The sequence below is a fragment of the Lysinibacillus sp. FW301-JW8 genome, assembly GCF_058788755.1.
Genome location: NZ_JBYTBB010000006.1, coordinates 66,644 through 114,332, shown reverse-complemented (window position 1 = coordinate 114,332; position 47,689 = coordinate 66,644). Strand labels below are relative to the sequence as shown.

General features: G+C 36.2%; 45 protein-coding genes (1 of these 45 only partly in view). 12 read left to right on the top strand and 33 right to left on the bottom strand.

Annotated features, from left to right (window positions below):
- Positions 1 to 119: 119 nt before the first annotated feature.
- The 3 genes from AC3WOM_RS04440 to AC3WOM_RS04430 form a co-directional block, all read right to left on the bottom strand.
- Complete coding sequence (locus AC3WOM_RS04440; protein ID WP_492445196.1) at positions 120 to 875, bottom strand: exodeoxyribonuclease III; 756 nt, start codon at positions 873 to 875, stop codon at positions 120 to 122.
- A gap of 55 nt (positions 876 to 930) precedes the next feature.
- Complete coding sequence (gene murB, locus AC3WOM_RS04435) at positions 931 to 1,845, bottom strand: UDP-N-acetylmuramate dehydrogenase (protein ID WP_492445194.1); 915 nt, start codon at positions 1,843 to 1,845, stop codon at positions 931 to 933.
- Positions 1,846 to 2,032: 187 nt separating this feature from the next.
- Positions 2,033 to 2,338, bottom strand: a complete 306-nt coding sequence (locus AC3WOM_RS04430) for a winged helix-turn-helix transcriptional regulator (protein ID WP_054771027.1) — start codon at positions 2,336 to 2,338, stop codon at positions 2,033 to 2,035.
- Positions 2,339 to 2,839: 501 nt separating this feature from the next.
- Here AC3WOM_RS04430 and AC3WOM_RS04425 point away from each other — a divergent pair.
- The gene (locus tag AC3WOM_RS04425; protein WP_492445192.1) at positions 2,840 to 3,367 is read left to right on the top strand and encodes a YceI family protein; all 528 of its coding nucleotides are present in this window, start codon (positions 2,840 to 2,842) and stop codon (positions 3,365 to 3,367) included.
- 36 nt (positions 3,368 to 3,403) lie between these two features.
- Positions 3,404 to 3,772, top strand: a complete 369-nt coding sequence (locus AC3WOM_RS04420; protein ID WP_492445190.1) for a DUF2500 domain-containing protein — start codon at positions 3,404 to 3,406, stop codon at positions 3,770 to 3,772.
- A gap of 24 nt (positions 3,773 to 3,796) precedes the next feature.
- On the opposite strand, the gene AC3WOM_RS04415 is transcribed toward AC3WOM_RS04420, so the two are convergent.
- The 3 genes from AC3WOM_RS04415 to AC3WOM_RS04405 form a co-directional block, all read right to left on the bottom strand.
- A complete protein-coding gene (locus AC3WOM_RS04415; RefSeq protein WP_492445188.1) occupies positions 3,797 to 6,157 on the bottom strand; it encodes a bifunctional 2',3'-cyclic-nucleotide 2'-phosphodiesterase/3'-nucleotidase in 2,361 nt (786 codons plus the stop codon).
- Positions 6,158 to 6,462: 305 nt separating this feature from the next.
- Positions 6,463 to 7,089, bottom strand: a complete 627-nt coding sequence (locus AC3WOM_RS04410; protein ID WP_427537801.1) for an FMN-dependent NADH-azoreductase — start codon at positions 7,087 to 7,089, stop codon at positions 6,463 to 6,465.
- Positions 7,090 to 7,249: 160 nt separating this feature from the next.
- Positions 7,250 to 7,957, bottom strand: a complete 708-nt coding sequence (locus tag AC3WOM_RS04405; protein ID WP_492445186.1) for a DsbA family oxidoreductase — start codon at positions 7,955 to 7,957, stop codon at positions 7,250 to 7,252.
- Positions 7,958 to 8,086: 129 nt separating this feature from the next.
- Here AC3WOM_RS04405 and AC3WOM_RS04400 point away from each other — a divergent pair, with 129 nt between their 5' ends.
- Positions 8,087 to 9,466 (top strand): FAD-dependent oxidoreductase, encoded by a 1,380-nt coding sequence (locus tag AC3WOM_RS04400; protein ID WP_492445184.1) that lies wholly within the window; start codon positions 8,087 to 8,089, stop codon positions 9,464 to 9,466.
- Positions 9,467 to 9,504: 38 nt separating this feature from the next.
- Here AC3WOM_RS04400 and AC3WOM_RS04395 read toward each other — a convergent pair whose 3' ends face one another.
- Positions 9,505 to 10,431: a manganese-dependent inorganic pyrophosphatase gene (locus AC3WOM_RS04395; protein ID WP_492445182.1), complete on the bottom strand. Its 927-nt coding sequence runs from the start codon at positions 10,429 to 10,431 to the stop codon at positions 9,505 to 9,507.
- A gap of 413 nt (positions 10,432 to 10,844) precedes the next feature.
- On the opposite strand from AC3WOM_RS04395, the gene AC3WOM_RS04390 reads away from it, so the two are divergent.
- The gene (locus tag AC3WOM_RS04390) at positions 10,845 to 11,648 is read left to right on the top strand and encodes a GNAT family N-acetyltransferase (protein ID WP_427537786.1); all 804 of its coding nucleotides are present in this window, start codon (positions 10,845 to 10,847) and stop codon (positions 11,646 to 11,648) included.
- Positions 11,649 to 11,749: 101 nt separating this feature from the next.
- On the opposite strand, the gene AC3WOM_RS04385 is transcribed toward AC3WOM_RS04390, so the two are convergent.
- Both AC3WOM_RS04385 and AC3WOM_RS04380 read right to left on the bottom strand, forming a co-directional pair.
- Positions 11,750 to 12,613: a MurR/RpiR family transcriptional regulator gene (locus AC3WOM_RS04385; RefSeq protein ID WP_427537783.1), complete on the bottom strand. Its 864-nt coding sequence runs from the start codon at positions 12,611 to 12,613 to the stop codon at positions 11,750 to 11,752.
- Positions 12,614 to 13,025: 412 nt separating this feature from the next.
- Positions 13,026 to 14,255, bottom strand: a complete 1,230-nt coding sequence (locus tag AC3WOM_RS04380; protein WP_492445181.1) for an MFS transporter — start codon at positions 14,253 to 14,255, stop codon at positions 13,026 to 13,028.
- A gap of 204 nt (positions 14,256 to 14,459) precedes the next feature.
- Here AC3WOM_RS04380 and thrC point away from each other — a divergent pair, with 204 nt between their 5' ends.
- From thrC to AC3WOM_RS04365, 3 genes are read left to right on the top strand one after another with little or no spacing between them, the layout of a single operon-like run.
- Positions 14,460 to 15,512, top strand: a complete 1,053-nt coding sequence (gene thrC / locus AC3WOM_RS04375) for a threonine synthase (RefSeq protein ID WP_427537777.1) — start codon at positions 14,460 to 14,462, stop codon at positions 15,510 to 15,512.
- Complete coding sequence (thrB, locus tag AC3WOM_RS04370) at positions 15,509 to 16,402, top strand: homoserine kinase (RefSeq protein WP_427537774.1); 894 nt, start codon at positions 15,509 to 15,511, stop codon at positions 16,400 to 16,402. The genes thrC and thrB overlap by 4 nt, the downstream gene beginning before the upstream one ends.
- Positions 16,403 to 16,456: 54 nt before the next feature.
- Positions 16,457 to 17,143: a 2-hydroxy-3-keto-5-methylthiopentenyl-1-phosphate phosphatase gene (locus AC3WOM_RS04365; RefSeq protein ID WP_492445178.1), complete on the top strand. Its 687-nt coding sequence runs from the start codon at positions 16,457 to 16,459 to the stop codon at positions 17,141 to 17,143.
- Between the two features lie 63 nt (positions 17,144 to 17,206).
- Here AC3WOM_RS04365 and AC3WOM_RS04360 read toward each other — a convergent pair whose 3' ends face one another.
- The 6 genes from AC3WOM_RS04360 to AC3WOM_RS04335 form a co-directional block, all read right to left on the bottom strand.
- Positions 17,207 to 17,815, bottom strand: coding sequence for a phosphatase PAP2 family protein (locus tag AC3WOM_RS04360; protein ID WP_427537768.1), 609 nt, complete (start codon positions 17,813 to 17,815; stop codon positions 17,207 to 17,209).
- Positions 17,816 to 18,077: 262 nt separating this feature from the next.
- A complete protein-coding gene (locus tag AC3WOM_RS04355) occupies positions 18,078 to 18,977 on the bottom strand; it encodes a hypothetical protein (protein ID WP_492445176.1) in 900 nt (299 codons plus the stop codon).
- Positions 18,978 to 19,415: 438 nt separating this feature from the next.
- Positions 19,416 to 20,030: a response regulator gene (locus tag AC3WOM_RS04350; protein ID WP_427537825.1), complete on the bottom strand. Its 615-nt coding sequence runs from the start codon at positions 20,028 to 20,030 to the stop codon at positions 19,416 to 19,418.
- On the bottom strand, positions 20,014 to 22,338 hold the full coding sequence (locus tag AC3WOM_RS04345) for an ATP-binding protein (RefSeq protein WP_492445174.1): 2,325 nt from the start codon (positions 22,336 to 22,338) through the stop codon (positions 20,014 to 20,016). The genes AC3WOM_RS04350 and AC3WOM_RS04345 overlap by 17 nt, the downstream gene beginning before the upstream one ends.
- Positions 22,311 to 22,469, bottom strand: a complete 159-nt coding sequence (gene comX, locus AC3WOM_RS04340) for a competence pheromone ComX (RefSeq protein ID WP_427537759.1) — start codon at positions 22,467 to 22,469, stop codon at positions 22,311 to 22,313. Before comX ends, AC3WOM_RS04345 begins: the two co-directional genes overlap by 28 nt.
- A 12-nt stretch (positions 22,470 to 22,481) precedes the next feature.
- Positions 22,482 to 23,384, bottom strand: a complete 903-nt coding sequence (locus tag AC3WOM_RS04335; protein ID WP_492445173.1) for a polyprenyl synthetase family protein — start codon at positions 23,382 to 23,384, stop codon at positions 22,482 to 22,484.
- Positions 23,385 to 23,753: 369 nt separating this feature from the next.
- On the opposite strand from AC3WOM_RS04335, the gene AC3WOM_RS04330 reads away from it, so the two are divergent.
- Positions 23,754 to 24,410, top strand: a complete 657-nt coding sequence (locus AC3WOM_RS04330) for a hypothetical protein (protein ID WP_492445171.1) — start codon at positions 23,754 to 23,756, stop codon at positions 24,408 to 24,410.
- Between the two features lie 156 nt (positions 24,411 to 24,566).
- On the opposite strand, the gene AC3WOM_RS04325 is transcribed toward AC3WOM_RS04330, so the two are convergent.
- The 12 genes from AC3WOM_RS04325 to putP all read right to left on the bottom strand — a co-directional run bounded on the left by AC3WOM_RS04325 (position 24,567) and on the right by putP (position 38,473).
- A complete protein-coding gene (locus AC3WOM_RS04325; RefSeq protein ID WP_492445169.1) occupies positions 24,567 to 24,881 on the bottom strand; it encodes an antibiotic biosynthesis monooxygenase family protein in 315 nt (104 codons plus the stop codon).
- A 1-nt stretch (position 24,882) separates the two neighbouring features.
- Positions 24,883 to 25,890 carry a siderophore ABC transporter substrate-binding protein gene (locus AC3WOM_RS04320; RefSeq protein ID WP_492445168.1) on the bottom strand — a complete coding sequence of 336 codons (1,008 nt, stop codon included), beginning with the start codon at positions 25,888 to 25,890 and terminating at the stop codon, positions 24,883 to 24,885.
- 63 nt (positions 25,891 to 25,953) lie between these two features.
- On the bottom strand, positions 25,954 to 26,715 hold the full coding sequence (locus tag AC3WOM_RS04315; RefSeq protein WP_427537744.1) for an iron ABC transporter ATP-binding protein: 762 nt from the start codon (positions 26,713 to 26,715) through the stop codon (positions 25,954 to 25,956).
- Positions 26,712 to 27,665 (bottom strand): iron chelate uptake ABC transporter family permease subunit, encoded by a 954-nt coding sequence (locus AC3WOM_RS04310; protein ID WP_492445166.1) that lies wholly within the window; start codon positions 27,663 to 27,665, stop codon positions 26,712 to 26,714. Before AC3WOM_RS04310 ends, AC3WOM_RS04315 begins: the two co-directional genes overlap by 4 nt.
- A complete protein-coding gene (locus AC3WOM_RS04305; protein WP_492445164.1) occupies positions 27,658 to 28,608 on the bottom strand; it encodes an ABC transporter permease in 951 nt (316 codons plus the stop codon). Before AC3WOM_RS04305 ends, AC3WOM_RS04310 begins: the two co-directional genes overlap by 8 nt.
- A 287-nt stretch (positions 28,609 to 28,895) precedes the next feature.
- Positions 28,896 to 29,948 carry a YkvI family membrane protein gene (locus tag AC3WOM_RS04300; protein ID WP_492445162.1) on the bottom strand — a complete coding sequence of 351 codons (1,053 nt, stop codon included), beginning with the start codon at positions 29,946 to 29,948 and terminating at the stop codon, positions 28,896 to 28,898.
- A gap of 95 nt (positions 29,949 to 30,043) precedes the next feature.
- Positions 30,044 to 31,153 carry an o-succinylbenzoate synthase gene (gene menC / locus AC3WOM_RS04295; protein WP_492445160.1) on the bottom strand — a complete coding sequence of 370 codons (1,110 nt, stop codon included), beginning with the start codon at positions 31,151 to 31,153 and terminating at the stop codon, positions 30,044 to 30,046.
- Between the two features lie 22 nt (positions 31,154 to 31,175).
- Complete coding sequence (locus AC3WOM_RS04290; protein WP_492445158.1) at positions 31,176 to 32,000, bottom strand: GNAT family N-acetyltransferase; 825 nt, start codon at positions 31,998 to 32,000, stop codon at positions 31,176 to 31,178.
- Complete coding sequence (locus tag AC3WOM_RS04285; protein WP_492445156.1) at positions 32,000 to 33,145, bottom strand: M20 peptidase aminoacylase family protein; 1,146 nt, start codon at positions 33,143 to 33,145, stop codon at positions 32,000 to 32,002. The genes AC3WOM_RS04290 and AC3WOM_RS04285 overlap by 1 nt, the downstream gene beginning before the upstream one ends.
- A 287-nt stretch (positions 33,146 to 33,432) precedes the next feature.
- Positions 33,433 to 34,920: a peptide MFS transporter gene (locus AC3WOM_RS04280; RefSeq protein WP_427537724.1), complete on the bottom strand. Its 1,488-nt coding sequence runs from the start codon at positions 34,918 to 34,920 to the stop codon at positions 33,433 to 33,435.
- Between the two features lie 370 nt (positions 34,921 to 35,290).
- Entirely contained in the window at positions 35,291 to 36,577 is a 1,287-nt protein-coding gene (gene hflX, locus AC3WOM_RS04275) for a GTPase HflX (protein WP_427537721.1), read from the bottom strand.
- Positions 36,578 to 36,988: 411 nt separating this feature from the next.
- A complete protein-coding gene (gene putP, locus AC3WOM_RS04270; RefSeq protein WP_427537718.1) occupies positions 36,989 to 38,473 on the bottom strand; it encodes a sodium/proline symporter PutP in 1,485 nt (494 codons plus the stop codon).
- 157 nt (positions 38,474 to 38,630) lie between these two features.
- Between putP and AC3WOM_RS04265 the strand changes: the two genes are divergently transcribed.
- Positions 38,631 to 39,791, top strand: coding sequence for a class I SAM-dependent methyltransferase (locus AC3WOM_RS04265; protein WP_427537715.1), 1,161 nt, complete (start codon positions 38,631 to 38,633; stop codon positions 39,789 to 39,791).
- A gap of 57 nt (positions 39,792 to 39,848) precedes the next feature.
- On the opposite strand, the gene AC3WOM_RS04260 is transcribed toward AC3WOM_RS04265, so the two are convergent.
- Together AC3WOM_RS04260 and AC3WOM_RS04255 are read right to left on the bottom strand one after the other, a co-directional pair.
- Complete coding sequence (locus AC3WOM_RS04260) at positions 39,849 to 41,168, bottom strand: ABC transporter permease (protein WP_427537712.1); 1,320 nt, start codon at positions 41,166 to 41,168, stop codon at positions 39,849 to 39,851.
- 1 nt (position 41,169) lies between these two features.
- Complete coding sequence (locus AC3WOM_RS04255; protein ID WP_427537710.1) at positions 41,170 to 41,856, bottom strand: ABC transporter ATP-binding protein; 687 nt, start codon at positions 41,854 to 41,856, stop codon at positions 41,170 to 41,172.
- Between the two features lie 376 nt (positions 41,857 to 42,232).
- On the opposite strand from AC3WOM_RS04255, the gene AC3WOM_RS04250 reads away from it, so the two are divergent.
- The 3 genes from AC3WOM_RS04250 (at position 42,233) to AC3WOM_RS04240 (ending at position 46,111) form a co-directional block, all read left to right on the top strand.
- The gene (locus AC3WOM_RS04250) at positions 42,233 to 42,853 is read left to right on the top strand and encodes a DUF47 domain-containing protein (protein ID WP_283869854.1); all 621 of its coding nucleotides are present in this window, start codon (positions 42,233 to 42,235) and stop codon (positions 42,851 to 42,853) included.
- Positions 42,854 to 42,873: 20 nt separating this feature from the next.
- The gene (locus AC3WOM_RS04245; protein ID WP_427537706.1) at positions 42,874 to 43,890 is read left to right on the top strand and encodes an inorganic phosphate transporter; all 1,017 of its coding nucleotides are present in this window, start codon (positions 42,874 to 42,876) and stop codon (positions 43,888 to 43,890) included.
- A 109-nt stretch (positions 43,891 to 43,999) separates the two neighbouring features.
- Positions 44,000 to 46,111, top strand: a complete 2,112-nt coding sequence (locus AC3WOM_RS04240; RefSeq protein ID WP_427537703.1) for an MMPL family transporter — start codon at positions 44,000 to 44,002, stop codon at positions 46,109 to 46,111.
- A gap of 47 nt (positions 46,112 to 46,158) precedes the next feature.
- Here the strand turns inward: AC3WOM_RS04240 and AC3WOM_RS04235 are convergent, their stop codons facing one another.
- From AC3WOM_RS04235 to AC3WOM_RS04220, 4 genes are all read right to left on the bottom strand, one after another.
- On the bottom strand, positions 46,159 to 46,767 hold the full coding sequence (locus tag AC3WOM_RS04235) for an alpha/beta hydrolase (RefSeq protein WP_492445152.1): 609 nt from the start codon (positions 46,765 to 46,767) through the stop codon (positions 46,159 to 46,161).
- An 18-nt stretch (positions 46,768 to 46,785) separates the two neighbouring features.
- The gene (locus AC3WOM_RS04230; protein WP_427537697.1) at positions 46,786 to 46,977 is read right to left on the bottom strand and encodes a hypothetical protein; all 192 of its coding nucleotides are present in this window, start codon (positions 46,975 to 46,977) and stop codon (positions 46,786 to 46,788) included.
- 22 nt (positions 46,978 to 46,999) lie between these two features.
- Entirely contained in the window at positions 47,000 to 47,464 is a 465-nt protein-coding gene (locus AC3WOM_RS04225; protein WP_427537694.1) for a hypothetical protein, read from the bottom strand.
- A 106-nt stretch (positions 47,465 to 47,570) separates the two neighbouring features.
- Positions 47,571 to 47,689, bottom strand: partial view of an NUDIX hydrolase gene (locus AC3WOM_RS04220; protein ID WP_427537691.1) — the 3' end only. It continues 505 nt past the right edge of the window; the window shows 119 of its 624 coding nt (coding positions 506-624); its start codon lies beyond the right edge, outside the window; it ends in the stop codon at positions 47,571 to 47,573.

Here is a 47,689-nt window from a genome sequence, read left to right as displayed (position 1 = left end):
CCCTCGTTTTGAAAAAGAGCTATATTTTTTTATTTGTCACCTTGATTTCATTGACATAATAGTATTTCAACAACATGAAAAATCGTATTTTCCCTAACAGAAAATACGATTTTTTAATACTAGATATGAAGCTGTAATTCAATTGGACAATGGTCGCTTCCTAAAATGTTCGCATGAATATTCGCCTCTTCTATGCTATCTTTTAATCTCTCAGAAACAATAAAATAATCAATGCGCCAGCCAATATTGCGTTCACGGACTTTATTCATATAAGACCACCAAGTATAGCGGTCTGTTGTATCACGATGTAGGTGACGGAAGGAATCGATAAAACCACTTGCTAAAAGCTCCGTCATTTTGGCACGTTCTTCATATGTAAAGCCAGAATTTCCAATATTCGATTTTGCATTTTTTAAATCAATTTCCATATGTGCAACATTTAAGTCTCCACAGTATACGATAGGCTTCTTGGCATTCAACTCCTGTAAATATAAAGCTACTCGGCTCTCCCACTTTAAACGAAAAGGTAATCGAGCTAAATCACGCTGAGCGTTTGGTGTATAGACATTTACTAGGTAGAAATTTTCATACTCTAACGTAATAATTCTCCCCTCATCCTGAGATACATCTTCACCTACACCATAATGTACAGAAAGCGGCGTATGCTTTGTAAAAATAGCCGTTCCCGAGTAGCCCTTCTTCTGTGCGTAGTTCCAATATTGCTCATATCCTTCAAGAGATAGCTCAACTTGTCCTGCCTGACACTTCGTTTCTTGAATACAGAAAAAATCAGCATCCATGCTATTGAAAAAATCTAAAAAACCTTTGCCTATACAGGCTCTGATCCCATTGACATTCCAAGAAATAAATTTCATTTTCTTCTCTCCCTTCAAAAAAACGCCCCCCGCCATCAGCGAAGAGCGTAGTATGCTATAAGTCATCACCAACTATTTTTACTTCTGTCTCCAAATCAATACCGAACCTTTCCTTAACTACCCTCTGTACCATTTGGATTGTTGCGATATAATCAGAAGCTGTGGCAGTGCCTTTATTCACAATAAAGCCTGCATGCTTCGTTGAAACCTCTGCACCGCCTACACCCTTTCCTTGTAAGTCGCTATCTTGAATAAGCTTACCTGCAAAGTGACCTGGTGGGCGCTTAAAAACACTCCCAGCAGATGGGTATTCTAATGGCTGCTTAGATTCTCGTTGAAACGTTAAATCTGCAATTTTAGCATCAATTTCTTCCTGTACACCTTTAGCTAACTGAAATTCGGATGACAGTACATAGTAACCCTTTTTAGCAATTATACTTTTACGATAACCTAGTTCAAGCTCTTCTTTGTTTAGTATTAAAACATCTCCTTCTTTAGTTAACACTTTAGAGGAAATAATAATATCCTTAATTTCTCCACCATAGGCTCCTGCATTCATAGCCATCGCTCCACCAATTGAGCCTGGAATACCACAAGCAAATTCAAAGCCTGTTAAAGTAGCAGCAGCAGCTAATTTAGATACGTCCTTTATGAGTGCACCGCTTTGCGCGTAAACATGGTCATCATCTATATGAATTTCATCTAAATATGAAAATGTAACAACAATCCCTCGATGTCCGCCATCACGAACGACCATATTGGACCCATTACCTAACATTAATAATGGAATATTATTTATGTGTGCATAGCGAATAACTGATATCGCTTCTTCTTCTGTTTCAGGTAAAACAAAAACATCTGCCTTACCGCCTAATTTAGTCATCGTATATTGCTGTAAAGATTCATTTAATTTAATATTGGCTGGATTTATGCTTTGTGCTAAATCCGATGCCCATTGTTCTTTTGTCATGAGAGCTAATTCCTTTCTAACATCCTTCTTACTCTACACTAGTATGGATTTAGAACCTCGATTTGACAAGTAAAATGAAGGGTATTTTATCTCGTTTTCATGGGTTGCAATACACCCTGTGCAGAGATGTTGAATATTATAAAGAAAATTCAAGACCATTCCAAGAAACATATTTAGCCAACTTCCCTTAAAGCCAACTTGTTGCCCATGATTCGATATTGCGAATAGCCCCTTCTAACGCCTTACCCTTATCAGTTAACGAATACTCAACACGTACTGGAACTTCTGAATAGACTTTTCGCTCCACCAGTCCTTCTTTTTCCAGCTCCTTTAAGCGTTCTGATAACAAACGACCACTTACTGGTAATGCAGACTCAATTTCATTAAATCGCTGCGGTCCATCTAATAGTTGATATAAAATTAGTCCTGTCCAGCGTTTTCCAATTAAATCCATTGCTTTAGCTAAACGAGGACATAAAGTTGTCTCATTCATTTTTTTCACCTCTTATGTATTCTATTGTAACGATTATTTTTACAAAAGTAAATTTGAAGTAACTTATTTACACCTAGTAATTTATTTACTGATATATATTTAATTACTAAAAGTAAGTTTAAGTTGAATTATGTATTATTTAAGTTAATGTACAGAAATTTACATTAACTTAAATGATTAACTATAACCTTCTCTTAACCCTGGTCTCAAATAAACGTTTAGTCACAGTAGTCGAAAAACAATCATGTACAAGACAACTCACTATATGCCTGCACTCTTCACAATATGAATATTTCAAAAGCCAAGACTTTCTCAATTAACGTCAAATAGAAAGCAGACACTCATACTTTCATGATTACTTTTCTTATAATAATTTTAAATATTCACAATTTACACGATTATTCATAGTATATTTGCTAATTTTTACGAGTAATCCATTGAATCATTGAATTTTTTACTCTATCATTCGTTGTAAGATACTGTTTTTAGGGGGATTTTCCAGTGAAAAAGTATACAATTGATTTCAGCCATTCAACGATTGGTTTCTCAGTAAGACATATGATGATATCAAAAATACATGGTACATTTGAATCGTACAATGCAGAAATAGCATTACCAGATATTGAACAAGCAGAAGGTGGAAGCATTTCATTTACCATTGCAGTTGCTAGTGTTTCCACAAAAAATTTCGATCGAGATGTTCATCTTGTATCTCCTGACTTTTTCGATGCCGATGTTTATCCTAAAATATTATTTACATCTACAGAAATCAAAAAACTTGGAGAAAAAAAATATGCTATTCAAGGTGATTTAACTATTAAAAACATAACGAAGCCCATTATATTTACTACAGTATATACCGGAAAAGCCATAAATCCTTGGGCACAGGAAGTATATGGCTTCCAAGCAAAGGCACAAATTGACCGTCGAGAATTTAATTTAGTGTATAACACGTTACTTGAAACAGGTGGTGTATTAATAAGTGATGAGATTGATGTTGTTGTCGACCTTGAAATAAATCCTATATAACAATTTTGTTTTTTGTAACGAGGTAAGGAGGACCTTATGCTTTGGGTTAATGATTTTTCATTTGTGTCTATGTTTATTACAATAATTTTTATAATTGTTATTGGGGGTATCGTGTTCACTGTTTTTAACGGCATTTTACAATGGTCAAAAAACAATAATTCACCTGTTTTAACAGTACCAGCTCAAGTCGTTACGAAACGATCCAATACTAGTGGAGGTTCTGGTAACTCTAGTGCCCATACATCCTATTATGTAACGTTTGAGGTACAAAGCGGTGATCGGCTAGAGTTAAAAATGAATGGTCGTGATTTCGGACTACTTGCAGATGGTGACTTTGGATTACTAACGTTTCAAGGCACACGATATCATACATTTGAACGGCAAAATAAGAAGAGCAGCGATTAACTCGCGCTCTTCTTTTCAATTTTATTATTGAATTAAATATTTACCGAAGCCGCCTTCAGTATCTCCTAGATATTTAATAGAGCTACCTACTGGGATAACCTTTTGAGCATCCTTAGCAGTTTGGTAAATAACCTTTGTATTTGCTGGGAATGGTACAAACGACCAGTTATTATCCGCAGCAGGATTAATTGTTTTATTGTCCATAATGTAATCAATAACAGCTTGGCGATTTTCATACGCATAGTTCGTTACATTAGAGCCGTTAGCATTTTTGAATGTTGCTCCATACGAGCCGCCAACACGGTAATTGTTTGTAATAATGATGAATTCTTGTTTTAAATCAATCGGTTTACCAGCATACTGTACATTTTTAATACGGTTTGCCTTTTCATCAGCAAGATTGCCACGACGGTCATATTTTGCTGGCGATGTCACATCAATTTGATAAGTTAAACCATCTAGCACATCGAAATTATAAGAACGTGCCTCTGAATCGATAATATTTTGCTCTTCCGTTTTATTTGGATCAATTGTTGCAAAAATACCTGCAGCCATCTCTAACCATTCAATGGCTTGAGCACCTGTCACTTTAATTGTTGCGACAGTGTTGTCATAATGGTAAATATCCGCCATATTTTTAATCGCAAGCGGACCTACAGGAATATTTGTATAATCGGCAGGATTATTACGAGAGCCTGCTTTGAAAGGTGCACCAGCAGAAAGCAACGGTGTCTTTTCATCAACAGTACCTTTCAATTCTTTTTCAATAAACCATTTTTGCGCTTGTGTAACAATTTGAATAGAAGGATCATCTTGTACCATTGAGAAGTAACTATGGATTGGTGCAGTTGTCTCACCAACAGGTTGACGAATATACTTTAATGTACCTTCATGGGCATCCTTAATCGCATTTAAAACTGTTTTAGATGGCTGTAATCCCTCTTTTTTAATAGAACGAATAGAACCTTGTCCATCCACAACAACCCATTTTGAGCCCTGTAGCTCTAGCTTTAAGTCAATAACACCAAGATGATTACCGTAGCTACCTGCCATAACAGTAGGTACACCATTAATTGTCCCTTTTTCTTGATCTACATTTTTTAAATCCTTATAGTCACCTGGGAAAGTTAAATGAGAGTGACCTGTAATTAAAGCATCAATTCCTTCGATATCAGCAATTTGATAACCAACGTTTTCCGCGCCCTCCACATACGTATCTTCACCAATACCTGAATGTGAAAGAACGACAATTACATCCGCGCCTGCTTTTTGCATTTCTGGCACAACTTCTTTTACCGCTTCAACAGGTTCTTGCATATCAACTTTACCTGCTAAATGAATCGCATCCCACTCAACAATTTTTGTAGGTACGATTCCTGTAACACCTATTTTAAATGTGTGCTTTTTACCTGTATGATCAACAACCTCTTTATCTATAATGACATAAGGCGTATACATATGTTTTTTTGTTTTAGCATCATAAGTGTTTGCATTTATGACTGGATATTGTGCATCGTTTAATACTTCATCTAAAAACGCTAAACCGTAGTTAAATTCGTGGTTACCTAACGTACCGCCATCATATTTCAGTGCATTAAGTGCTGCGATAGCTGGATGAACTTCACCAGGCTTTAATACGTTTTCTAACGCCTTATAGGAGCCTAATGGCGTTCCTTGAATTAAATCACCATTATCGAACAATAATGTGTTTGGATTCTCAGCACGTGCTTGCTCAATTAGTGCGGCAGTATTCGCTAATCCTACATCGGCTGATTCAGCATCTAAGTAATAATTATAATTAGCAAGGTTTGTATGGATATCTGTTGTCCCTAAAATTTGTAGATCCATTGTAGTCTTAGCTACTGGTAATTTATATTCAGCTGTAAAACGTTCTACAATACTTTGCATTTGCTCCGATGTCACATAGTCACGAGGGCGAATTGTATTATCATCGAAGCCTTGTAAAATATTTGCTGCAACAGCATTTGCTAAATCTTGCTTATGGGTTTTAGCAATTAAATGGGCATCCTTGAATTTATCCAACACCGAAAGTGAAGCGTTCTTATTAACTAGTCCACGGGCAGATATAACAAAAGCCTGTTGACGTGTTAATTTATCATTTGGTCCAAACGATGTGGCACTTTTACCCTTAATCAAGTTCAATTCCACTGCTTTTTCCACATAAGGAGCTAAATCCTTTGGAACATCCGTGAACGACAATTTAGAACCATCACTAAGCTCAACGTTTAATTTCTCTACTAATTCTTTCACATAGTCCCCACGTGTCACGTCATTTGATGCAGCATTTGCAGACAGCCCAAATGGTAGCAACGTGAATAGAATAAGTAACATCGGTAAGAATGTAGCCATTAATTTCTTATTCATGTAACATCCTCCTTAAAAGTCTAATATTTTCCTACGATTTCTATTATATTATACTAATTAATATATTTACCGAATAAATAGACCTATTTGTATGTACTTTTGAATGATTAATAAGGAACTTTACTGAAAAATCATAAATTAATACCACTATCACTTATTCTTCACCACATGATGTTATTTAATGTAAATTAAAAATAAGTGTATAGCATCAATATATCAGATCACTATACCACTACCATACCTCTGCTATACCAATAAAAAAAGTTCTCCCAGATTTGAGAGAACTTTTTTTAAAAACTAAATGATTATGCATGGACAGATTGTAAAGATTGAGCTACTTTTTTAACTTCTTCTAGACCATTTGCAATAATTTCTTGAGCTTTATCTGGTGAAGCATTGTGTCCTTCAATAACAACTTCTTCGATAATTTCCATACCAAATACACCGCCAGCAATATTTTTAATATAGTTAACTGCCATTTCCAATGGTTGAGCTTCTGGTGAAGAGTAGTAACCACCACGAGCATTTAAAATAATTGCTTTTTTGTCTGTCATTAAGCTGACCATTTGACCTTGCTCATTATATTTGAATGTGAATCCAGCTTGATATACATAATCAATGAAAGTTTGTAATGTAGCTGGAATTGTTAGGTTCCAAAGTGGGAAAGCAAATACAACTACATCAGCTGCAGTTAAAGCATCCATCGCTTTTTGCTTTGCAGCTAAAAGACGAGATTCGATGTCAGTTAACTCTCCACCATTTTGTACTTTACCAAAAGCATTGAAAAGATCTTGACCAAAATAAGGCATATCTTCTTTATACACGTCAAAAGTTGTGACATTAACACCTTGTACATTTTCCATAAATGTCTCATACATTTTTGTTGAAATACCATCTGGTCGATTGTTAGCTTTTACTACTAATACGTTCATTATATAAAATCTCCCTTAAAAATCATAATTTAATATATCTTGATTTCGAGATATATGACTTCCTTAGTCTAAAAAAATTTCAGTCAAAAGTCAACACTAATAATCTCATACTTTTGACTGAAATATTTATATAGACATATTGATGTATGACTACCTTAATTTAAAACTTACAGCTTTCGTCTGTACATACACCAGTTTCGTCAGTGCCGGCCATTTTTAATGCCGGTTGTAAGCCCTCTTCCTGTGCTACTTTACGCAAAGTATCTTCAAATACTTCCTGAGGTTGTGCGCCAGAAATACCATACTTACGATTAAGAACGAAGAACGGAACACCACGTACACCAAGCTCTAGTCCTTCTTGAATGTCCGATTCAACCTCACTTTTATACTCATCAGTCACAAGAATCTTCGCAGTTTCATCACGATTCAGACCTATCTGTTCAGCAATATCGACTAATACATTATCCTGCCCAATCCGTTTTGCTTCGATAAAATAGCCATGTAAGAGTGCTTCCACAAGTGGTGTTGCATCTCCTTGCTGCTCCGCCCATTTCACTAGACGATGTGCCTTTAATGTATTTTCTTCCATTAGCTTATCGAAATTATAATTTAGACCAACCTCTTTTGCCCTAGTAGCCACACCTTGTGTCATTTCCTTTGCTTTTTCTAAAGACATCCCATATTTCTTCGCTAAAGCTTCATACGTGGATACATTTGTATCAACAGGTGTTGTTGGATCAAGTTGATAGCTTTTATATACAAGCTCCACCTGTCCTGCAAAACCTGTATCCTCTATCGCCTGCTCCAGCTGTTTTTTTCCAATATAACAAAATGGACATACATAATCTGACCATATTTCAATTTTCATAAACTAACACACTCCTTTTTGCTACATTGTAGCGATAGTCCTTACAGCAAGGCAATTTTTATGCTTCTTTGCATAAATTTTCAAACCAATCTACATACTGAACGTAAAAACAATGTGAGGGTTTTATGTATGACACAATCTCTTTGGCTCGCAACATCTGATTCCATCTCCTTAACATCTCTGAATGCTTCTACAACTTGTGATGTATGCATTATCGGCGGAGGCTTGACGGGTCTCTATACTGCCTATGTCTTAGCTAAATCGGGTGTTGACGTAGTCTTACTTGAAGCAAATACACATTTAGGCCATGGTACGACTGGTCATTCAACAGGTAAATTAACTGCTCAGCATAGCTTAGTTTATTCGGAAATTATTGAAAAGCTATCAGTAGAAGAGGCCAAGCTTTATTACCAGCTCAATCAGTTGGCTATTGAAAAGGCGATGCAATTACTTCCAAAGAATAGTGTTCAGCAAGTAGATTCATTACTCTATTGCCAAACAAAAACAGGATATGCACAGTTATTGAAAGAATGGAATGCCTATAAAGTTTTAAATATCAAAGCAAAGATTACTTCTGAAACAGAGCTTCCTTTCCCAATTACAAAAGCACTTAGTATGTCGCAGCAGGCACAAATAAATCCAGTGGAGGTCTGTAATTTCCTTACAAAAGAAGCAGTATCAATGGGTGCAAAACTATATACAAATACCCGTGTGCAACAATTAAACATATCACAAAATAATTTACATACCGAAAATAATATGTCGGTTCAATATAACAAACTTATTTTGTGTTCACACTACCCCATTGAAGCCTTTAAAGGGCTACAGCTTTTTAAGCTTTCAAATAGCCGTTCATATATGGTTGCTAGCAAAGTTAATGATACGATGCAAGGACAATATCTCAGCGTGGATTTCCCATCTCGTTCAATTCGTACCGCAACCATTAACAATGAGCATTATTTAGTGCTAGGTGGCGCTAACCATATTGCAGGTGGAACAGCGAATACAGAACCCTATTATGAGGCCATTGAAGGAGAAATGAAGGCACATTTCGATCAAGAACCAATCTACCGTTGGTCCGCTCAGGATATTGAAACACCTGACATGATTCCTTATGTAGGAAGAATTACAAAATCGCTGCCTAATGTCCTTATTGCAACGGGTTACCGTAAATGGGGAATCTCCAATTCATTTGTAGCTGGAGATATATTATCTTCCTTAATTACAGGTTCAAGGAGTGAAGACGGTGCAATTGCTCTCTATTCACCAGCACGTACAAAATTTGGTGCTCAATTTATGCAAATGCTTAAGGTAGGAGGATATGTAGCCAAGGAATTTGTCAGTGGCTATCTTAGACATGCCAATGCACCAACTTGCACGCATTTAGGCTGTAAAACAAAATGGAATGAAGCTGATGAAACTTGGGATTGCCCTTGTCATGGCTCCCGCTTTAGTGCCAAAGGAGATGTTCTTGAAGGTCCCGCTGTACAACCATTAAAATTAGAATAAAAGAGGCTGTCTTTTTTTAAGACAGCCTCTTTTCTCTATTATTTCAATGCGTCCGTTAAAACTGGCACAATTTGTTTTTTACGTGATACTACACCTGGTAAAATAACACGATTACTTACTAGCTCAGCTCCAAATCCTTTTGCTGCTGCCTCCGCTACTTGTCCAATTGCAACTGCCGTTGAATCATTATTTAAAATATCTGTCACAACAAAGAAGAATAAATCTAATCCATTTTCTGCAACATTTTTATTTAATAAAATTTCTAATTCCTCTTGGCGTCCAAGCACATCATTCATATCAACAGCGTTCACCTGAGCAACTACAGATTTATATTCCCCAAACTGGAACTCTTTCGCATCTAATGATAAAAGATCCTCTAATGATTTATCTGAAAGGTCAGCACCTGCTTTCAACATTGCTAATCCGTACTCCGCAATGTCAACTCCTGCAATCGCTGCTAATTCATTACCAGCTTTTATATCTTGCTCTGTGCAAGTAGGTGATTTGAATAGTAATGTGTCTGAAACAATAGCAGAAAGCATTAATCCCGCAATATTTGCAGGTATTTCAACACTGTTTTCCTTGAAGATTTTATTTAGAATTGTAGCAGTACAGCCAACAGGTTCAGCACGATAGTATAAAGGATCAGCTGTTTGGAAGTTTGCAATACGGTGATGATCGATAACCTCTGTAATTTGCACTTCTTCAATGCCATCAGCAGATTGTTGGAATTCATTGTGGTCTACAAGAATTACTTGTTCTGCTTCTCCTACTACTGATGAGATGGAACGCGGTGCCTCAAAGCCGAATTTATCTAAAGCAAACTGTGTTTCGTTATTTACTTCTCCTAGACGTACCGCTTCAGCATCTACCCCTATTTGTTGCTTTAAGTATGCATAGACAATAGCAGATGTAATTGTGTCTGTATCTGGATTTTTATGACCAAAAACTAAAACTTTACTCATTAAAATTACTCCTCCTAAATAGCAATAACATTTATTTTATTTTATCATACCCTATGAACTATCGTGATAGAAAGTAAAACTTTGTCTATCAGTGCTTGCAATATATTTGTATTAAAAATCCATCTGATATTTTTTGTATATTAAAATAGCTTCAATCCATCAAATATCATACTTTTCCCATAGGTTAAAGAAGATAAAACCATGCATCTATAAGGTAAATATTATCCTCAACAACTATATTATTATCTTTTTTTACCATCCTATTTTTAACATTTATTATTAATAATAAATACTTCATTAAAAATAATTGCAATAAATAGATATATAGTTGCGTTTTTATGTTTAAGAAACCATAAGTTTATGCTATTATCAGATAGTCTATATTTTAGGATATACAGGAAATGGGGATTACAATGACAAAGAAGATGGAAAAAAAGTATATTCCTTTAGCAAATTATTTTGAAGTAGCTTTACAACAAGAAATTACTTTATCCTTTAGCGAACTAGAAAATATTATGGGACAAGCCTTACCAAATGCAGCTTACCTGAATAAAAGCTGGTGGAAAAAAACAAAGCCTCCTCTTACACATTATTTGTCATGGACAAATGCAGGATACTACGTCATTGATATTAAGCTTGGAACTAGTGTAACCTTCTCACGTACACAAATGAAGGCTACAGCAAATAATATCTCTAAAGATGAAGACATTCCATCTGCATACATAATCCGAGCAATAGAGGCTTCCGATGCTAGATCTTTTATACATCTACAGGAAGAGATTTTTGAGCAAACTGACTTTATGTATAACGTTCAAGATGAATTGGATTTAACTGTACAACAGCTTCGAAAAAACTTAACCTACTGGAAGCAACTAAGAAACAGAACAATTTTACTTTGTGTATTAAATGGCAGTTTTGCCGGCTATGCAGTTATCCATGGCTACAAGCATTCTAAAAATAAACACGTTGCATCTATTCACCTAGCTGTTAAGGAAGAGTATCAAGGAAAAGGGATTGGTTTGGCACTTATGGAGGCAGTTGAGAAATGGTCTAAACAGCGAGATATTTCACGCTTAGAGTTGTCTGTTATGGAGCATAATGATATTGCCTTAAATTTATTCAGAAAATTAGGTTTTCAGCAAGAAGGTATTCGAAAAAACGCCATAAAGTTAGATGGTCGCTACATGAACGAATACAGCTTAAGTAAAATTTTATAAGCTTCTTTTCAAGGTGTCTAAAACTTATTTGGGCATCTTTTTTTATCTCCTTTCTCAAAAAAAACGCATAGATCAGTAACAAATCTACGCGTTGTAAAGCCTTAGAAAACTTGCTTTTCTCTTGCAGCATCTAGGAATAATAAATTATTTTCTACTTGTTCATAGGATTGCTGATATTTCTCATACTGCACTTTATCTTGATTGACCATTTCCTCAATTAACGCATGTAGAAACGAAAATAAAACGGGAACAATATCCAGAGACGTTTGATTCTTCATACCAAGCGCAAATATTGCACTTGCATAATCACGAACAGGCGACAACGCTGATCCAGTAATAGCAATAATCTTTACCTTCTTCATCTTTGCAATTTCAACGATCGTTTTTATATCGTTTGTATGCTTATCACAAGAGAAAACGATTAACGTTGTATGCTCTCCCATACTGTTAATTTGTTGAACAATATCATCGGAATCTGAACGAAGCTGCTTAACGTTAGAACGTAAAGTTCTTAGTGTGTATGATAGCCAGTTAGCAATAGATGCAGCTTGACGGGTGCCTAAAATATAAATATTATCAGCCTTATGCATCCATTTTGAACTTTTCTGCAACATACTATCATTAATTAGATGGATGGTATCTTGAATATTTTGACTATCACGTTGCATGACTTTGCCAAAGCTTGTGTTTTGTTGCTTATTTGAAGTATATGTAGGTTGAAGAGTTGTCCCATTTTGAGACATTAAATAACCTCTAATTTCTTCCTGAAGCTCTACATAACCCGATAAATCCATCGCATAGCAAAAACGGATAACAGTCGATTCACTAACATTTGCTTGCCTCCCGACTTCAGCCGCTCCGTTACCAATTACAGCTGTGGGGTTGTCCATAACAAATTGTGCAACTTTACGTTGTCCCTTTGATAGCCTTACAAACCTTCTTTTTATTTCTTCATTAATGCTCATCCCTAACAACCTTTCTTTCAATGAAATTATCACGAATGGAGATTGTTTACTACTGACTCTAAATTCGATTAAAAATACAGTATCACGATTACAATTTGAATACAATGACTTTTCAGAAAAATCTTTAGCGCTTTAACTTGCTAATGTGATAGTTCGCAATAAATTGACATAAAATCGTTATATTTTCACTAACCCCAGAATCTTTATCAACTTATTTTATTGGAGGGAAATATATATTGATTTGTTATTTTAACAGATTCAAGAAAATAATTGTATAAAAATTAACAAAAACTAATTTTTATGTATTAAAAGAGTAATAATTAATAGCTTTTCGTTGCAAGATAGCACCACCTTACTTAACCAAAAATTAAATGTCTTGGACTATTATTAATCCAAGACATTCCTAATTTTATTAGTCTAATTCGATTTGTTTGGTTTCTTTTCCTAAAAATAGCACTCCTAGAACACCAATAATGATTGCTCCACAGAAAATTGTAAAAATAAAACCAATATCATAACCTGCTGTTAATAACGAACCTACAAGCAGAGGACCAAAAATACCACCGATACGACCTACAGCTGCTGCCATCCCTGCACCTGTACCACGAATCACAGCCGGATACTGCTCAGGGGTATAAGCGTAAAGAGCACCCCATGCTCCTAAATTAAAGAACGATAAAAACATTCCAGACGTTAACAAGGCTGTCAGCGTCTCAGCATTCCCAAAAATGAAAGCACTTACAGCTGTTCCAATTAAATAGGAAACAAGTACAAATTTCCGACCAAATTTTTCTATAAACCACGCTGCTGTAAAATAACCTGGCAGCTGAGCAAGTGTCATAATTAGCACATACTTAAAGCTAGAGATCATATCAAAGCCTTTACCAACCATTACACTAGGGAGCCATAAAAACATTCCATAATATGAGAATACTACCGTGAACCATAGCACCCACAGCATAAAAGTGGAACGCGCATATTTCTTCGACCATACTTCCACAATATTTTGTCTTATACTACGTTTCTTCGATTCTGCTTTTACAGTAAACTGAGGTGAATCTGGTAAATGCCAGCGAAGATAAATTGCATATACTGCTGGAAGCGCTGTTAACAATAAAGCAACACGCCATCCCCATGTAGGAATAACAAAATATGATATCAATGCAGCAATTAACCATCCTGCTGCCCAGAAGCTTTCTAGTAAAACAACTACTCTTCCTCTTTCCTTAGCTTCAACACTCTCAGAGACTAATGTTGAGGCAACAGGAAGCTCTCCTCCAAGCCCCATGCCTACTAAAAAGCGCAAGGCCATAAATGCAAATAAAGTAGTTGTAAATGCGGACAGACCGCTTGCAATTGAAAACAATACCAATGTCCACATAAAGATTTGCTTTCTGCCCACTTTATCTGCAAATACACCGAAAACGAGTGCCCCTACAGCCATCCCAATAGAATTAATGCTGCCTATCCAACCTGATTGATTTGGTTCCAGCCCCCAATCAGCAGCTAAGGCTGCAATGACGAACGATAAAATTCCTACATCCATTGCATCGAAAAGCCAGCCAACGCCCGCTACCCCTAAAAGCTTGTTACGTGAGATAGATTGTTGAGGCTTATTTGTTGTAACCTCGTTTGTTGTCATTTAACCACCTGTCTTTACACTTGACTTTACATTATGTGTATACTATACAGTTGTTTCAAGAAAGTGACAAGCAATATTCAAATTACCGAATTGTTTCGACAATTTCTGAAATGCTATTGAAAATATAGTACGATTTGCGTTAAAATGTCTTTTATATAAAAACAACTGTTCTTTCTATAAGAACAAAAGGAGATCGTAAACGTTATGTGGAAAGGCCTAATTGAAGAATATAAACAATTTTTACCCGTAACAGAAAATACACCTGCCCTAACTTTAAATGAAGGTAATACACCTCTTATACATTTGGTAAACCTATCCAAAGAACTTGGGATTGAGCTTTATGGAAAAATCGAAGGGGCAAATCCAACAGGCTCATTTAAAGATAGAGGTATGGTATTTGCCGTTGCAAAGGCAATTGAAGATGGAAGCAAATGTGTAATTTGTGCGTCTACAGGTAACACTTCAGCCGCAGCTGCTGCTTATGCAACGCGTGCTGGAATCCAGTCTATTGTAGTTATTCCTAAGGGCAAAGTAGCTCTAGGTAAGCTGGCACAGGCAACAATGTATGGTGCAAAGATTATCGAAATCGATGGAAACTTTGACGATGCCTTAAACATTGTTCGTCAAGTAAGTGAAACTACTCCTGTAGCTCTTGTAAACTCAGTAAATCCATATCGCATTGAAGGGCAAAAAACAGCATCATTTGAAATAGTAGATGCTTTAGGTGCAGCACCAGATTATCTATGCATCCCTGTTGGTAACGCAGGTAACATTACTGCATACTGGAAAGGCTTTAAAGAATACAACAGTGCAAAAAACTGCGGCCTTCCAAAGATGTATGGCTTTGAAGCAGAAGGTGCCGCTGCCATTGTAAAAGGAGAACCAATTGCTGAACCAGAAACTGTGGCAACAGCAATTCGTATAGGAAATCCTGCAAGCTGGAAATTAGCGGAGGCAGCTCGGGATGAGTCTGGCGGCATTATTGATTCCGTAACAGACGAAGAAATTGTTGCAGCCTATAAATTAATTGCTGGTACAGAAGGCATTTTCGTTGAACCTGGTTCTGCTGCCTCTTTGGCCGGTGTTATTAAATCCGTTGAAAACGGTAAAATCGCTAAAGGCTCGAAGGTTGTTACAGTATTTACAGGTAATGGACTAAAAGATCCCGATACTGCCATGAATGTTTCAACAGTAGAGGTTGTTTCTCTTAAAAATAATGAAGAAGAAATTCGCCAATATATTGAGGGCGTACTATGAGTAAAATGTGGCAAATCTCAGTTCCTGGGAGCACAGCCAATCTAGGCCCTGGCTTTGATTCAATAGGACTTGGCTTGTCCCTTTACTTAAAACTAACTGTTTCTGTTCAAGAAAACTGGGAAATTATCCACCTCGATGATAATGGTCCTAAAGAGTTTGAGTTAGAAGAGCATTTACTATACGTAATTGCCAAAAAAATTGCTGATCAATTCGGTAAGCAGCTCCCTGCCTGTCGTGTAGAGATGGCAAGCGAGCTTCCATTAGCCCGTGGTTTAGGAAGCAGCGCGGCCGTTATAGTCGCTGGTATTGAGCTTGCTAACCAAGTTTGTGAGTTAGGCTTATCTGTACAGGATAAACTTAATTTATCCTCACAAATCGAAGGACACCCAGATAATGCAACTGCCTCAGTATTAGGTGGCTTAACCATTTCTTCAATGGATGAGAATGGCGTTGTCGATACATTCCATGTCAATGATATTGACACTGCCTTTGTTGTTTTTGTGCCTGATGTTGAACTAAAAACAAGTGAGTCTCGTTCTGTGTTACCAGAGCAATTTGATCGCACATATGCAGTACATGCTTCAGCAAATGCCAATATGTTAGCAGCTGCATTAATGGCACGTGATTTCGAGCGGGCAGGTCGCTATATGGAAGCTGACTTATTCCATGAGCCATTCCGTGCAAAATTAATTCCAAACTATACAGAAATTCATGAAGCGGCGAAGGCTAATGGTGCTTTTGGAACAGCATTAAGTGGGGCAGGACCAACGCTTATTTCTATTATTCCAACCACAATTGCTGACGATTTTGTAAAGATTATGAAAAATCAATTCCCAGAACATCAAATTATCTTAACAAAAGCCGATGAACATGGTATACAAGTAAAGTAATGTATTAAACGTCTACTGAAAAAGTAGACGTTTTTTCTTGAAGGAGGAAGTAGCTTGAAACCAATTATTTTCTGTGATTTCGATGGCACTATAACAAAAACTGATAATATTGTCTCACTTATGACTCAATTTGTACCAGAGGATTCTGAGAAAATTGCAAAAGCAATGATGGAACAAACCATATCCTTTAAAGAGGGTGTTTCAGCAATGTTCGAGCTATTGTCAAGTAACCAAAAAGAAGCTGTAATCGACTATTTATTAGATACGGTCATTATACGTGAAGGCTTTAAGGATTTCGTGAGCTTTGCGCAGGAAAAGCAGATTCCGTTTTATATCGTTAGCAGCGGTGTTGATTTTTTCATAGAGCCACTGTTAGAAAAATACGGACCATTTTCGGGGATATATTGTAATCGTGCTGATTTTTCGGAGCAGCAAATCAAGCTCGTCTTTCCAAACAGTTGTGATGAGGATTGTTCTAAGTTTAATACGCAGGGTTGCGGCTGTTGTAAGCCAAGTGTCATGCGTAAGGTTACACAGAGTGATCATTTTAAAATTGTGATTGGAGACTCCCTATCTGACTTTGAAGCTGCTAAACAGGCAGATTTAGTACTTGCGAGAGATCATCTTATAACACGCTGTAAAGAGCTTGATCTTCCCTATAAACCATTCGAAACATTTCACGACTGCTTAAAGGTTGTAAAAAAGCTTATTGGGGTTGAACAAGCTGTTTCCTTATCATGAGCTGCTTAATTTCTATACAGCAAAGGGAGCTATGCTTGTTAAGCTAGCTCCCTTTTCTACATGTTATTTTTGATTTCTTTGAAAATATCGCTTACGACGTTCATACCAAAACATACAAATGATGAACCAAGTATAGCCCATGCTCCAGCCAGCTAACACATCAGAAGCAAAATGACGCGCACCAGCAACTCGAGACAAACCAATAAGAACAGTTAAAATGATTGCGCCAATCCAAAGCAATATTTTACGTCCTTTACTATTGTTTTCCGATAAAATATAGGCTGTTGTGAATAAATACAAAATTCCCGTCATAGAATGTCCAGATGGAAAACTGAAGGATGTTAGTTGATCCTCGATTTCAGGTCGGGGACGTTGCACCCATTTTTTTAAAATTTGATTCAGTACATTACCACCCGCTACCGTTAACAATACAAATAAAATCCCTCTATAATTTTTTGCCTGCCAGGCTAAATAAACAATTAAAACAAGGGCTACAGCAACTACAAATGCAGGCTCTCCAATATAATGAAAAAATTCAATAGGACGATTCCCAAAAAGTAGCTCTGCCATTTGTGTATCGAAATTTTCAATAGAATTACTTTGAAAAGTAGCTTGTAGCACACAGTAGATAATTAGTGTTAATAATGCTAATGGATATACCAAAGTTTTCATATCTTACTTCACCTCATATTGCTATTCCTGCTGTTTTATTTTCCACATCATATCATATTTTAATTAGCAAGAGGTGAATATCCATTTGTCTAAATCAATGAACAATTGCTTTCGTTTCTTGAACCATAACAAATGTTATTATATCAGTTTTATTGAGATAATTAGAAATAGCTAATGCAGCGATAAACAAGATTGCAATGATAGGTATTATTTTTCTAAACAAAATAAACACTTCCTCACCTTTATATCATTGTCAGAGAGCTTATTTTAATAGTACAGGGTCAAATAACCAATCTCTAGGTCCAAAGTTTTTATCCTTCTCGCCCCTTACCTCACGAGAAATATTGTTTTTAATAATAATTTCTCTGAACTTTCTACTAAACAAAGTTTTTCGGTACAAATATCTACCATCATGACTCCATTCTGCCGAGTAGAATATATCACCAGTCAGATCCTTCAAATCTTCATTCTTGTATATATCTGGACCATTAATAACTCCACTTAACCCACATCCACATGGAGGTTGCTCTGTTGCAAAATATAACTTCACTCTTTCATTACTACATTCAGGCAATACTTGTGTCGGAATAATTTGAAATGCCTTTTGCTTACCCTTCTCTGGTCCTTGATGAATTACCTCAAGAATCTCATAGCCTTGAATGTTCTCTTGCTTCATTAATGCTACTAATTCCTGTGAAGCTATCCAATATCCGCTCACATGTACAAGATGGCGATCTTTCATTTCTGTTGTATCAATAACAATTGGTGAAAGCTGCTCTTTTTCCATTAGCCCACAATGCTGGCAATGAGTACTTATAGAAAATAAAGTTCCCTTATCATCTAAAAACATATCAGGAGAATTGCCTGTTGAATTTAACGTAAACAATGGTGCTTGTTCATATTCACTATCTGAAAAATCAAAGTAAAAGCGTTCTCCGATAGAAACAATCCCTAATTCGCGCTCCAAAGATTTATATAATGCAGCCACCTGTTCATATGTCACTTCCTCATTTAACGTAAAAATAGGATTAAATGATGCCTTTAAATTTCTTTTTCTAATTTCAGGCGCACCGATAAAAATTCCATAGCGATTATAAACTTTAATGACTTGATCTTGATTAGATTCATCTATAGAAAATAAATTTTCAAGTTCTACTTTCAAAATACACGCCTACCTTTATATAAAGTTTTATGGTGAAGTACGTTGACTAGCTAGTAACTTTAAAAAATCTACAATTTCTACTTTATTTATAGATAGCAAGGTTACCTATTTTCACTAAATTTTCTCATCTATCATTACTTACTGCAGCAAAATTTACTTAACCACGATTAACTTAAGCGTACCAGTACTTATACCGCCATTTCAACGTTAGGTTTACGCCAATTTCATGGCGGTCTTTACTCAAATATTCGGCGTGATTTGGCGTATATATAAAAAACACCGCCATTTTTTGGCGGTGTCAATAGAAAAACATAGGCACTTAGCATTGTTTATAAGGAAATATTACCTAAGTTAATATATGGGAGTTTAAAACTACCTAATGTCTCCCTTTTTATTGAAATATATACCAGTACCATTTTAGTATAACATATAGTTGAACTAAAGTAAATTCATTCTTTCAGCAAGATTTACAGCCTCCGTACGCGAGTCAACATTTAGCAAAGAAAACAACTGTGTTAAATATCTTTCTGTTGTTCGCTGAGGGATATTTAACTCAATTGCTATTGCCTTATTCGTATGTCCTTCGGCAATTAATCGTAAAATTTTCTTTTCTTTTTCATTTAAATGAATATCAAGTTTAGCATCTTGCAATTTAAATCTATTATCAAGAAAGTCTAAGAAATTTTGAGGTAAGACGATTTCTCCATTTGCAATAGCTCGTATAGTTCGTAATATTTGTTCCTTGGATGCTGTTTTCGCCAAAATTCCTTCTATTTTCCGTTCTAAGATAAGTGGATAATAATCCGTAATATCATCACCAGTATAAAGAATAATTGAAGCTTTTGACTGAATAGCTTTAATGTTACGAGCTAAGTTTATACCATTTTCTAATGGCATATTAATATCTATTAAATAAATATCATGGGGATTATTTCTAATTCTTTGGATAACATTTGTTGCGTCGCATTCTGTATCAACGATAATGTCTTCATTTTCTTGAAATAAATTTTTTGTTCCCTCTAACACAATAGGGTGATCATCCACTATGAGCATCGTAATCAAGTGTGTCACTTCCTTCTTTTACTGTAATTCTAATCAACATCCCTTCTTCAATTTGCGAATCAATATAAAAATGCCCATTAAAGGCTTTTACACGCTCTTGCATACCCCGAATTCCCATTGACTCTGCAATAATAATATCATCAACATTGCATCCTACACCATCATCTTTGTAAAAAATTTCAAATCCATCGTCTGTCTCTTGAAGGTGGATTTCAACTGTTCTCGCATAGGAATGTTTTAAAGCGTTATTGAGTATTTCTTGGAAGAGTCGATAGATCATTAAATTCATGCGTTCATCCTCTAGGTAAAGGCGATCTATCGTATAAAGTAACATAAAATTAGCTCTCTCTGTTACTTTTCGAATCAGCTTCTCTAAAGCCGCATTTAATCCTAATGTATCAAGTAATGGAGGCTTCAAATTTTCACAATAGGTTCTCAAATCATGTAAGGAACCAACCATTTGCTTATGAATCTTTGCAAGCTTTTGCTGAATATCTTCTGTCATATCCTTTGCATTGACAAGGACGTCAACCTCTCGAGCAATATGCAGCTGCTCTTGCAAATTGGTATCATGTAATTCCTGCGCTAATTGATATTTTTCTTCTTCAAAGCGTAGCCATAGTAGTTTGTTTAACCAAGGTAAATGACTATTGTCTGCCTGCTTCATATGCTTTAATTCCTCTATCAGTTCTTCCACCATCTTTGTATTTTCAATAAAATTATTTACATAGAGCAGTAGCAATTCAAGCCATAAAAGCTCTTCTTCCTTTAAATGAATCGAGTTGTTATGTCCCAATACTAAGGCTCTTTTACAATGAGCATCCTGATGGAGAAAGGCTATATAGACTTTATCAATTTTTCTTATCTCTCCCAATTTTAAATCCTCTATGACTATAGAATCAAACGGAAGTCCTCCCTCAACTGTTGAAGTAAATTGATGTATGTCATAATCATAGGTTAGTACAAATACATGCTCTAGCTCAAGATGCAGCGAAATCTCTTGTGCAAATTTCTTTAACAATTCATCTATTTTAATAGTTTTACCAATTCGATCTACTGCAGTATATAGCTGATGTATGTAATCTCCTTTTGTTGAAAATAGGATTTTTCGTTTTCGATAATCAACCTTTTCTTTTATGTAAAAAAGTACAACTAAAGATACAAAGGTAAAGAATGAGACACCTGATATAACAGACATAGTTAAGTATTTACCAGCAATCCAGTATAAGCCAGCTGTAGACCACACAGTAAACAATAATGAAAAAATCACATAATAACGGAGTCTTGTAATATGATATTCAATATCAAATAATCGTTCAGCTAGCTGTGTAAAGATAAAACTAAAAGGAATTAATAATAAAAATAGAGCACTAATTTCAGCTGAAAGAATGTATTTGTGAAATAGGATGTTAGGGAATGCATAGAAAAATAGGAATGGTAGAAAAGGAATCATTATACTACTCAGCAACATCTTCAACTGAGGCGATTTATATTTGAAATAGCTTAGCAATAATATACTAAGTATGGTAATAAGAAAAATGAAGAAAACAGCTAATACAACATTAGAAAGTAAATTATGAGTAGATGGATATACAATGCCTATACAACCCAAAACCATGGCTATCACGGGTAGTAAATAAAGTAATTTAATATTGTTAGAAAGCAACCAGTTGGTTTTTAAAAATGTATAATAATTTCTTAAAAAGTGTAGTAATAACACTAGGCATAGTAACATGCTTCCACGGTTAATGACGATTCCAAGCTTATTTAAACTACCAGAAGACCCTATGCTAACATAAGCCATTGAAACAGTTAGCATAAATAATGTAAGTAAGCTTAAAAGAAATGTATTCTTCTGTTTTTTAACTAAATAAATTACAATTATTAAAGTTAAGAAATAAAAACAGGCTGGTATTACTAGGACATAATATACTTGATCAGGAATATCTTTATTACTTATTGGTATTTCTATAATTTGCCCATCAGTTTTCTTAATGGTTAATAAGCTTGCTGCTCTAATTATAAAATCATGCTTAACATTTGGTACATCTTCGGTTGGAATGCCATCCACAGTTAAAACAATATCTCCTACCGAGATATTCTGCCCATTCCCCCATTGTTTATAGTACGAATTAGTAACAACCCAACTTCCACTATCCTCTTTTAAATCTATACCCAAATAAGGCTTGCTATAAGTAACATAGAGCAGGTAAAAACCTAGCCCTATGTAAGCACTTACAGCAAGCAGAAACCATTTACGTTTTATTAAACTTAATTCCAAAGGCCACTTTGTACGCATAAGTCTTCTTCAAATGAATCAAGTATTGCTTTTTGTTCCACAGCTGAAATTCCAATCAATGAGGCTTTCTGTTCCTTCAATAGTGTAACTAGGGATGGGTTTTGTTCTAGATACTGAATTACGTTCATCATAATAATCTCTCCTCATTTCATTAGTTTTTTTAGGTAATCTTTACCTAGTTCGTTTATAGCTACATTTTCAAGATAACTCAATGCTTTAAACTTATAGACATTTTTAATGGTAATGGCATAACGTATTGCACCGCCATTTGTCAACTCGTTTTCTGTAGCATTATTATCCAAAACTGCAACTATATCATCATTATAATAGTTTTTTACAGATTTTGAAACATCATTTTTTTGTGATAAAAGATAAATAATAGGCAGTGAGTATCTTTTATTTAGCAGATCATTTTTTGGACCCCAAGTTTTTAAACCTTGAATATCATTTTTGATTTGTTGAATTATGCCTATGTATTTACTATATTCCTTCACCTGAGAAGTGATTTCGCCTTTCGCTAGCACTTCCCCTATTAAGCAGCTCAGTGCTGTTAATGAGCCTGATTTTTGTTCAATCATTTGTATATATGACTGCTCATCTCTACAACTATTGAGCAAGTCAAGCTGTTGTCCATTAATACTCCCTAATGCGTACTCTTCAAGGATTTGATTAGCCTTATTTTTGTGTTCAAAAGAGGTTTCACGTATTATTTTAGAAGTCATAACTAACATAGCTAATGCAACATTTAATGATAACTCAGGTGTTTTACTCCAACTATTATCTGAATCCTTATCTTGCAAGTCATCTATAATATCAAAGGACAAAATTAGAAGCTCAATAGCTGCGGCTACTTTATATATGTCCTCATCGAAACAATCTGTAAATGCCTCATAATGCAAAACACAGAGTCTGCCAAATGAATAGCCTTCCGTTCTTTTTTCTTCTTTAAAGCTTTTTAGCATCGATTTTAAATCATAGCCCATCAAAGTCTCATTTTCCAAAAGAATGTCCAATGATTCATTAATATGTTCATCCAACCCCTTCAATAGTCCCTTCCTCCTTTAATTATATTACTAAATATTATACATTTAAATGGGAAATAATACTACATAGTTTAATTTTTATGAAATATTTTCCACCCTATTTTGATGTAAATACCGCCAAAAAATGGCGGTATTCGTAGAGACCACGCCATTTTTTTGTTAAGAATTAGTAAAAAAGTGGCGGTGTTGTATGATTGACCGCCATTTTTTGGCGTAAACTCACCATTGAAATGGCGTCCTTACTGATGTTACGCTTAAATTAAGCTACGATTAAACATTTGGGCATATGGTATGTAATTTTAAGTAATCAATATTTAAATAAAGGAAGAATTTAAGTCTATTGAAGATTCTCCGAAACTGGGAGTGATTGAAATGAAAAATGGAGTAAATGAAAATGTTTTAATCCTTACGGCTACTTTTTCTTGCGCAATTTCTGTCTCAGAAGAAGAAATTATTATCAAAAAACCTTCACATGAACAACGCAGTATTGAACAGATTATCATTAAAGCCGAGCAACAAGCTTACCTGGAAACCTTGGCAGAATATAAAAATAATACTACATTATCAAATTTCATTAGTGAGATACCTGGATTTGAAGATACTTTTCAACAGAGGTTGGACATGTTTATCGAACCCTACGGAATTATAAGAGTTTTTGAAGAAGGCTCGTCCGTTTCACCTTTAGTCATTCCATTTACTTCTGGGCTGAATATTAATGCACCAATTCTATATACAACTGCATATTGCACCGTTATTAATGCAAGAGGTGCATCTATGACTAGTGACGACTCCAATACTTCAATTATTGGCAAGGCGGAGAATTTAATTGGCTCCTCCATCTATCATAGTAATACCGATGTAGCAATCGACATCTCCTCTTCAGGGGATTTATCAACAGTGAAGGAAACGAATTGGACTAACTATCACTCTACTGCCAATTTAGCTGGCGTTTCCATTAATGATAGTGGTATTTCTTTTAATATTACTAAAGCCTTTAATACATGGAATAGAGCATCAATAAAACATTAATTTATTTCTAAATGCTAGATTGTACGATTCATCAAAAATCCGCAAATTCCTCGATCTCTTATCAGTCTATGGGAAGGAATCTTGTTGCCTTCCCTTTCTTCCCCTCTTTTACATTAAAAAAGGTGCCTCAAATTACTTTGAAGACACCTTTAAATATTAACCTTTTACATAGTAAACTTCTTGCCCGCTTTCAATAACGTATTCAGGCTTCGGCTTTCCTGCACTTGCCTTGTGACCTGCAATATGCTCGGGACTCTTCTCCCAATTTTTCCATGCTTCCTCTGATTCCCAACGAACCATGATTAGCACTTCCTCATCACCACGGCGCACTTTTTTAACAAGTACTTGCTTATCAACAAAGCCAGGTTGTCGCTCAAGCAATGATGGACCGTCTGGTTTAACGCCAAAACGTTCCACAATCTTATCCGAATTCCCTTCCGTCACTATGATACGTTTAATTTGTACAAACATATTAATTAAACGCCTTTAAAACATCTTCTACTTTTTGTGTTTCAGAAGTTAATCCGCCACCTGATAAATACCATACTTGTGGATCAAGGTAGAAGATTTTGCTGTTTTTCGCAGCGTTAGTAGCACTAACGATTTCGTTTTCAATTGCAGCTTTTGTACCTGACTCACCTTCTGGGTTAACTGCAGCGTCACGGTCAACTACAAATAAAATATCTGGGTTTGTATCACGAATATATTCAAAGCTTACATTGTCACCATGAGTATCAACTTTAATGTTTTCATCAGCAGCTTTTACACCAAATACATCATGAATCACACCAAAGCGTGAGCCAACACCATATGCAGATAATGACCCTTCAGAACCTAAAACGATTAAAGCTTTCTCTTCTGATGCAGCAGTTTTTGCTTTTACTTCTTCTACTTTAGCTTGGTATGCAGCAAATGCATCAGCAGCTTCTTTTTCTTTACCAAAAATTTTACCAGCTAATTCAGTATTCGTTTTGAATGATTCTACAAAATTAGCGTTATCTACACCAACAAATACTGTAGGTGCGATTTTAGAAAGTTCCTCATAAGCTGAAGCTTGACGACCAGAAATGAAAATAATATCAGGAGCCATTGAAGAAATCGCTTCGAAATCAGGCTCTTTTAAAGAACCAACGTTTACGTAAGTTGTATCAGTATATTTGCTTAGATAGCCAGGAACTGATTGTTGAGGAAGACCTGCAACTTCTACTCCTAAAGCATCTAAAGTATCAAGGAAACCGTAGTCAAATACTACAACGTTTTTTGGTTGTTCTTTAAGTGTTACTTCTTCAAATGTACTTTCTCCACTTGTGCTACCTGGAATTGTGATTGGGTAAGCTGAAGCTTCTCCTTTTTGTTCTTCCGCTGGTTTATCAGTTGTCGTACCTTTATCTTCTTCTTTATCTTCTTCCTTAGAACTACAAGCAGCTAATACTAATAGCATCATCGCCATTAATACAGTAAGTAATTTCCAATTTTTCATTGTAAAATTGCTCCTTTAAAATTATAATTTATAGTTTAATGATGGTTGAACCATCTATTACTACTAAGAGTTAAAATACACGCATATACGACAGCCATTCTGTTCTTGAACAGGGATATCCATATCATAGATCTCCTTCAAAGCGTCTGAGTTGATGATGTCGTTTGTTGGTCCATCTTTCACAACACGTCCATTTTTTAAAGCTACGATATGATCGGAATATACAGATGCAAAGTTAATATCATGCAATACAATAACAACCGTTTTACCTAGCTCATCCACTAGCTTTCGTAAAATTTTCATGATTTGCACAGAGTGCTTCATATCTAAATTGTTAAGTGGTTCGTCAAGTAATATATAGTCTGTATCCTGAGCAATAACCATAGCAATAAATGCACGCTGACGTTGACCACCTGATAATTCATCTAAATAATTGTGCTGCATATCATCTAAATTCATATATTGAATAGCTTCATCTACCTTTTGCTCATCCTCTGGCTTTAAATTTCCTTTTGAATAAGGGAAACGACCAAATGATACAAGCTCACGAATGGTTAGACGTACATTCATATAGTTTGATTGCTTCAAAATAGAAACACGTTTCGCAAAGTCATCTGATTTCCAACGACGTACATCTGATTTATCGAGTAATACTTCTCCAGTATCTGCATTTAGTAAACGGCTTACCATTGAAAGTAATGTTGATTTACCTGCACCATTCGGTCCAATAAATGATGTAATCTTCCCTGGTGCAACGTCGACACTGACATCTTGAATGACCGGTTTTTTACCAAAAAACTTGGAGAGTTCCTTTACTTGGATCATCCTGCTGACCTACTTTCCTTCAATAATAAGTAGATGAAGTACACGCCACCTACAAAGTTTATAATAACGCTAAGTGTTGTATCAAAGTTGAAAATACGTTCGACCATCCACTGACCACCGACTAAAGCAACAATACTCATCACACAAGAACCCGCTATTAACACAGAGTGCTTGTACGTTTTGAAAAATTGATACGATAAATTCGCTACGATTAAACCAAAGAATGTAATGGGTCCAACAAGAGCAGTAGATACTGCAATTAATACCGAGGACAGTATAAGCATACGCTGTACAAGCTTATCGTATGGCACTCCCAAGTTAATAGCTGTATCACGACCAAGGGACATCACGTCTAATTGGCTCATATAACGCCAGCCATAGATAAAGGCAAGGACAATTGCAATAGCTGCAAGCCACACTAAATCCGAATTCACATTATTGAAGCTTGCAAACATTTTACTTTGTAAGCTTAAAAATTCATTCGGATCAATTAATACTTGGAAGAACGTTGTAACGCTGCCTAAAAACGTTCCTACTATCATACCAACAAGCAGCAAGAAGTAAATTGGACGCTTTCCCTCTTTGAACAATACACGATAGAAAATTAACGCAAAGACAACCATTGCTGAAACAGCAAGTAAAAAATTGTATTGAGCGCTAATCACAAATATTGACATTGAACCAAAGAAATAGTAGATGATTGTTTGAACCATCATATATAACGCATCGAGTCCCATTACACTTGGCGTTAAAATACGGTTATGTGTAATGGTTTGAAAAACTACTGTAGAATATGCAATAGCTATTCCTGTTAATGACATCGCTACAACCTTAATAAGGCGGCGAGGGAACGCATAATGATAGTTTCCATTTAGTTCATAAAATACATACAGTAAGATAGAGGCTACTGCAAGACCAATTAAAATCAACATCTTTGTATGGTTACGCATATGCTTTCCCCCTAAACAACATAATTAGGAAGATCGCACTTCCGATGACACCAACTGTCATACTAATTGGAATTTCATAAGGGAAAATTAGCACACGCCCTAAAATGTCGCATAATAATAAGAACGACATCCCTAGCATAGCTGTATGCGGTAATGTTTTAGCAAGATTATCCCCCTTGAACAGCGAAATGATATTTGGAATGATTAAACCAAGGAAAGGAATCACACCAACGGTAAGCACCACAGTTGTTGAAATAAGGGCTACTAGCACTAAACCAAAATTCACTACGAACTTGTAGGAGAGACCAAGGTTTTTAGCAAAGTCCTCACCCATACCAGCCACTGTGAAACGGTTTGCATAAATGTAAGCTAAAATCAGCACGGGTACACTTATGTATAAAAGTTCATAACGACCTTTCATCATTAATGAGAAATCTCCTTGTAACCATGCAGAAATGTTTTGGATAATATCTGCCTTATACGCAAAGAATGTCGTAATAGACGAAAGGATATTCCCAAACATCAAGCCAATAAGCGGTATAAAGATTGCATCTTTAAATTTTATTCGATTTAATATTTGCATAAATAGTAGTGTGCCGGCTAAAGCAAATAGGAAAGCGAAGGAAATTTTTTGAAAGTACGTGACATTCGTAAAAAACATCATCGAAATCAGCACACCCAGCTTTGTGGCATCTAAAGTACCTGCTGTTGTGGGTGACACAAACTTATTCCTACTTAAGCTTTGCATAATTAAACCAGCAATACTCATACCTGCACCTGCCAGTAAAATGGCTACAAGTCTTGGTACACGACTAATTAAAAATAGTCTAGTTTCTTCTGATTGGAAGTCTAATAGATCACTCGGTTTAATATTCACTACCCCGATAAACAGTGACACAATTGACAACACTACAGTTGCTGTTAAAAGATATCTTATTTTCATTGTAATCCCCGGTAGATTCATTTTAGCTCGTAATCCATTCTCTAGTGAAAATGATTATCATTACTCACGATTCTCATTATAAGTGTGTTTTCATTCTCAGTCAACCTATAAATGAGAATTGTTCTCGTTTTTATGAGAATCCTTTAAAAGCGAGCATAAATAACAAAATAGCAACGCCTTCTACTATTTCACAAATTAGAAACTTTCAATTATTCTTCAAATTTCTTATACAAAGTAAAAAGGTAATTGAGAATAAAATACTTATCTTCCCTCAATCACCTTTTTAATTAAGCTATACGTTGATTTCTTCTGAGCCATGCAAAAATAATAAAAATCACTAATATAAAACCAACATATCCCATTACAGCATATAGCTTTGCCACAAGTGTCGTAAATCCAGCAAGGCTTGCAAAAAAGCCCAAGATCCCAATAATGATGCTTGCTACCTTAAAACTTGGCATGTTAGGTTTAAAAAAACGTACCATGAAGGAATAGAACATTCCTACTGCAGTATTATAAATCATTCCTAATAGAGAGAAGGACATTAGAAGACCAACGAATGGGTGAATTTCATTTGCCAATGCTAGCATCGGTATGTCAATTCCTACTATGACATTCATTTTGGCAAGCAGAGAAAGATTAATTAGCAATATTAAAGCTCCTAGTAAAATCCCTCCAATAATACCTCCCATACCCGCAACCTTTTCATTACGAATAGCACCACACATAACTGTTAACAGTGAAAAACAAACACCGATATTAAAAGACATATAGAGTAAAGCTGTCATCCACCAGCTTTTAGTACTTATTTGTACCTGCTGAGCGATAACAGCTTGTTCTACAAAGGTAAAATCCATAGTGGCTAATGAATAGACTGCTATTATGGATACAATGATGAGCAGATAAGGTGTAGCAATTGCAATGATATTGATGATGCTTTTCACATTCATCATGACTGTTGCTATCGTCAGAACAATCATGCAAATGCTTCCCAGCCAAACAGGCAGCCCAAACATTTGCTGTAATGTGGCACCTGCTCCGGCAAACATGATAACCGCTACACCAAATAAGAAGAGCGACAGTAAATAATCCATCACAAAACCCATAGATTGTCCAGATATTTGATAAATCAAATCCTTATGTGATGTTGTACGGTATCTTGAGCTAATCTGAGCAATGCACATGCCTACTAAAGCAAACCCAAAAGTAGCAATAAATGCACCGTAAATTCCTTTAAAGCCATAGCTCGTAAAATATAGTACAATCTCCTGCCCTGATGCAAATCCTGCACCAACGATAATCCCGACATAGGCACCACCGATTTGCAAGCTTTTCTTCAAACAGTCCTCTCCTCGTTTATGATGTTAAAGTCACTAATTCAAGAGATGCATACCATCAAAAAGACTATGGGATTTAGAAGATGAATCGCCCCACATTATTTTTTGTAAATCTTCTTGCTAAGTGTTAGCTTCTCAATTACTTTCATATTAGGTATATATCCTATTCCTATAGTCTGCGGCACATTTATATAGCCATCTTCCACAAATACTTCAGGACAAATGATATCCTCATACCAATAATGACTAGAGCCTGCAGTATCTCCAGGCAATATGAAGTTGCTAAGCGATGTTAATGCTATATTATGAGCTCGTCCGATTCCTGCTTCTAGCATGCCACCACACCAAACTGGAATATTATTGTCTTTACATAAATCATGGATTCTCTTGGCTTCGGTCAATCCGCCAACTCGTCCGATTTTGATATTTATAACACCACAACTACCAAGCTCTATTGCTTTTCGTGCATCCTCATAGCAAGTAATGCTTTCGTCTAAGCAAATAGGTGTTGTTAACTTACCTTGCAGCTTTGCATGATCCACAATATCATCTACAGCTAACGGCTGCTCAATCATTAACAGATTATATGCATCAAGTTGCTTCAATACATCTAAATCGTTTAATGTATAAGCTGAATTAGCATCTACCATCAAGGCTAAATCAGGCATCTCAGAACGAATAGCACGTACCACTTCAATGTCATGACCCGGCTTAATTTTCACTTTCACTCGTTTATAACCCTTCTCAAGATGGTTTTGGATGACATTCAGTAATATTTCCTTTGAAGGCTGAATGCCCACACTAACGCCTACCTCTATTCGTTCCTTCTCGCCACCTAAGGCTCTAGCCAACGATTGATTTGTTTGCTGTGCATAAATATCCCATACAGCACCTTCAATTGATGCCTTTGCCATGCAATTACGTCGGATCGAGGAAAATAAAGTTCTTACCTCATCTGGGTGCTCAATCTCCTTATGTAACAAAATAGGTATCAAAAAGTCATCCAGCATATGCCATGTTGTTTTTAATGTTTCCTCCGTATACCAAGGTACTACAAAGGCAACTGCTTCTCCCCATCCTATCGTGCCTAATTGATCTTTTGCTTCTATCAGTAGTAATTCTTTTTCGTCAATGGTGCCAAAGCTTGTTGTAAAAGGTGCTTTCATCGGCATTTTTATATGTCTAACGATAATTTCTTCTAGTTTCACAATTATTCACTCCTTAACCTTATTATAAAGCTAATAAGGAGCGTCTTACTAATAGATAGCTATGCACATATTCCTTGTTTTTTTTCATTCTTACAATGGCATAATCTTGTTCAAATAATGTTGTTAAGATTGTTCGAACTTTATAACGCCAGTCCTCTGCAAGCTTAGGACTTTCCACTTTCATCTTTTGTAAATATTGAGGGATAGGTAATAAATAGGCATCTTTTAAAAAGGATTGCTCTCGCTGGAATTTACCATCGATATCTAGCACAGGTAAGCCATCCACCGTCAATGACCACGGTACAATTTCTTCAGCCCCCTCTTCCAGCTCATCCAGACTATCCTCTACTCGATCACGTTCAATCCACCATTCTACAACAATTCGATCTGATGGCAGCCCCTCGTTAAAATCATCTTGGAGCGCACCATAATAATCATTTTCATACTGATAACTAAAAGCATTCAGCTTCAAAAACGACAAATTAGCCATGCGTGCTTCCAATGGTTCAAATAGCCAACGCACTAGCTTAAACCCATGATCCTTGGCATATTCCTGTTGTGCGTGCTTTAATAATTCTCCTACACCTTGTTCACGATATGTTTTTTCCACTCCAATCATGTGTGAGTGCAAATACATTATCCCTTCTCGATAACCTACAAAACAATAGTTAAAGCCAATAAGCTTTTCCTCTAAATAAGCTCCTAGTACTAGTCCACCATTTTGTACAACTGCCAATAATTGATGTGAGGGGATAGCCTGAGTTCCCCAAATCTCCGCATTTAAACTCTGCACTTCTGCAACCTCAGTAGGTGTCATTATTTTTTGAATTCGCACTCTTTCTAACATTATGCTGATGCCTCCTTTGTATTCCCCGACTCCAAAGCTAACAATACAGCTCTTGTCAGGATTTCAACTCCCGTTACAAGTCTCGCCTGTTTAAATCTCATCTTTGGATGGTGTAGCCCTGGTGTTAATCCACAGCCTAAACCTAACATACTTGTTTTTATATGGGGTCGTTGCACTGCATAGTGATGAAAATCCTCTCCCCCCGGTGTACGAACTGGTTTTCTTAAATTCGACAATCCGGTCGCTTTGACGATCGCCTGTTCCATAATGTATTGAGCAGTAGTGTCTACCTCAGCCGCGACTATATTCGCAACCGTTCTTAATTCAATTTGTACTTTATGCAAGATTTTAGAGGAATCAATCACTCGCTTTACACCTTGAGCAAGTGCATCCATGACATCATTTTGCTGTGCGCGAATATCGATCGTGAAGGACGCATTTCCCGGAATAATATTGCCAGAATCTCCCCCTGCATGGAATTTAGTCATCTTGATGGATACAGGAACCATTGGATCTGTATGAATCGTTCTCAAATCTTCAATAATCGTTGCTCCTACCTCAATGGCATTTACACCAAGATGTGGTCTTGCTGCATGTGCATCTTCACCAATAATTTCTCCCTCCATTAATCGTGAAGCACCATGATACAATGCAGCACAATATGTACCATCTTCAAGTTCATGCACTGGTCTTACATGGACACCGAATAAAAAGTCTAAATCATCAATAACTCCCTCCTTTAGAACAGATAAGGCGCCTGTCCCTTTTTCTTCAGCGGGCTGAAATATTACACGAATAGTACCCTTAAATGACTGGGCCTGCTCTTTCAAAAGCAATAAAGCACCAATAGCCATCGTCATATGTCCATCATGCCCACAGGAGTGATTTGCTCGAAATACACCATCTAACTCCTGCCATAATGCATCTATGTCTGTACGCAAGCCCACCTTAGGACTGCCTTTTCCTACGTCAACATAAAGCCCTGTACTGTTTTTAAAGCGTATAGGTGAAAATCCTTCATTTGTTAATAAATCAAAAATATAATTGGTAGTTTCAACCTCATGCCAGCTTACTTCTGGGTTTGCATGTAAATACGTGAAAATCTCCATTAATCTTGGCCTCAAACGATCCAATGCTTCCTTCACAGCAACCAGCTCCTTTAATTTTCATACTAGTAAGATTATTATAACTAAAATAAAATCTTTTCATAGAAGCTTATACCCATATTTAGCAAATAAAACGACAGCTAAAGCTCTAATTGTTGCAACAGCTCTTCCTATCAAGCATTTTATATCTTCTATCCCCCACTTTGTTAATTCTATCCTTCACTTCAGCTCCCCTATCAATCATTTCATTAATTCTATCCATCGCTTTTAAAATCAAAAAAAGATGTAAGTACAGCCATCGATAAACTGTACTTACATCCTTTAATTTAGTTAATACCTCGCATAGCTTTTGAAATGATTGGCGAAAGTACTAATAAAATAATCCCGATAAAAATTGATAAAGAACCTAAGAAGCCGAAATATGTGAATTCGCTTACAACTTCATATACTCTAACAAGTTGCGCATTAATTGCTTGCGCTGCAGCACTAGTTAAAAACCATAGAGACATCGTTTGTGCAGCAAAAGCCTTTGGTGCTAATTTTGTCGTAGCTGACAACCCTACTGGCGATAACAAAAGCTCTCCGACAACGACTAAAAAGAATGATAAGACTAACCACCATGGACTTACTAATGCTTCTCCGCCTGATAAATATGCCGGAATCATCATTACTAGGAATGATAGTCCTGCAAAGAATAACGAATAGGCAAATTTTCGAGGTGTAGTTGGTTGTTTATCTCCCCATTTAAGCCATAGCATCGCAAATAACGGAGCCATTGTAATAACGAATAATGGGTTTAATGACTGGAACCATGAAGATTGAATGTGAAAACCACCAATATTCAACTGTGTACGTGAATCTGCATACGTTGCTAAAATAGTAGCACCTTGTTCCTGAATTGCCCAAAACATAACAGCAGATAAAAACAGCGGAATATAGGCAAGTAGACGAGATTTCTCATCCTGTGTAGTTTTTTTACTACGATACATAAAGATAAAGAACAGCGTTGGAATAATAATCCCTAAAGCTGTAATGATTAAACTGAATACATTCATTGTCAGTACGCCCGTTTTAATACCGATTGCACCTAAAATGATAATAACTAATGTAGCTATACCGAATTGTGTAAAGACTTTTTTACGCTCTTCTGGCTTTAAAGGATTATTGACTTGTAAGCCTGCTAATCCTAAATATTTTTTCTCTGTTAATTTGTAAACAATTAAACCAATTAGCATACCTAACCCTGCAAATCCGAAGCCCAGGTGGAAACTAAATTTTTGTCCAATTGTTCCGACAATAAATGGTGCAATGAATGCCCCCATATTAATACCCATATAGAAAATTGAAAACCCTGCATCACGACGGCTATCTGTTTCAGCATAAATATCACCAACGATACTTGAAACGTTTGGCTTTAATAAACCTGTCCCCATAACAATAAAGGCCATTGAAGTAAATAACATGCCTATACCACCAGGTAAAGCTAGCAGTAAATGACCGATCATGATTAACACGCCACCATAAAAGATCGTTTTACGTGTACCTAACAATCGATCGGCAATCCAGCCTCCAATGATTCCTGACATATACACGAGTGACCCATAAATCGCCATAATAGAGTTTGCTGTTCCACGATCTAAACCAAGTCCGCCTTGATTCAATTCATAATACATAAAGAAAATCAGAATCGCTCGCATACCATAGTAGGAGAATCGTTCCCAAAATTCTGTAAAAAATAATGTAAAGAGCCCTTTAGGATGTCCAACAAAGCCATTTTGAGGGACGGATTTTACAATTTCATCTTTAGTAGACATAACAATTACCCTCTCCCAATTTCATTATTCAATAAAAATATTATTACCCATTCTCATGGATAAAAAACTTTGTTTCAACATACTAAAGTGTTTTAAAAACTTTATCAAGAGTTATAAAAAATGTTGAAATTTTATCATTTTTCTATAAATTATGACTTAATTTTATATAATAATATCAAATCCTTTGATATATCTAAGTTTTCTCACTCTTTCACCACAATGTAATCACTAATGAACATTAAATTATTCTAAAATACTTTATAGTCAGATTATTTATAGTATTAACATATACGCTAGGATTATCCACAAAGGCTTTCAAACGCGCCATGAAAAAAAAGCATGCTAGAAATTCATCTAGCATGCTTTTAAATCAGGAAATTACATATCCCTCATATTTCGTATAATCAGCTTCCTTGACTTCGAGAGTGAGCAGTGTGCCATTTTCTTCATATTCTGTGTCATAAACAGAAGCATGCTCATTTAAATAGGACACAATAGTTCCTTGTTCATAGGGTATGAGCATTTTACACGTCACATAGTTAGCAAATATATGTTGACGTATCAATTGTAGTAATTCTTCCAAACCTACTCCCTGCTTTGCAGAGATCCAAATATTATCTCCACTTACAACAGGGTATGGAACGTTTGCCAAATCAGCTTTATTGTAAACATAAATAGTTGGTATTCCTTCAACACCTACTGCTTTAAGTGTTTCATTCGTTACATCCATCATAAAACCATGCTCAGCATTTGACACATCTACAACATGCAGTAACAAATCCGCATCACGAGCTTCCTCTAGCGTAGAACGGAATGCCTTTACTAAATGATGTGGTAATTTACTAACAAATCCAACTGTATCCGTTAATAAAAAACTCTTTTTATCAGGTAGTTCTATTTGGCGGACAGATGTTTCGAGTGTGGCAAATAGCATATCCTTTTCAAACACTTGTTTATGATCTTCCTGCCCGATTTTAGCAAGCAGTTGATTCATAATAGTGGACTTACCAGCATTCGTATAGCCAACAATAGAAACGACAGGGACGGCATTTTTGCGTCGTTGTTTACGCTGTGTTTCTCGTTGTTCCTTTACTTGCTCTAGCTCTTTCTTAATTTTGGCAATTTGATCCTCGATTTTTCGACGGTCCAGCTCTAGCTTTGTTTCCCCAGCTCCACGGTTTTTAAAGCCGCCACCTGTGCCTCCTCCTTGACGGCTCAAAGAGGCGTGCAAGCCAACTAATCGAGGCAGCATATATTGTAACTGCGCTAACTCTACTTGTAGCTGTGATTCTCGTGTTTTAGCTCGACGTCCAAAAATATCTAAAATCAACATCGTCCGATCTATGACCTTTGTCTCCAAATCACGCTCTAAATTACGAATTTGTGAAGGAGACAATTCATCATTGAAAATGATTAGATTGGCCTTTGCTTCATCATAAAAGTTTTTTATTTCTTGAATTTTGCCTGTACCCACATAATGAGATGGCGTAATACGCTCTAAATTTTGAGTAACAACCCCTACTACCTCCACATTTAAAGCTTCTGCTAAATTTTTTAGCTCCTCCACCGAATAATCAAAATGCTCATCATTTCGTAAATTGACGCCAACTAATATGGCCTTTTCTAACAATATATCGACATCCTTGATTCTATTCATCCACAATCCTCCCACCAATACTTGGTGTTTCTTACGACAAATTTTCTTCATCTTACCATATAATGCCCTAAATCGTGCCGTTTAAAAGTTGATTTTTCATAGTGTTGAAAAACTAAATGGTTAAGGGACTCTTTGTGAACACTACTAAGTCAAATGAAGGTGATTTCCGTTCCAGTCTACTCGCGAGTGACGAGCCGCTTCCTGCGCTGACGCTCCGTGCAGGGTCTCGTCTGTCTCAACGTGAGTGAAGCGGCTCATCTGACACTCGCAGGAAAGCACTCAGTCGGAACGGAGATCAGCCCCTCGTTTCGAAAAAGGGCTATACTTTTTTTATTTGTCACCTTGATGTCATTGACATAATAGTGTTCCAACAACATGAAAATGCGCCCTCCTGTAAAAGGCGCATTTTATTTATTTCTCTTCCTTTAACAATTTTTCCGTACGTTCAAATTCTTCTTCTATTTCTTTATTCGGTCTATATGTCACAATACTGACAATTACAGCAACGATTAAACAAACAACGAAGCCTGGTACAATCTCATACAGTGCATCAGCTAAAACTTTAATCTTACCCCAAATAAAGGCTGTTACAGCTCCTGTTATCATCCCACTGAGTGCCCCTATATTTGTGAGCTTTCTCCAATATAATGACAATAGTATGATTGGACCAAATGCGGCACCAAAGCCGGCCCATGCGAAGCCAACTAAGTCTAATATAGATCTGTCTGGATTCCAGGCTAAAATGGCTGCTATAATGGCTACAACTAATACAGCGATACGCCCAACGAATACATAATGCTTATCGTCTGCTGTTTTATTAAATAATGCTTTATAAATATCTTCTACAAGTGCTGAAGAAGTAACAATTAATTGCGATGAAATTGTACTCATTACCGCAGCTAATATGGCTGCTAGCATAATCCCTGCAATAAAGGGATGGAATAAAATTTGACCAAGCACAATAAATACCGTTTCAGCATCCTTTAACTCACTTGCATTTTGTTCAAAATAGGCTACACCAACCAATGCTGTCCCAATTGCACCAAATAGACTAAGCATCATCCAGCCAATACCAATACGTCGAGCCTGCTTCGTCTCCTTCACTGAGCTGATTGCCATAAAACGAACAATAATATGTGGCTGTCCAAAATAGCCTAATCCCCATGCGATGGAAGATATAATTCCTGCTGCTGTTGCAGTAGCTGGCAATATATTTAAGTGCTCAGGATTAACTGCCTTAATAGAGGCTATCGTATCCCCTATACCACCCGTTAAAAACAAACCAAATAATGGTACAGTTACAAGTGCAAAAAACATTATAAGTCCTTGTAAAAAATCGGTATAACTAACCGCTAAAAAACCACCGAATAGTGTATACGCCACAACAACTGCTGACACAATTAATAACCCCGTATGATAGTCATAGCCGAATGAACTATCAAAAAATTTGCCTCCTGCTACCATTCCCGATGATACATAAAATGTAAAAAAGATTAAAATAATAATACCAGATGCAATTCTTATCAACTTTGTATTGTCACGTAAACGATTATCCAAATAGCTTGGAATGGTGATGGAGTCATTCGTTACCTGTGTATAAACACGCAGTCGTGGTGCAACAACTAACCAGTTCAAATAGGCTCCTATGGTTAACCCAACCGCAATCCAAGCTTCCACCAAGCCTGATAAATATATGGCTCCTGGCAAACCCATTAAGAGCCAGCCAGACATATCCGCCGCTCCCGCACTAAGGGCTGTTACAGCCGGGCCAAGTGATCGACCACCAAGCATATAATCTGTTAAATTAGATGTTTTAACAAATGCATACCAGCCAATTCCTAGCATCGCGACCATGTAAATAACAATCGCCAGTAATTGATACATGTTAGCTGACATATTTTCTCCTCCTTGTCGCTTTTTCAACTATTCCGCTTAAATATACCATAAATATACTTTTATACCTATATTTTGTATAATCATTAAAGTATCATCGCTCTATATAAACTGTGTTAAACTAGTGCCATCTATTACAGAATAAAGAAGGCGAAAAAGTATGATATTTGAAGAAATGAAAACTCAACTGACAGAGAGAATTTTACAACAGCAACTTGTTACCGCGACCATTAGTCAACCACGAATGAAATCAAATGAAGTTAAGCGCATCAAGCTAAAGCCTATTTTGCTTAAGGATGTTTATCATATACAAATTGAATACCAATTTGAACGAATTTTAAAACATGAAAATGTCCTTCTAGAAGATTTTCCAGAAAGGCTTGCATTATTTTTTGATGATTACCGTCAAGCGCATATTGATTTTATAGACGAAAAAGTACAAATCCAACTATCCAAAAAGAATAAAGTACTATGGAAATCCGATAAAGCAGTCGCCCCCAAGCAAATTAATTTAGCGCATAATCGCCAAAAAAACTATCTTCTTAAAGAGGATCAACCATATCCATTTTTAATTCGTCTTGGTGTGCAAACAGAAGAAGGAAAAGTTAAAAAACAAAAATATGATAAATTTAAACAAATTAATCGCTTCATTGAATTTATTGATGATGCCCTTGCTTATTTACCAAAGGATCGTCAGGTTCGTATCTTAGATTTTGGCTCAGGAAAGTCCTATCTAACCTTTGCGCTTTACCATTATTTAAAAGTTGAAAAGGGTTTAGATATTCGTGTTACAGGCTTAGATTTAAAAAAAGAAGTAATTGAAGAATGCTCCAAAATCGCAACTGATTTAGGTTACGAGCAGCTTGAGTTTTTAGTAGGGGATATTAACGATTATAATAGTGAGTCAAATGTAGATATGGTAGTGACATTACACGCATGTGATGTTGCTACAGATATGGCATTAGCACGTGCTGTGAAATGGGGAGCAAGGGTTATCTTAAGCGTTCCTTGCTGTCAGCATGAGTTAAATCGCCAATTAAATACACCAGCACTTGACATCATGCTTCAGCACGGGCTTGTACGTGAACGATTTGCCGCACTTGCTACCGATGCTATTCGAGCTGAAATTTTATCTCTTGTTGGCTATGAGGCACAATTGCTGGAGTTTATCGACATGGAAAATACACCAAAAAACATTCTTATCCGTGCTTATCACACAGGTAAAAAACCGAGCTCTGAGCAGCGTACCCGTTACGATAATTTTTTAACCTCGCTAAATGCCCAGCCATTCTTAGCAAAGGAGTTAGAAACATATCTGTAAGTTTTTTGTATTTGTAAGGGAAAAAGGCGGCCCAAAACATTTGGATCGCCTTCTCTATTATAGTTCTTGTCGTAACGCTTGGATTACATCGATTTTAGTAGCTTTACGGGCTGGACGATAGCCTGAAATCATAGCCACTCCAATACTGATAGCTGCTGCAATAACAACAAGCTGCCAAGGGATCAAGGAAAATGTAATATCGTTATTTCTAAAACCTTCTTCACCTGTTGCAGCCTGTAAAATTAATGGTAATGCGGCATTAGCTACGAAGCTAATAGCATATGATATTATTACTGCGATAACAGTACCGAGGATACCAATGAACGTACTTTCCATTAAAAATAATCGTTGAATAAGCTTAGGACTTGCGCCAATAGCCTTTAACACACCAATTTCACGAGTACGCTCTGTTACTGCCATTGTCATTGTATTGAAAATACCGATTGATGCAATTAACACAGCAATTGTGCCAACAAATATAAGACCTATTTTTAGCACAAGGAAAAATACATTCATTTGATCTAATTGTTCAGTAATGGAATACACGCTATAACCTTTATCTTTAAGCTTATCTAATATAGGCTTCACATTTTCTAACGTATCAGCGAAAATATTAAATTCTGAATAAAACATTTCATCCTCTTTAACATCCGTTGCTGAAGCAAAATTAGAGGTTAAAGCTGGCTTTTGTTTTATATCCATATAAACAACGTTATTAATCATCCAATCATAGGTAGGTTCCTTCATCACACCCACAATTGTATAGTTCATTTTCTCTGTCTCTTTAGCTGCACTAATGTTAGGAGCTAATGACAGTTCGATTTCTTTGCCAATTAAAGATTCCTTATACCCTTCTTTTTTACCATCGTAATATGTGCCTTCTGCATCGGCCTTTTTATTTTTTTCTTCAATAATTTTGCGCTCAGCATCATTTAATAAGGTTTGAGCAAAATGATAGCCGACTATGATTTCATTTGGCTTAGATGGATACTTCCCTTCTGCAAGCTTGCCATTTACTTGCTCAAAATCCTGCATATTCGCAACATAGAGATTAGAGCTTGTATCCCTTCCATCAAAAAATGAATGTGCAGATGCATTCACTGTAATTGTTTCAAGTACGGTTTCTACGTGCTCAATTCCTTTTATTTCCTGTATTTGTTCGTCCGTAAACTGCTCATTACCGAACACTTGAATTTTCGTTACTTTTTCATTTGATAGTATTTCATTGCGTAATGAATCCTGTAGACCAAATCCAACAGATGCAAGGACAATTAAAAATGCACAGCCCATTGTTGCTGCTAACACTGTCATAAAGACACGTAGCTTATTTTTCTTGATATGTTGTGTAACAAAATCGAGTTGATCTTTAAATAACATATTATGCTTCCTCCTTAACAAGTTCCCCATCATACATACGGAAACGTCGATGCGCAATGGTTGCTACTTCTTCATCGTGAGTAATGATGACAAATGTTAAACCAAGCTCACGATTTAAGCTTTGAATAAGTAGCAAAATATCTTGTTCAGTTTCTGAATCAAGACTCCCTGTGGGTTCATCTGCCAACAGTATAGGTGGATTAGTTATCAAGGCTCTAGCAATACTAACACGCTGTTGCTGTCCACCAGACAATTCATTTGGATAATGGTCTGATACCTCTGATAGGCCAACCTTGTCCATTATTTTTTTGACCTTTTCTTTTCGCACAGCTTTCCCAACACCCTGTAATTTTAATGGAAGCTCAATATTTTCAGATGCTGATAAACCAGGCATGAGTTGAAAGTTTTGGAAAATAAAGCCGAATTGTTCCAAACGAAAAGCTGCACTTTCTGTTTCTGTAAGATGAGCCGTTTCTTTTCCATTGATTTTGATGGATCCTTGCTCAGATTTCATGAAACCTGCTAAAACTTGTAATAAAGTTGATTTTCCAGAGCCACTTTTGCCGACAATCGCAACAATCTCTCCTTGCTTTACCTCAAAGTTAACTCCTTTCAATACGGGAATTTGTTTTTCCTTCCCTTTTTTCCCTATTAAAAATGTATGTTGTAAGTTCTCGACTTGAATCATTTTCCTTTAACGCCCCTTTCTCATTCTTTCTCTATTGTAGAAAAGAATTCTTAAAAAAGTTAAAGGATAAAAATGAAGATATTCTTAAGAAAAAGGGCACACTTAATAAAAAGTAATTCTTTACATTATCTTTACAATTTATATTGAATGACTGAGAACTTTTTGGCTATTTCACTCTTTGCAAATCCCCTATTTAAAGCTCTTTTAATACTATTTCAAGCTTCCACATGATATTTTGTGAACAATTTGTATATTACAAGAATGTAAAGTTTTATGTAGAATGTATGAATTTTATGTAGATAAATTAAAGATTTTGTTATGATAGTAAAGTTTAGAGATCGATTAATTTATTTATATCCAGGAGGATTCGATTTGCATGCTTAACTCAAAAAAACAAGACCCTTTCTTTATTGCCTTGCATAAAATTGCTGAAAATATGAGAGAGGCCGTACATTACGCAAATGATTTTCGTATCAACAGTGTAGCTGACCTGAAAGAGATTAGCATTACTATGAAAAATTACGAAACGGCTGGCGATAAGCTCATTCACGATCTAATCGTAATGCTAAATAAATCATTTATGACACCTATCGAGCGTGAAGACATCTTAGAATTTGCGATTCGTATGGATGATGTATTAGATGGTACGGAGCATTGTATCGCTCATTTTGAAATGTTCTCCCTAACAGAAGTCGATGAATCAATGCGCATCTTCTTAGGCTACATCTCAAAAAGTGCTGATGAAATTGTTAAAGCAACAGAAGAGTTAAAGAAAAAGAATCTGATTGGTATGCGTCCACACGCAATTCTAATTAAAGATTACGAGCGTGAGTGTGATGAGGTACAACGTTCATCCATTAAGCAATTATTTTTAAATGAAAAAGATCCAATTCGAATTATTAAATTTAAAGATATATACGAACAATTAGAAGATATCGCAGATTATTGCCAAAATGTTGCCAACACAATGGAAACAATTATCATGCGTAACGCGTAATTAGGAGATGGGCACTTACAATGAACACAATCATTATACTAACCGTACTGGTCGTCATCTTTGCCCTAACATTTGACTTTATCAATGGCTTCCATGATACAGCAAATGCTATCGCAACTTCGGTTTCCACTAGAGCATTGCCACCACGAGCAGCCATATTAATGGCAGCGACGATGAATTTTATCGGAGCTATTACTTTTGTTGGTGTGGCAAAGGCCCTTACAAAAGACATTGTAGATCCATTCTCTTTAAATGCCTTTCAAGGAGACACAACAGGCTCAATTGTTATTTTAGCCGCATTAATTTCGGCAATTATTTGGAATTTACTAACATGGTATTTCGGGATTCCTTCTAGTTCATCACACACATTGATCGGTTCCATTGCAGGAGCTGCTGTGGCATCTGCTGGTTTCAGTGTTTTAAACTATGGCGGCTTTACTAAAATCATTATGGCGTTAGTGATTTCACCGCTCCTTGCTATCTGTGCCGGTTTTCTGATGATGACACTATTTAAATTATTATTTAAAAATTTAAATTTATATCGTACAAATAAAGGATTCCGTACAATGCAAATTTTCACAGCAGCTATTCAATCATTTACGCACGGTACAAACGACGCCCAAAAAGCAATGGGGATTATGACCATGGCGTTAATCGCTGGGGGCTTGCATACAGGAGATGAAATTCCTTTTTGGATACGTGCTGCCGCAGCAACTGCAATGGGTCTTGGTACCTCTATAGGCGGTTATAAAATTATTAAAACAGTCGGCGGTAAAATTATGAAAATCCGCCCTGTAAACGGAGTAGCTGCAGACTTAGCTTCTGCCTCTGTAATTTTCGGTGCGACTTTAATCCATCTGCCAGTATCAACAACACACGTTATTTCTTCTTCAATTATGGGTGTAGGTTCTGCACAACGTGTACGTGGTGTAAACTGGGGAATGGCTCGTAAAATAGTCACTACTTGGATTATTACAATGCCAATTTCTGCAGTAATGGCTGCTGTTATTTACTTCTTATTATCATTATTCTTTTAAAATACATCTAAGACTCCTGTTCAATTAGTGGGCAGGAGTCTTAACATTGTCACACGACAAATTGTGACACATCCTTTACACTATTTGAAAAGGGGGATGCTACACGACTATGAAAACTTTATCAGCTTTTATAACAGCACATGCTAAAGCTATCGTAGCTATTTGGCTAGTAATTTTTATTGCTATGGCTGTGTTTGCCATACAACTTCCAAGTAAGTTGCAAGGAGATGGTTTTTTTGTGGAAGGAGATCATACCTATGTCACAAAAGAGCTAGCCAAAAATTTTGATTTACCTTCAGAGACTATTTTGGTTGTTTTTGATCCAGCTAAGGATAAAGAAATTCAAGATACTTTGAAAAAGTTAGATAACATTAAGGAAATCCACTCCATTCAGTCACCGCTCGATGATGCCTCTTTACAAAAGAATGGCATTGCCTATGCTATGATTCATCTAAAAAATGATGTTGATAATCTAACTGATATTGTGAAGGATATTCGTTCTTTAATTGAAAAAGATGGCGTGACTGTAACAGGTGGACCTGTTATTTCGGCAGATATTAATACAGCAAGTCAAAAGGATTTAGCATCAGCAGAAGCAATAGGCTTGCCGATTGCCATTATAGTCCTATTACTCGCATTTGGAACTGTTGTAGCCTCTGTACTACCAATTATTATTGGGGTTGTTACAGTTGTAACTGCGTTTGGCGTTATGACATTGCTTAGCGGTAATGTTAATTTATCAATCTTTGTATTAAATATTGTACCGATGCTTGGACTAGCATTAAGTATTGACTTTGCCCTATTGTTTATTAACCGTTATCGTGAAGAACGTGCCCATACATCTATCCCTGAGGCCATACAAATCGCTATACAAACCGCTGGAAGATCTATTATTTTTTCTGCCGTTTGTGTGATGATTGGTTTGGGCGCAATGATAGTCATTGGCGTTGAAATATTCCATAATATTGCATTAGGTGGCACTATTGTGGTATTACTGGCAGTGCTTTCTGGCCTTACGCTACTACCTGCTACGATGATGCTATTAGGAGATCGTCTAAATAAATGGCGTTTAATACGCGTTAAGCCTGGTGGAGCAAATCGCTGGCGTGGCTTTGCAGGCTTTGTTATGAAATATCCAGTCACGATTGTTATTGTCGCACTACTACTATTAGGCATTGGCATGATTCCATTGAAGGATATCCAACTTAAAATACCTCAGGTGGACTCATTACCGACTAAATATGATGCACGTACTGCCTATGATAAATTAGATGATACATTTGGGCTTGGCGAAACCTCAACATTATACTTGCTTGCTGAACGAAAGGAAGGCTGGGAGGATAATGAGGCAAGAGAGCTTATATATACTATTCAGGAAAAACTACTTGCTGATCCATTAGTGACAAATGTGTCAACCATTTATACAGCTGCTAAAATTAAAACACCTGAGGAGCTAAATGCTTCCTTAGAAATTCCACAGGTAGCAGAACAATTACAGCCCGTTCTAAGTACGTTTACTAAAGAAACTCAGTTATTTATCCCAATTACATTAGATGCAGCCGGTTCTTCATCTACTGCCCAAAAATTCGCTAGAGCTTGGAAAGATAAGAATCTAGGTGTCGATTTTGCACTCGGAGGGCAGGCAAAGTTCAATCAAGAAATCTTTGATGAAATTGCCAATAAAATTGTATTGGCTATATCTATTATTCTCATTTCGACATTCTTTATTTTAATGCTCGCTTTCCGATCCGTGTTAATTCCATTAAAGGCAATTATTATGAATATTATTGGTCTTTCTTCTGCCTTCGGAATTCTCGTCTATATTTTCCAATATGGACATTTTGGTATCGATGCTGGTTCAATTGTCCTGATTATTCCAGTTATTGTTTTCTGTCTTGTGTTCGGCTTAAGTATGGACTATGAAGTTTTTTTAATTTCACGTATCCAAGAGGAATATTTAAAAGGGGCAGATAATACACGCGCCACAATTGATGGACTTACTTCTACCAGCCGTATTATTACATCAGCTGCCCTTATTATGATTGTTATTACAGGTGCCTTTGCCTTCACGGATGTGATGCCTGTTAAGCAAATTGGTGTAGGTATAGCCATTGCCGTTGCTATCGATGCAACCATTATCCGTCTCATGCTCGTACCTAGCCTTATGAAGCTGTTTGGTGATTGGAACTGGTGGCTACCCTTTGCTAGAAAAAATAAATAATAGTTATAAAAAATCCGCTTCCTTTTAAAGGCTGCGGATTTTTCCTATTATGCATAAATATTGTTATACCATTCTTTTGCTGCTACTACCTCAGGCATAGTTAGCTGGTGGCCAAAATTAAACCATTTAGTCATCACATTTGCACCCGCTGAAGTTAAAAGTGTCTCTAAATCCTCTGATTCCTGCGCAGTACACATCGGATCATTCGTACCAGCACTGATAAAGACAGGAATAGATGAAAGCTTCGGTAGTTCTATACCTCGTCTTGGTACCATCGGATGATGTAAAATAGCACCTGCTAAAGCATCCTCATAATGGAATAATAGGCTTGCTGCAATATTTGCACCATTTGAATAGCCAATAGCTACAACTCGGCTGCGATCAAATTCATGCTGCTGTGCTGCCTCTGATAAAAAGTCATATAATTCCTTTGTACGGAAGATTAAATCCTCTATATCAAAAACACCCTCCGCTAAACGACGAAAGAAGCGAGGCATGCCATTCTCTAACACATTCCCGCGAACGCTTAAAATGCTTGCAGTTTCATCAATTTCCTTTGCAAGACCAATTAGGCTTTCTTCATTCCCACCTGTACCATGTAATAACAACAATACAGGCTTTGTTTCATCTGTTCCTTTATAAAAAACGTGCTGCATAAACAGTCCACCTCTCAATTATCTTGAATTCGAGATAATTGTAGCCTGTGGTAAAATTAAATTCAAGCTCTTTGACTTATTTATTTCACGATTTTCACTATTTGGCTGTTCCTCGTGGTCTTTATAAAATTTAGTAATCGTGAAAACTGAAAATAAACATGCCGCTATAACAACTACAATAACGATTCCCACTAATTTTTTCCCATTCATCGACCATGTTCCCCCGAACTACTTATTTCTTTGTACGAAAGCCTTCTTCTAGTAAATATTCTTTCGCAGCATCATACGTACCAAAAGCTTCCTCTAAATTTTCTCCATGATAGACATTCCAAGAGCGTTGCTCAAAGGCCAGCTTTAATTGTACATTGTCTCTGCTTTGCCATATCTCAACAATCGGCTCTTGTTCGTCTTCTTCCTCTGATAAATATTGAATAGCATCTTCAATAATTTCACGAAGTTGTTGCTCATCATAATCACGAATATTCACTAAACCTTTATCATTCGCCTCTGCCTCATAACGCAATAAATCTCCAACAAAGACAAAGCCGTTGCCATTTGGATGAAGCTTTTCTACAACAATGGTCTTTTCATAAAGGCTGTCCATAAAATGATAATTTAAGCGCTTTAAGGAAACCTCTTTCTTTGTAAGCCCAGAAAATGATTCGATGATTATTTGTTTTTGTTCAAATGTTAGCATATAAAAATGCTCCTTTTCTATACAATCTCCCTACAGTATAACTTATTTTTTCTGTTATAACGAAGTAAAATAGGACAAGCACTATTAATGGCTTGTCCTACAATATTTATGTTGTTTTATTAAACATTTTATCTTTTACAAACTGAATAACATGTGCTACGTATAGTTCTCTATATGGAACAAACTGTGCAGTACTAACTGGACGCACAATTTTTGCTCGTTGAC

Excerpts from the sequence above, each read along its gene's own strand:
- AC3WOM_RS04440 (WP_492445196.1), bottom strand. The coding sequence starts at position 875 with ATGAAATTTATTTCTTGGAATGTCAATGGGATCAGAGCCTGTATAGGC.
- murB (WP_492445194.1), bottom strand. The coding sequence starts at position 1,845 with ATGACAAAAGAACAATGGGCATCGGATTTAGCACAAAGCATAAATCCA.
- AC3WOM_RS04430 (WP_054771027.1), bottom strand. The coding sequence starts at position 2,338 with ATGAATGAGACAACTTTATGTCCTCGTTTAGCTAAAGCAATGGATTTA.
- AC3WOM_RS04420 (WP_492445190.1), top strand. The coding sequence starts at position 3,404 with ATGCTTTGGGTTAATGATTTTTCATTTGTGTCTATGTTTATTACAATA.
- AC3WOM_RS04415 (WP_492445188.1), bottom strand. The coding sequence starts at position 6,157 with ATGAATAAGAAATTAATGGCTACATTCTTACCGATGTTACTTATTCTA.
- AC3WOM_RS04410 (WP_427537801.1), bottom strand. The coding sequence starts at position 7,089 with ATGAACGTATTAGTAGTAAAAGCTAACAATCGACCAGATGGTATTTCA.
- AC3WOM_RS04405 (WP_492445186.1), bottom strand. The coding sequence starts at position 7,957 with ATGAAAATTGAAATATGGTCAGATTATGTATGTCCATTTTGTTATATT.
- AC3WOM_RS04400 (WP_492445184.1), top strand. The coding sequence starts at position 8,087 with ATGACACAATCTCTTTGGCTCGCAACATCTGATTCCATCTCCTTAACA.
- AC3WOM_RS04395 (WP_492445182.1), bottom strand. The coding sequence starts at position 10,431 with ATGAGTAAAGTTTTAGTTTTTGGTCATAAAAATCCAGATACAGACACA.
- AC3WOM_RS04390 (WP_427537786.1), top strand. The coding sequence starts at position 10,845 with ATGACAAAGAAGATGGAAAAAAAGTATATTCCTTTAGCAAATTATTTT.
- AC3WOM_RS04385 (WP_427537783.1), bottom strand. The coding sequence starts at position 12,613 with ATGAGCATTAATGAAGAAATAAAAAGAAGGTTTGTAAGGCTATCAAAG.
- AC3WOM_RS04380 (WP_492445181.1), bottom strand. The coding sequence starts at position 14,255 with ATGACAACAAACGAGGTTACAACAAATAAGCCTCAACAATCTATCTCA.
- thrC (WP_427537777.1), top strand. The coding sequence starts at position 14,460 with ATGTGGAAAGGCCTAATTGAAGAATATAAACAATTTTTACCCGTAACA.
- thrB (WP_427537774.1), top strand. The coding sequence starts at position 15,509 with ATGAGTAAAATGTGGCAAATCTCAGTTCCTGGGAGCACAGCCAATCTA.
- AC3WOM_RS04360 (WP_427537768.1), bottom strand. The coding sequence starts at position 17,815 with ATGAAAACTTTGGTATATCCATTAGCATTATTAACACTAATTATCTAC.
- AC3WOM_RS04350 (WP_427537825.1), bottom strand. The coding sequence starts at position 20,030 with ATGCTCATAGTGGATGATCACCCTATTGTGTTAGAGGGAACAAAAAAT.
- AC3WOM_RS04345 (WP_492445174.1), bottom strand. The coding sequence starts at position 22,338 with ATGCGTACAAAGTGGCCTTTGGAATTAAGTTTAATAAAACGTAAATGG.
- comX (WP_427537759.1), bottom strand. The coding sequence starts at position 22,469 with ATGATGAACGTAATTCAGTATCTAGAACAAAACCCATCCCTAGTTACA.
- AC3WOM_RS04330 (WP_492445171.1), top strand. The coding sequence starts at position 23,754 with ATGAAAAATGGAGTAAATGAAAATGTTTTAATCCTTACGGCTACTTTT.
- AC3WOM_RS04325 (WP_492445169.1), bottom strand. The coding sequence starts at position 24,881 with ATGTTTGTACAAATTAAACGTATCATAGTGACGGAAGGGAATTCGGAT.
- AC3WOM_RS04320 (WP_492445168.1), bottom strand. The coding sequence starts at position 25,890 with ATGAAAAATTGGAAATTACTTACTGTATTAATGGCGATGATGCTATTA.
- AC3WOM_RS04315 (WP_427537744.1), bottom strand. The coding sequence starts at position 26,715 with ATGATCCAAGTAAAGGAACTCTCCAAGTTTTTTGGTAAAAAACCGGTC.
- AC3WOM_RS04310 (WP_492445166.1), bottom strand. The coding sequence starts at position 27,665 with ATGCGTAACCATACAAAGATGTTGATTTTAATTGGTCTTGCAGTAGCC.
- AC3WOM_RS04305 (WP_492445164.1), bottom strand. The coding sequence starts at position 28,608 with ATGAAAATAAGATATCTTTTAACAGCAACTGTAGTGTTGTCAATTGTG.
- AC3WOM_RS04290 (WP_492445158.1), bottom strand. The coding sequence starts at position 32,000 with ATGTTAGAAAGAGTGCGAATTCAAAAAATAATGACACCTACTGAGGTT.
- AC3WOM_RS04280 (WP_427537724.1), bottom strand. The coding sequence starts at position 34,920 with ATGTCTACTAAAGATGAAATTGTAAAATCCGTCCCTCAAAATGGCTTT.
- hflX (WP_427537721.1), bottom strand. The coding sequence starts at position 36,577 with ATGAATAGAATCAAGGATGTCGATATATTGTTAGAAAAGGCCATATTA.
- putP (WP_427537718.1), bottom strand. The coding sequence starts at position 38,473 with ATGTCAGCTAACATGTATCAATTACTGGCGATTGTTATTTACATGGTC.
- AC3WOM_RS04265 (WP_427537715.1), top strand. The coding sequence starts at position 38,631 with ATGATATTTGAAGAAATGAAAACTCAACTGACAGAGAGAATTTTACAA.
- AC3WOM_RS04260 (WP_427537712.1), bottom strand. The coding sequence starts at position 41,168 with ATGTTATTTAAAGATCAACTCGATTTTGTTACACAACATATCAAGAAA.
- AC3WOM_RS04255 (WP_427537710.1), bottom strand. The coding sequence starts at position 41,856 with ATGATTCAAGTCGAGAACTTACAACATACATTTTTAATAGGGAAAAAA.
- AC3WOM_RS04250 (WP_283869854.1), top strand. The coding sequence starts at position 42,233 with ATGCTTAACTCAAAAAAACAAGACCCTTTCTTTATTGCCTTGCATAAA.
- AC3WOM_RS04245 (WP_427537706.1), top strand. The coding sequence starts at position 42,874 with ATGAACACAATCATTATACTAACCGTACTGGTCGTCATCTTTGCCCTA.
- AC3WOM_RS04240 (WP_427537703.1), top strand. The coding sequence starts at position 44,000 with ATGAAAACTTTATCAGCTTTTATAACAGCACATGCTAAAGCTATCGTA.
- AC3WOM_RS04235 (WP_492445152.1), bottom strand. The coding sequence starts at position 46,767 with ATGCAGCACGTTTTTTATAAAGGAACAGATGAAACAAAGCCTGTATTG.
- AC3WOM_RS04230 (WP_427537697.1), bottom strand. The coding sequence starts at position 46,977 with ATGAATGGGAAAAAATTAGTGGGAATCGTTATTGTAGTTGTTATAGCG.
- AC3WOM_RS04225 (WP_427537694.1), bottom strand. The coding sequence starts at position 47,464 with ATGCTAACATTTGAACAAAAACAAATAATCATCGAATCATTTTCTGGG.